The sequence below is a fragment of the Pseudomonas sp. UBA1879 genome, assembly GCF_002338065.1.
GTDB lineage: Bacteria > Pseudomonadota > Gammaproteobacteria > Pseudomonadales > Pseudomonadaceae > Aquipseudomonas.
The window spans coordinates 56,573-107,902 of the sequence record NZ_DDHJ01000021.1 but is presented as its reverse complement, the minus strand read 5'-3'; the positions used below and the strand labels follow the sequence as shown (position 1 = coordinate 107,902).

Here is a 51,330-nt window from a genome sequence, read left to right as displayed (position 1 = left end):
CGGGCTCGCACGTCCGGCAGCACCGCCAGAATCGCCTTGGTGTTGAGATCCGGGAAATTAGCGATCTTGTTCCATTTGCTGCCCACCACCAGATACCAGGAGCCACGGTTCCGGTCCTGCTTGAAGCGGAAGCGGAACGCGGGCTGCCGGGCATCACGCAAATCACGGACACCAGGATTATCGACGTGGCGACGAATCTCGGCGTCGGACAGATTGACGGTCAGGGTCTTGCTCATGCAGCCACCACGGTCACAGGAAGTTTGAGATACGCCCGGATGCTTTCCATGGCGTCGAAGTGGCCCCGGCACACGATGGCGAGATAGCCCTGCTCGTTCAGGCGGCGGATACACGCGTACTGGCTGGATGAAACCGGGGCGTCGTTTGGCGGAGTGGCCTTGAATTCCAGGTACAGGCCGAAATACCCGCCACGGGCCATCGGTAACACCAGATCAGGCACCCCCGCCTTGACGCCCTGTTCTTTCAGCTTCGCAGCCACGGCCTTGTGACGCTGCCCACCGTTCGGGACGTGGTAGATCAGGTCGAAAATGTTCGGCAGGGACAACGCCAGCTCCCGCATCAGTGCAGCTTGCTCCAACCCTTCGCGATCCACTCGCGGGGCGCGGGCCTTCTTGGGTTTGAAGGCTTTGAGCTTGACCCCGATCACGCTGCCACCTTCCCTTCGCTGATCAGGATGTCGATGGTCCTCACCACGCCTTCCATGTGCATGACGCGCAATTCGTCGCGGCTGAACTCAGTCTTGCTGCGCGCATCAACGGCGTCATGACAAGCCGAACAAGCCCAGGCGGCCTGTAAGTCGTGAGGCTTCAGTCCAGCGCCACAACGTGTGCCGCTCAGGCGGAAATGTGCAAGGACGGTAGTCTCCGGATCGCCATTGCACACACCCGGTACCCGAACCTGACAATCTCGGCCGCGTGCGGCCTTGGTCAACTTGGTTTGCCTCACAGGACACCTCCGAATTGGTATTCAGCCGGCGGCACCTGATGGGTGTATGCGTTCTCCAGCAGTGCGAACGTGCAATGCAGCGCGGCGACGAGGAAGGTGATCATTGGGCCAACTCCGCAGGGATACCGACGACGAGGCCCAGCTTGTCAGCTACAACGGCGCGGCAGATCGCGACAAGCGCCGAAGGGGCATGAAGCAAGTCGGTAGGCGCATTACTCCGGCGCGGGTACGCGACCCAACCGTTGCCGACTGGACCGCTACCGATCTTGTGCGCTTCCAGTAGAGGCCCGGTCTGTTCCCAATTGACGGTCGGAGCGAAGCGAGCCCCGGTATCGGGCAAGAAAGGCCGCCATGGTGCGCCGTACTGCGGTGCTGCAAGCTCAACGCTTATTCCCGCCGCGCGAGCGACAGCCCAATCCAGCGCGGGACCGGTCAATGCGTCAGTCGTAACCTCGATGAAATCTTTCAATTCATGTCCTCCCCGGTTCAGCACGGCACCCGCGCTTGAGCTTCATCTTCGCCAGCAACTGGGCACGCGCCGCCTGCCCGTCTGGTGGAACACCCTGACGGCGCATGGTCGCGTGGATGAAGCGCTCTCCTTCCTCAACTGCGAGCTCCATTTCACTTTTCTGGCTGTCGTGCCCGATGCCCACGGCGACCTCGTCAAGCGGTTGCCCCTGCACCAGCATTCGAATGGTGATGTCGTAGGCACGGTCGAAAATCTCGCTGGCATTTGCTGACGCTAGGTCCGCCAAGTTATGCAGCTCGCATTGCAGCGCCGCGTGCCGAACGGCAGGGTGGGACCAGATCCGTGAAGCCGAGCGGCTCGGGTGTGAGTTCTCCAATGCTTCGCGGAACGCGACGTCATGGGAGGGGATGCCCAGCATCTCCGGCGTGGGCTGGCACCACTTGATGAACTTGCCGACACTGGGGGCGAAGTCGCCGCCGAGCCTGCGGCAGTTCTGGATGCCGTAACGGATCTGTTCAAGCTGGGTGATGCCCTCGGCCATGAACGCCTTGATCCAACTCCGCTTCGCAGAGGCCAGCGTTGCGGCATCGGGCCAAGCTTGCTTCCACGCCGGGAAGATCGCCTGCAACTCGCGAAACAGCGTGTTCACAACTTCCGCGGTGCCCGGCGGCAGTTCGGTTGGCACGGCGGGGATCACAGGCGGCAGGTTGCCCATGACCGACATGATCGAGGTGACGTGTTTGACCGGGGGCTTCTTCGCAACGCTCATCAAAGCGCTCCCAGATCGTGGGCCCAGCTGGTGTCGTCAAAATCAGGTCCACCCCCGCGCGGGGGAAACGGAACCACCCGGGCGCCGTTCGCCTTGTCTCGCTTTACCCAGCCGACCAAGGCAGCGATCCACTGCTTCTCGGTTTGAGCGAGCCCCTTCGCTTCGTGATGCAACACGAAACCGGCGATCGCCTCTCGGGTGAACAGGGTGACGCATAACCCCGCTCGGGTTGCGTAGGCCTTCACCAAATCAGCGTCGGGGGCCCAGTCGAGCGACATCGCAAATGGTCCGCGCGCAGAGTGTGTAGATTCTCCCTTCCCTTCCCCTTCCACTCCGGGGGGGAGGCCTCCGCTACTGTTCGACGACTGCTCGTCGAGTTGTCGCGGAGCATTCGACGACTCATCGGTGATCGGTGCAGTGAAAGCAGGGTGCTTGATTGTGGGCTTGTCGATCTTCTGGTGATGCCAGCCGTTGACGTGTAGATAGAGCTTCGCCGAATGGGCGTAGATTGATAGCAGACCATTCGACTCCAGTTCGTCGACCAGTCCGGCTACCTGAGTGGATGTGACGTCGTCACCTGGAAACACCAGTGCTTTCAGAGTTTTTGGCGACAGCGGGTGATTGCCGGCGTCGTCACAGAAATTCCAGATACCGATGAACAGCAGGCGAGCAAGCGGACTGCACTCCATTACCTGCTCACTGGTCCAGAACTCGGGTTTTATTGAGCGGATACGGGCCATTACTTGCCCTCCTGTAGAAGCTCAGCCAGGCGGATCAAGCCCTTCGGCGTGACAAGCGGCTGAAATGCTGCGCGCTCAATACCGGTTTCGATGTCTGGCTTGAGTGCAGTCACTTTGTGTTTGAGGTAACCGGAGCGGATGCGCGGTTCACGGGCAATCCACAGGGTAGAGCCGCCACGGCGGTATATCCAGCGGTTCTCCAGCATCCAGTCAAAGAGCTTCGACGGAGGCATTCCAAGCTGTTTGGCGGCATCGGTAATACAGATAGCGCCTTCGGCAGCGGCCAAACGTTTGATGGCTGCGACCTTCGGCGCCTGAAGCTCGATCACGCCCAGCAGGCGGGTATTCTCACGGGCCTGATCGGCGGCGAGCTGCAGGGCCTCGGCGTAGTTCGCGGGGATGCGCGGGGCAGCCTGCTCTTCCAGTTCCTGCCAGCGGTCAACCAAGCGCGCGGTGAATTCGGGACTGAGTTGGGCGACGACAACGAAGCTGTCACGCTTGCCGATCAGGTAGTGTTTCCCTGGACGGCCAACGCTGGCGGGGTATTCCTCAATCTGAGGAGAACTGATCACCCGGTCGCTGACCAACGTATCGATGGTGCGCTTGACGTTGTCGTGACGCTTGCCAGTCAGCTCGGCGATCTCGCGCGACGACATCACCTGATGCGTCAGGTTTTGATAGATCGGAAAACCTGACGCGCTTGGCGGGCTATTGCTCTGGTTGGTGGCTGTGTGCATAATCGGCCTCACATGTGTTGTTGAAAGAGCCGGGTTGCAGCCCGGCTTTTTTGTGTCCGCGATTCAGGCGTCCGGCGCATTCGTATCGGGTTGATGCGGTGTACTTTCGGATAACGGGGCTGGACCTTGATCCGACAGAAACCCGCCGAGGCCCTTGAATCGGTCTGCAAAAAACCGATGGTTTTCCATCAACCTGCGAGCCTCTGAAGCGTGCCATTCCGAGCGCTTGATGAGAGAGTCGTGCTCGTCGAAACCTTTCGGCCAACGCACTACTACTGGCTTGTTCGGGCCAGCATCTAAAGCGGCTATCCCAGACAAGATCTGAGCGGCCGCTTCTGCAGGGGTACCCGTGGCCCGACCTGCGATGGCTTTTACTGCGATTTCCCTGTCGCCCTCGGAAATGCCGCCGCACATGTCAGGGTTATGGAGCCATCCAGTTGAAAGGGCTAGCCGATAAAATTCTTCCCGGTTCATTCAGGCCACCTTCACGGATGCTTTCAGTTGCGCCAGCGCCCGTTCGGCGTGGTCGATTTCGCGAAGAATTCGCGCGCGCTCAACTTGGTCAACGCGGCCGTCAGCCATTGCGCTATGCGTCTCCACCGTTACTTCGGCGAACTCAAGCGCGGCACGGCCCAGGGCCTGATGGATATCGATCGCAACCGGCGCATCGGTCTTAACGACCACATAGCCAAACTCACCCGCAAGCGCGTGAAGGGGCCGCATGTCTTCGGTATGGAGCAGCAATGCGTACAAATGCTTCACGTTGAACCAGGCGCCGTCGTAATTTGCGTTCGCGCGCTGGAGCAGGCTCACCGGAGGCAAGCTCATCAGCGTGGCAAGATTCTTCGTGTTCGCGTCCTCGACGACTGCGTCACATGCCCTCAGAAATTCCTGCATTCCTAAAACCTCGGATTTGTTTATGTGGCTGACGGCCATCACGCATTGCAAAATGTGTCTGTCGCAGGGAGATCAGGCAGCGCCGAGCAAAACTTTGTGAGCCAAATCGATCAGATCAGGGCGAAGGCCAGCGATTTTGATTTCACCACCAGAGGCGTCCTGAAGGCGTTCAGCGAGTTCGGCAGAAGCTTTCCGATGACCGCCTGCGAGCTGCCAGAGGTGCCCAACAGTGGTGTTTGCGGCATCAGCTACTTGTTTACGGCGGTCGGGCGTCGCGTTGGCGAGCCAGTCGCGCAAGTGCTCATTCATAGGGGTTCTCCTAAAGATAGGAGAAATTTAGCTTAGGGCTAATATCAGAGCAAGGAATATTTAGCTGTGGGCACATTTAGCATTGAGCTAAACACTGGCATTCTTGTCCGGATGGATATCTACGCAATTCGTAAGCAGCAGTTGATCAGGCTTATAGGCACCCAGAAGAAAGGCGCGTGTGCTGAACGCTGGGGGATGGCGCCTGCCCATCTCAGTCAGATCCTTTCTGAAAAAACGGCAAAGAATTTGGGTGACGATGTCGCTCGACGCATTGAAGCCATAGAAGCGTTGCCTCGTGGCTGGTTCGATTCTTTAACGCAGGACACACCGGAATCGGTCGTAACGACTGGGGTGTCAAAGGCGTTATCACCGCGCGAAGAACCAGTTTCGACAGCTGCCGATCAAGTGCAACGTATGCTCGCGAAGGTGAAAGGACTGTCGGTCGAGGCTCGGGATCGAATCGTTGCTGCCGCGAAGGAGCCCGATGAAGGGGCGGTGAATTTGGTTCCAAGTAACTTATCGAACCTGAAGCCGACCAATGAGGAAATCGTCATTCCTCAATATGACATTCGCGCCGCAATGGGGCACGGACAGGTGCCACCAGACTATCAAGAGGTGGTGCGTAACCTGGTGGTCCGCGAAGACATCCTACGAGAGAAAGGCGTCACTTACACATCCACCACTTCCCTTGGCATGATCAACGGCTGGGGCGAGAGCATGGCCGGCACGATTAACGACAAAGACATGGTCATTGTCGACAAAGGCGTAAGGGATTTCATCGGCGAAGGTATCTACGTTCTGACCTGGCACAACGAGCTGTACATCAAGCGCGTGATGCGGCTGGATGAAGAGCATTATCGACTCATATCGGACAACCAGCACTACGAGAATCAGACGGCGCGAATTGATGACGTAACGATCCATGCAAAAGTTCTGCTGATCTGGAATGCGCGCAAGGCGTGATCGTCGACATAGTGGTAAACGCCAGCAGGGCTGTGATCGGCAATCAAACTACGTGACGGAAGTGGGATGGTATCAGGACCAAGGAAGGCCCTGCCCCATCGCGGGCTTTTATTTTGCCCGCAATTTGTGCCCTACGCGTGATGCTCCAAATACTCACTTAGCGCCTTGCGAGTCAGATCGTTCAGGGAAATGCTCTGCCGCGTTGCGGCCACGCTAGCAGCCAAGTGCAGGTCATGCCCTACCCTCACGTTGAACGATCCCTTGCACGGAATTTCCGGGTCATGCTTGAGCGACTCGCAGGTGACCAGATAATCGTCTACCGCTTCATGGAACGCCTGGGTCAATTCAGCAACCGTCTCCCCCTCATAGCTGACAAGGGAGCGAATGAACTGAAGCTTGCCGAACAGGCAGTTGTCCTCGGGGCTGGCCTCAATGGAACCATAGTAACCCCGGTATTGCAGCATGGTGCTCATCAGATCAATCCTCCTGCCTTTAGGTGATCTATCACCTGACGTTTGACGTATGCCTTTATTTCGTTGCCCGGATGGGGCTTATGCAGGTTGATCATCGCGTGCGGGTTGCCGTTGTTGAATTTCACCCTGCTGCCGCTTCCTTCAATCTGGCGATACCCAAGCCCGATCAGCAGCGAAACTAACTCGGGCCAAGTCAATCCGGCCTGCTTATTCAGCAGCTTCGCGATCAGTTTTTCTTGCTTGGACATGAAGGCTCCCTATGTGCGACTAATTTTAGTCGCAATAAAGAGTTATATCAAGCAGTCCGCGCGCTCGCGGACAGCCCGCAGTAAGCGGGCTTTTTCGTGCTCATCAGAAAGGTGCGGGCTCTTCCACCGCATCAAATTCTCCATGATCTTGGGCTCTCGGATCTTCGTCATCCGGGGCTTCCCAGCTCAGCGTTACAGAATCATCCTCATCGTTGAACGTCATCTCAATTCCGTCGACCTCGGCGAGCACGCCCATCACTTCATCCCATTCTCGATCACCATCGGTATCGAGCCGATGAATTCTGGCCCACTTTCGATCCTGAGCTATCGGATGGTTGACCATTCCAGACACCCTGAGCGTCAGGCGCTCTACTCCCGACATCGGCTTTGGCTCTTGTGATTTCTTCTGCGGGCTTGCCATCAGCTACTCCCTATTGCTGTATGTATGTACAGTTATTTCAAAGCTTAGCTCGCTGCTAACCCGCTCGTAAATACCCACCGTTAGATATTCGTCGTACCGATAGCTTACGAAAGTCAGAAAAATAAATTTCACGCAAAGCTAAATTATTTAGCTGGGAGCTATTGACGTTATTTTAGCGCATGGCTAAATTAACTCCATCGCCAGCGACAACTCGGCGAAGGGGCGGTGCCCCGGCGCTCTTTAAAAACCGAACGAAACAAACAACGAATAGACCGCACTGCCTCTACCGGCGACCGGGGATCAGACAGGCGAACGAGGAAAGCCTGCCAACGACAGGGAGAACCCTGTACGGCTGATCAAGGGCGAAATGCCTGAACCGTGCGAATGACCCGGCAAGCGATGCGCCCCGCCACTCCGGCGGTAATGGAAAAGCTTTGAAAAATTAGCGCTCTGAGCCTCGGCTATGAGGAGCGCCGGACCTCATGCGATGTGCCTTCAACTATCCCCAACTAGGCACAGGGCTGTACGTCGCATGTTGTATATGCCCGATGACCACGCCAGCAAAGCTGATCGAGCTGGCGTGAGCAGGGAAGCCCGCCGCCGCCTAAAGATCCCGAAACCTGCAATCAGCGCGCGGGGATTAGGCACCGGATGTACCTACATCGCTGATGCGTTACCCCGACCTGTCGCCAGTAGCGAGGTCGGGATTTCACTGGCTGGCCTTGGAGACAGGGCCAGACGGGAAATCAACCATAAGGAGACAGTTATGCCAGCACCCAAACGTCCCACAGTCGTCCAGCTCCAACGCCAGGCAGATGCCTGGAACGCGAAGCATCCGGCCGGAACACTGGTCAGTTACGAAAGCATCATCGGTTGCGGCGAAACGCACCGCGGCGTGACGAAAGGCGATGCCTGTGTGTGCAACGGCCACAGCACAGTGATCTTCCTCGAAGGTAAAAGCGGGTTCGTAGACTTGGAACACTGCACCGCAGTTGCCTGAATCGGAACATTCGCGCTCAGACGAAACGCCGATCTCCATTGGAGGCGACACGATATGCACCACCCGCATCTCAATTCGCCAGGTCATCCGACGGTGGAAGCGCCAACTCTGACCGGGCGAATCGAAGCCGCCCTCATGACCTTGGCATGTCAGGGTGTGCCCGGGCTGGCGACGAAAATGTCCCTGATGCACCCCAGCGCCGAGGTCAGCTCATTGGGATGCAGCAAGTTCGCAACGATCGTTCTTACTCAGACAATTGCTGCCTTAGTAGAAACTCTGCCCATTCAGCGTTCTGAGCAGATTCAGCGAGAACTAGAAGCATACCTTGCTGAGTTTTACGGGCCTCGATAACGCCATGCCACATGCCGTTTTCCAGCTCGATGACATCCCCCGCCTCAATCGCCCTCCCCGATTCATAGACCTTCGGAAGATGACTGCCGAAGTCGCGGTCGTGTTTCAACCTGTAGGTGTGCGTTAGCGCATCGCCCTCCTTTGCTGGCTGTGCTGTGTGAGAACGCCAGCCTAGCGCAAGGCCCGTCACCTGGGCAGTGGTGAGCTGGCCGCTGGCCTGCCTGATTCACCAATGCAGCATGCCGTCAGGCTGCATCGGGAATGCCCCGCCCTGAGGAATGATCATGCCGAAAACCAAAGAATCACCCCTTCCGAAATTTGTCGTTCGGCTGCCGGACAACCTCCGCGAGAAGGTTGAGATTGCGGCTGATGCGGCAGACACGTCCATGAACACCATCTTCGTCCGCGCCCTTCGCCAATTCTTGGACAAGCAGGCCCGGCAGGATCTGCTGCTTGACGCCTTGGCTCGCGCAGCAGGGGAAAAGACTGACGCCGCTGGAAATTGATTTCACTGGCTGGCCTTCAAACGAGGGCCAGATGGGAAATCACCCACCCTGAGGAACACCCATGAAATCAAAAGCGTTACTGCTGGCCGTGCTGCTGAGTGTTTCGGCCGCTGCCAGTGCGGCACCGCCTACCCTGCGTTTCTGCACCGGCGGCGAAGGTGGCTTCTATGAAAGCCTAGGTACCAGCATCGGCAACACGATTGCCAAGCAGGACAGCGGCGAGGTTAAGATCATCAACACCGGCGGCAGCGTCGAGAACGCCGAGAAGCTGAAAGACGGCACCTGTGATATTGCGGTCATTCAAAACGATGCCGTCATCAGCCTGCCGATGCCCGCCGACCTCAAGGTCAGCGACGCGCATCAGGAGGTCATTTACTGGCTGCACGGCAAAGCCGGTGTGGACGACTTCGGCAAGATGGAAAAGGACAGCGTCGCAGCGAAATACGCGTTTGCGGCGGTGTCCGGCTCCGGTGCGCTGGTCACCGTGCGCAACTGGATCAAGACAGACAAAGACTACGAAGGCGCGCGTATCGTCGAGTTTGATGACTGGTACAGCGCTGCTGAGGCGGTCGCCCAGGGCTATGTCACGAAGGCTGGTGTCCGGATCGAAATCGCTGGGATGCTGTACATAGGCCGGTCTGGGAAGATCCCGAGCGATATCACCGCCGATTTCAGCAAACAGATCATGATCGGCGAGGTAAACGACAACTCGTTCGAGGATGCGAAGGACGCCAACAACAACCCGCTGTACACGCATTGCGTCGTCGATAAGGAAGGTCAGAGCGGGCTGGAAACCTCCACTATGGGCAAGCCCGACACTTACTGCCTGCGCGCTCAGATCGTGTTCAACAACGACTACCTGAAGAGCATGCAGCCGGATGAAGCCAAGAAGGTCCGTCGGGCAGTGGACAAGGGCATTAACAGCGTCGTGAAGGTGGTGCGGTGATCAGCCGCTTAATCCTCCTGCTATTGGTTGGCGCAGCTTTACTGCTCGCCGCCAGCTTTTTGCACATCATCTCCATCGCATACCTGGCTGGCATCGTCAGCGGTCTGCTCCTAGGCATGGTGATGTGGTTTCGGCTGAGCAGGTAAGGGTCGCAGATGGAAGCAACAGGTAAGCGCGTTCAGATCGAATTAGAACACGCCGCGGGCTCGATGAAGTTCGACGGTGATCTTGCTGAGGGATTGTTTCTAGCTGCCCGGCACCTTACCGGCCAGGAGCGATTGTGTCTCATCGCAAAATTGCAGGAGAAGCACTTAGAGCTTGAAGCCCTAGGGCGCTGAAGGTCAGCCGTACCGACACAACAGCGCAATTCCCTTGGCAATTACGATCGGGCATTTGATCGAGGACGGGGATCGGAATGAGCGAGATGAGTTAGCCGTAGCTCCTCGCGAATCTGCGCAACAAGGTCCGAAATCGCGCGCATTGTGGTCAAGTTTGATACTGGTATGCCCGGTACAGTCAGATCAATCTCTTTTGTCTCAGGATTAATCAACTGGATGGTTAGGGTGCCGGCATCGTTCGGACTGCAGATGCACTCTACGGGCAGAAAGCTAGATTCGATGATATGTCGTAATTCGAGTGTCGATATCATTTTGTGCTCCTCCCAAGAACACTCGGTGTGGAGGGCAGAAAACCCTCAGTGCGATCTCGGATCTCATCCCTCTGACGTGTGGTCAGGCTAGCCTAAACCCATTCTCCTGGATCATGAACCATCGATTTGATCTTAGACCAGGGCTCATCCATACGAGTCGCGCCGATGGAAACTGGCCGGCCCTGGCTGCTTCCTATGCATCCAATCGTTATGTCTGGCGACGCAGGTCATTAACTGACAAAGGGTTTCTAATAATGAGAAAAACCAACGGGCATACCGCCTCACCCAGCATCCGCTAGCAGGATCCACGTACAAGGCGTGGCCAATTAGCAACGTGAAAAGCCCTGCGTCGACAGGGCTTTTTTTCGCCTCGCGTTTATCCGCCAGCACTCTCCCCCGCGCCCAACGGCAAACAGCCGGCGGCCAGAGTGCTGACGAATGAACGCAAACAACTGAGGGAAAGGACATGAATCAGACAATCAGCCAGATGCGCGCCGTTCACGAAGCGTTGCGCCAGCGCACCCAGCAAGCTACTGCCGAGTTCAATGCCAAGCCGCGCTTCGCCGTCATTCCGCACGGCAACAACCTGTTCGGCGTGCTGGACCGGAAGACCGGCGCCGAGCGCGTCGAGGTCGCGGGCCACTCAAACGCGTGCCGGTCGGCGCAACAACTCGAAAACACCGCCTCCTTCCTCCGCGAAGCGCAAATCGGTGTCGGGGGCTTCGCGCGCTGGATGCTTTGCTGGACCGCCGCCTTCGCGGTCATTCTCGCTGCATTCGTGTTCATCGGAATGAGCTGGTGAACTTCGTACCGCTGGCTGATCCCCGAAAAAAGATCATCGAAGACTTACGGGCACAGATCGATCACTTCATGGCCACTGGCAAGAAGGTTCAACCGGTCGCGTCCTTCCCCGAACGTCCGCCCGTACCGCCGCGGAGCAACTACGTCGACCCCGACACAGTGCTGAAGCGCAAGCGGCGGCGCCTGAACAACGCCGATCGCCAGCAGGTTCGACGGATCACGGAGGCAATATGAGCAAGCGCAAACCGTGCAACCGCAAGGTCCAGGTCGAACGGAGCATGCGCGCGCTGCTGGGTACCAATCACGCGGCCGTCATCAGCATCGACCCGAGCGGCCTCCAGATCATGCTCAGCTGGAAGTCCGGGAAACAGATCCTGGTCAAGCAGGTTGCCGATGCTCTCTGCGATATCGCGCATCGCTGGACCATCTACATCGCCGCTATCTGCGTGCGGCAGGACGGCGCCCAGTACATCAAGTCAATAGACATCAGGCCGGATGGCATACATCGCGTCGAACGCCTATCGGATGTGATCGAGCACTTCTACAACGAAGTCCGCGACGACTGTAACCCGAACCATCGCGTTGGCATGGGCTGGCTCGCGGTTCCCGGCATTGTGCCCATCCCTGAATCGAGGCTTTCCGCGCTCTTCGCATCAGTCGGCGCTTGGAACCAGGTGAAGGTCGCCGCGTGAAACGCCTTTTCAAATCCTCTCAGCGCCGTAAGCGCGAACCACAACACCACCTACCACCTAGCGGGCTCGCGCCCATCTCGGAGCATCCACAATGCCAACACCCACAGATACCGCCGAGTTCCTCAACGAACTCAACGGCGGCGCCTTCGCCAGCCAGATTGGCCACGCCCTCTCAGAAGTCGCCGGCGGCGTCGTTGACAACGGCAAGCCCGGCAAACTGGTGATCACGCTCGACATCACCCAGATCGGTGAAACCCACCAGGTGAAGGTGAAGCACAAGCTCGCTTACAAGGTGCCGACCAAGCGCGGCGACCGCAGCGAGAACACCAGCCTCGACACGCCGATGCACGTCGGCACAGGCGGCAAGGTCACGCTATTTCAGGAAAAGCACGACCAGATGTTTACCCGCGACGAAGCGCCGATTCCTCGTCGTTCCTAATTCCATTCACCACCCAGAAGAGACCGAAACATGTCCCTGACGAAAGAAGCGATTCAACTGATCACCGACACCGCGCTCGAAGCCACTGGCAAAGCGCTGCCGACCTTCACGCCCACGGCGGTACTGCCGGAAGGTGCAAAAGTGCTGGATCTGGAAAAGTACCAGGCATTTCGCAGCCGCTTTCGTGGCACTTTCTCCACCCATTCCCTGGCCGACTTCAGCGCCTATGTGCTTGACCGTGCAGGCGCCAGCGCTCGCGGCTTTATCGATCAGGACCAGATGAGCTGCACCTTGCTGTTCAACCTGGGCGATACCTCGGCTCCGGGCCACGCAGATGATCGAGCGGTGTTGAAGCTGAAAGCAACTGCGGGCTACACCGCCGCACAGCAGATCGCAGGCAACCGCCTGGCACAAAAAGACCTGAGCGACTGGATCGAAGATTGGCATCAGTACCTTACGCCAGTCGATGACGCGGGCAATCCGATCCCGGTGGCGAAGGCAATCGCCGCCGTGCGCACGATCACGGTCAAGGCCACCAGCGAATCGGAAACCACTGTGGGCGACACCAGCGCTAGTCGTAGCGCCATGGATCAGATCGAGGCGCGCAGCAAGGAAACTTTGCCAACGGCGTTGCTCTTCAACGTTATCCCATTTGAAGGGCTGACCGAGCAGCAAATCAATCTGCGCATTTCGGTGATCACCAGCGGGCCGGTCCCGGTACTGAAACTGCGCTGGGTCGGTGAAGAGGTTCAGCGCGAGGCGATTGCCGAGGAGTTCAAGGCTGTACTGGAAGCAAAGATAGGCACTGCGGCCAAACTCGCGCTGGGCGCGTTTGATACTAAGTAGAGGAGCGTTGACTTAATCTTTTCAGTTCTTTGCGGACTCTAGCAGCTTTAAACACGAAGCTAACAGCGCCGGGGATAACTCTTTAAGGCGCTGTATCTCGATAGCGCGCTCCTGATGAGTCATGAACTTAGAGTTGTCAAGCGTGAAAAGCAACGCGGTTAACGCTGCACGCAGAATGTGGATCTGCACGTTTCTAGCAGGATTATAGTCGTCATCGAAATTGTTGTTCAGCCGGTCAAGTATACGTTGGAACGTCACGGCGATGCTCTGATCGGCATCGCCTGCGTCTTCCTCATAAAACGGTTTTACGGCCAGCTCCAACGAGTCGGAATACTCTTTCGCTATCAAATACAAGCGACCCGCTTGTGCCAAAGACTTTTCCTCGGCTATCTGTCGAGCGAGTTTTCTCTGATGCCGATTTTGACTGCTGGCAATGAAGATCGCTGAGAATATTGCCACTATCGATCCCACAGCCTGTACCCATGAAGCAAGGCCTGGGTTGTGCTCAATCCAAAAAGAAACACTTGCCCAATCCATCTATTGCTTTCTCCTGATGCCCGGCTCCATGCCTGTCACCACGTATAGCCCACAGTCAACCTCCGCTGCCAAGTGTCGTAGGCCAGTCCTAAGGCTAATCGTGATTGTGAGCTTTAAACCACGCCAGCACTTCATTAACCAAATCGGACAATTTCTGCATCTGATCCGGTTCGAAGGCCCCGGCTTTTGAAATCCAAATATCCAGCGGGTCGGCATGGCTCAGACCCGACGATTCGATCATGTACTCGACCATCCGAAAGCTTGCCTGAGCATCAGCCTCTAATTCACCACGTCTGACTGTTGCGATACCCATAGCACAAGCGCGGAGTGCTCCGCCCATGGCGAAGGCTTGTCCCAACGGATGTTTGGCGTGCAGCATGTGGCTTGCATCTATGAAGTGCTTGATGGCTGAGTCGAAGGGCATAGCAGTATCCAAACGAATGGACAGGCATTCTATCCGTTTGGAAACATGTGGAAAATACACCTACCGTCGGGAGTATTAATGAGACTGACAGCTATCAAATCTGCTCAGTTAAGGCTCAGAGCCGCTCACACAGCTGCATCCGCTGCTGACTCGACAGCAATCACAGCTTGGGCGGCCTCCTCAGGTGTATATGCAGCATCGTTGAGCAGCAGTTCAATTGCAGCCTCTGCAAGTGAATCAATATTCAGGCCTTGGCTAACCGCGGCTTGAAGGCCTGCCACCAACGCTATTCTGAAAACACGCTCTCTATTTTCTGTCATGGACGCCTCCTTTCGAACCAACTGCTCAGCGATCCAGTAGCACGTCATAGGCAATCCGGCGGATCGTGGTTGCGGCCACCAAACCCTGCCGATCGAGTGCCGGGTAGTGTCCGATGAATTCGACTGCGCCGTCGCATAGCGTATCCATGCGGACGCCCTGTTTTTTGGCTGTGACCAACAGCGCCTTAATCGCCATCTTCATGGCAGCTTCCCGGTTATCGCTCATGACCATCTCCTTGGTAGTCTTGAGAGCGTAGCGATATTTTTACCCAAAGCGTCAAATTAGTGCGCAGCCGGTCGGGATTCGGCGGATACAGAGCTCAGGCGGTATTAGCGGTTAGCTCACCGGTCATTCCCGGGAAACCATTTCCACACTGTGCTCTATCTCTAAGATTGCTTGGTCTAGGTGCCATTCCGGTTGAGACTCGTTGGCGACCAGCAGCTCAGCAGCAAACTCCGCCAGCTCATCGACATCCATCCCAGCCTGACGCGCAGTTTGAATGACAGCGGTCAACGCCAACTCCAGAGCTACTTCTCGATCCTCGCTCATGACGTCCTCCAATTGCAGGAGCATAGAGCGTAGCCAACTAAAGGTATGCCCGCCACCCGCGTTGGCGCGAGATCGAAAGATCGTATACCAGGCTCAGGAAGCCGAGCACGCATTAAGTCACGAGCATCCTTTCCACCTGAGGCAAGCCCCTGCGGCAGGGGTAATTACACAACCTGCCTATCATACAGACTAGACTTTGTATGATTTGGCCAAATATTGAATCGACCAGAAACATCTTTAAGTGTTTCGAACAGCCAGTCGGGCATTGATGGGGAAAACATAACGTCTTTGAGCAACAAATTTAAATCCACCTCACAAACCATTGATAGCGTTCCAGGCACTGAGTAGCCGTAGTAAGGGTACTCACTATCAGTAGAGTGCCATTTACTGTTTTCATAATTAAGCGCAAGGAGCCTAATCTCATGTTCATGAGAAAAACTCCTGCGTTTTACCAACGCTGGAAACAGCACGTTTCCCGCCAAATTAGGAATATAAACTGAATAATCCTCATATCGAACTGCACCGATGAAAATCTCACCAGGTGCAATTATGGAGTTTTTTAAACTCCCAATGGTAGTTTTTATTGCTACGCCAGCATGGCGAGTAGCGTACAGATCCCACATCGCTGCAGACTCATGTTCATTGGCATGCCAGCAATTCACGAAAAGAAATCCCCTACGTATTGCTTGGACCTCACGTGTTTCAGGGTTAGAGCTTTCGTAACCCACTGAGTAAGCGCCCTCCCAAGGGTCTTCAAATCTATCCAGCCTGCACATAAATAAAGATTTCGTGTGCAAAAGAGACAAATACTTCTCTACGGACATGTAGCGCCAGATGACAGTATCGTCTGGCGGCGTATTGAATTGGGAGTGGCTGGCGTACATCGCAGATCTCTACCGAATGAAAATATCAGCATAGCTAGACCCAGTTACCATTTCCACCTGAGTGTCTGGTGGTGATGCATCACTCAGTTCTGATCGCAGCCTATCCCCCACGCTAATGCATACCTTCATGTCAGAGGTTGCCTTGATAAATATGTAAGCCGCATAGTTGAGGAGCCCCTATGCCTAAAAGTCCAAAGAAACACCCTTTCGATTTCAAAACTCAGTACGGCCTTGGCTTCAATCCGCAGGACGATGAGATAGTCGTGGATTTCTTCTGCGGCGGTGGGGGCGCCGGTACCGGGCTGGAGATGGGCCTGGGCCGGAAAGTGAACGTGGCCAAAAACCACAGCCCCAAGGCTATCAGCATGCACACCGTCAACCACCCGGGTGCGAAGCACTTCACCACCGATGTGTTTGAGGGTGAACCCGACACCGAGTGCGGCGGCAAAGCCGTCGGCTGGTTCCACATGTCGCCAGACTGTACACACCACAGCCAGGCAGCCGGCGGCCAGCCGCGCAAGCGCGAAATTCGCAACCTGTCGTGGATCGGGCTGAAGTGGGGTGGCAAGAAGAAACCCCGCGTTATCAGCCTGGAGAACGTGAAGCAGATCCTGCAGTGGGGCCCACTGATTGCCAAGCGCGACAAGGCAACCGGCCGCGCCATCAAGCTAGTGACAGTATTGAATGCCAAGGGCAAAGAAGTCATCGAGAAAGTGGTCGCCGCACCTGGTGAAGTCGTGCCAGTCGGCCAGCAGTTTCTGGTGCCCGATCCCAAACGCCGCGGAGCCACCTGGAAGCGCTTTGTGCAGTTGCTGGAAGGCATGGGGTACGCCGTGGAATGGCGTGTCATCAAAGCTTGCGACTTTGGTGCGCCGACGAGCCGCGAGCGCCTGTTTATGATCGCCCGCTGCGACGGTCAGCCGATCGTGTGGCCAGAGCCTACTCACGCCAAGAAGCCCAGCAAGGGCCAGCAGAAGTACCGCACCGCCGCCGAGTGCATCGACTTCAGCGACTTGGGCAAGAGCATCTTCGGGCGTAAAGATGAACTGGCCGAGGCCACCAAACGCCGTATCGCCAAGGGCATGAAGAAATTCGTCATCGACAATCCGGCGCCGTTCATCGTGCCCATCGCGAACTGGTCGACGGAGACTGTTCAGTCCATGGAGGAGCCGCTGCGCACCGTGACTTCCTACCCGAAAGGCGGGTCGTTTTCGGTGGTAAGCCCGGTCATCGCTCCCGCCACGCACCAGGGCAGCGACCGGGTAAACGATCCATTGGAGCCTCTACCGACGATCACGTGCGCCAATCGCGGTGAGCTGACGTTGATCAGTCCAGTAATGGTCGGCGCCGGTGGCCCTGAGTACAGCGGCAAGCCGAAACCGGCAGACCAACCGGCCGGCACGATGATGACCCAGAACCACCGCGCGCTGGCTGCGGCGCACTTGGTCAAGTTCCGATTCAACGATGAAGGCAAGGCGCTGGACGAACCGCTGCCAACCATCACCAGCGGAGGCAACTACCAGCGCCCCGCCGGCGCCGCGCACGCCATGGGCATCGCCACTGCGTTCATGGCGCAGATGAACGGCGGCTTCAACGCCACCGATGCCAGGAGCCTCAACGACCCGATGACTACAGTGACGAACACGGGTAGTCAGCAACAACTGGTGACAGCAAGCCTGCTGCACTTGCGCGGCAACTGTGACGCCCGGGCGGCGGATGAGCCTCTGCACACCGTCAGCGCCGGCGGCACGCACCACGGACTGATGACTGCCTTCATGGAACGACAGTTCGGCGCTAGCGTCGGCCAAGCACTGACAGGGCCAGCACCGACCATCACGGCGGGCGGCGGCGGGAAGAGTTCGCTGGTCAGTTTTGAACTGTCACCAGAGCACGAAGAAGGCGCCCTGCGAGTAGCTGCATTCCTGATCAGCTACTACGGCACCGACAACATGGGCGGCTGTGATCAACCGGCGCCAACGATCACCACCAAGGATCGACTGGGCCTGGTCACCGTCATGGTCAGGGGCACGCCCTATGTGATCGTCGACATCCGGCTACGCATGCTGCAACCGGCCGAGCTGTACCGGGCGCAGGGCTTCCCTCCGGATTACATCATCACGCACGGCGCCGACGGCAAACCGTTCACCAAGACCGAGCAGGTCCACATGTGCGGCAACAGCGTCAGCCCGCCGCCGATGGCAGCACTCGCCCGCGCCAACGATCCGTGGCGCGCCGCGGAGCGCCAGGCCGTCGCCGCCTGACCTACCCCACCGTAACCTCCAGAGGTTACATCTCGAAAAGTAACCTGAATCGGTTACAGGGATATCGCCATGCCTATGAAAATGGCTCGCGCCAGCGAGCAAGATCTTGAGGTCGCTCAGCAAACCGCCAGCTTCATCGAATCCCTCCAAAAAGAATGGGTCCCGGAAGCAATGGGCAGCGACGGTGACTTCTTCGATATCGAAGACGCTGAACAGTGTCAGGAGGTGCTACGAAAGCTTTTGGAAATCAATGGCTGCGGATCGATCTTCCGCGTGACGTTCGGAATGCTGGTGCTGCTCGACCCTGCGAATAAACTGCTCGATCCGGACGCGGAAACGCTCGAATGCCATCCGGATATCAATGCGTTGAAAGCAAATGCGGAGGCTGCTGCCAAGAAACTGCGCAGCGCCGAGATTTGCCATCCCCGTGCCGTTGAAACCTTGGTGGATGAAGCGCGGCAGATTCTCGCGCCCTATCTGCCGGCGGGATGGCCTGAACAGCAGGAGGCCTCGTGAAACGCATCTACCTAAGCGGGCCCATGACGGGCCTGCCCGATTACAACTACCCCGCATTCAACGCCGAAGCTGCCCGGCTTCGCGCTCTGGGGTACACCGTTGAGAATCCCGCCGAGAATTCAGCGCCAACCCGTGACGAGTGGGAGCTGTACATGCGTACCGCACTGCGCCAGATGCTGACCTGCGATGCCGTGGCCTTTCTGCCTGGCTGGAAAGAGTCGCGCGGCGCCAACGTCGAAATCGAACTTGCGCAGCATCTCCGGATACCAGTCATTCAGGCGAGCGGCATCGTTTCGCCGCAGGAGGCGTAATGGCAAAGCCAGTCGTACGAACCAGTACCGGCGCAAAGGTCACGCTCACTATCGAACTGAGTAACCTCGGTTCATGGGGACCTGATTGCAAGCTCGATCAGGTTTACAAACAGGCACTTGAGGCAGCCGAAGGGCGAATCAACCGTGCATTCAAAGACGACAAGCAGGGCATTCGTTTACTTGGCCCGGTCGTCGTTCAGGCAATCACCACTGACGTGGAGCAACGGCGATGAGTCGGGAATGGAAGTTGGTGCCGGTCGAACCGACCGAGAACATGGTGATCAATGGCTTCGAATCGGTGCCGAATCAGTGCTTCACCGATGAGGAAGTGTGGGAGCAGTACTCAGAAATGAGCGGCTGCCAGCAAGCGGCGTTCCGCGCCAAGCTGTGCTGGGCTGCAATACTCGCCGCTGCCCCTGTGCCGCCTAGTGGCGGCGAGATGGAAGTGCTGGCGATAGTGACCCTCGGCAGCTTCAGCGCTGAAGAGCTGGGTGAAATCGACATCGAGCCTCAGATGAATACACTGGAGCGCATTCAACGGCAGCTCGTCACAAACGAAGATGTAAGCCTGGAACTGGTAGACGGGGCCCATGCCTCCCGCCTCCAAACCGACAACGCAGGCCTTCAGCACAAGCTTACCAAGGCCAACCTCCACTGCCACGATCTGGCCCACAAGCTGGCAGACAAGTGGGGATCCGTCCAAAGCGCTCAATTTGAGACGATCAAAGCCCTTCTCTACTTGAACGAGGAGCTTCAGCAGCGCCTGACGATCGCCGATCAGCGGGTTGATGATCTGCAAGCTGACCTGGCTGCAGCACGAGAGCTCCTGAAACACGGTAGCTTGCCAACACCTGCCCATTGCGAATCGGTTTTGGATTTCCTTGCCCGCAAATCCGCGCCAGCCGCGAAGATCGATTGCGCAAACTGCGCTTTTGTCGAAGGCGTCTGCTCAACAGGGTGTGAGACAAAGCGCATTCGCGTTTCGAGACACTGCCTCAGGCCCACTCCGCCCGATGCGGCTGCGAGCAGGCAGAACCATGATAGAGATCGTCCAGATCATCCTCGAATGCGATGGCGAACTTTGCCAAGCGTCCGTACCTGAACACATGGACCGGTGGATTCTCGATTTCCTCCGAGGTGAGGACGGTCGAATCGAAGCAGTGAAGCTCCCCGCTGGCGTCGTCAAAACCACTTACGCCGCACTATGCGGCATCACCGACGCCAGCCTGTCCACCAAGCAGTAACCCCTCCCCCGTTCGGCCCACCCAATTCCTATTACCTGATGAGTAGATCGCAACCCCGGACATTTAGGGCCGACGCACGCTATCGAACGAACCCTTGCTGCATCAGGGCCGTGGCGTCTGCGTGCCCTAAATGCAGATGTAGGGCTGCGAATGACGCCTCCTGTGCAGTGACTGCTCTCTTCCAGGCCGTGTTACCCATGGATGAGGACACCACCATCTTCATCATGCTGATAGTGGATTCATCCAGCGCAAGCAGGAGTTCATGGGCGGTGAAACGGAAATTATCGGCGGTTTGCATGCGGAGGAAACCTTTCTGCGGAAAGCAATCGGTTATCGATTCCATCTATCTGTGAGTCGTATCTGATTGGGTAATTCAACACGATCGGATCAGCGGTGAAAACTCCCTTTAACTATCCCAATACCCGACTGCGCCTATGCGTGGTGAAGGAGCAACTGTGCGCCTGAAGAAACATGAGCGCGAGCAGGTCCGCATGAAATACGGCGGCCGATGCGCGTACTGCGGTGTTGATCTAGGCCCGAAGTGGCACGCCGACCACCTTCAATCGGTCCGGCGCGGCACCAGTCATCGCTGGGAAGGCAACGCCGAGCGCCCGCAGAACCACAACCTCGACAACATGATGCCCGCCTGCGCGCCCTGCAACCTGAGCAAGTCGCAAATGCCGCTTGAAGCATGGCGCGCATTCCTGGCTGGCCACGTCAACAGCCTGAACCTGTACCACCCGATCTACCGGCTTGCGAAGGCGTACGGCCTGATCGTCGAAACAGCGGTGCCGGTGGTGTTCTACTTCGAGAAGGTGAAAGATGAACAGCATTAAAGAACGCCCAATCCTGTTCTCGGCGCCGATGGTGCGCGCCATCTTGGAAGGCCGGAAGACGGTCACGCGCCGAGTGGTAAAGGTTCAGCCGCGCAGCAAGGCCGACATTGGCAGCTACGGTCTAGGGCAGCCGTTCATTCGAAACACAGACGTGGCCAAGCCGAACCCTGAATGCCCTTACGGCCGCCCCGGCGACCGTCTTTGGGTGCGGGAGACGTTCGCCCTTCTCGGCAATGAGGACGGCGCCTGTGTTGACTGGGACGACCACATCATCAAGGGCGACGAACGTAATGCGGCGCGCATCTACAGAGCGAGCTGCGCCGTTGGTGATTACGGCCTATGGATGATTCCACCCACAGCGGACTGGAAGCCCGATACCGAAGAAATCCACTACGAGGGCACTTGGCGACCAAGCATCTTCATGCCGCGCTGGGCCAGCCGCATCCTGCTTGAGATCACCGATGTGCGGGTCGAGCGACTGCAGGACATCAGCGATAAGCAGGCCATGGCCGAAGGTGTGAGGCTCTACGCCGATCATGCGGCGCTCGGCGACTGGTACCACGTCGAAGGAAAGGAGACCTACAGCGCTGATCCCCGCAAATCTTTCGAGCTGTTGTGGTCGTCAATCAACGGTGCCGACGCATGGGACGCAGACCCGTGGGTCTGGGTCGTCGAGTTCAAGCGGGTGTCGCCATGAACCTGATCGACTGCTATGTCACCGGGATTCTCGGCGCGCCGTACCGGAAGTTCGGCTGCTGGTGGGTCGATGTCGAGTACGTCAGCGAAGGCCGTCCCGGCAAGTCCAATCTGATGTTCAAAACCGAGGCCGCCGCAAAGGCTGTCGCGATCGGTCACGTCTTCCAGTCCTAACCCCTTCCCCATCTATCCACATGCCTGCCGGTGTACGGCGGGAGAGGTATCGCTATGTCTGCAACTCAACGATTCCACGAGGTGGCCAACGATGCCCTGGTCAAGATCAGCGAGCAGCTTTGGCCCGGCGCCAAGCTTTGCCTTACCGTCTACACCAAGGGCAAGCCAGGCCTCGATATCGTGCTCAAGGACCTCGGCGTCAGCTTCGACGACGTCCTGAGCACCCTCCGCCGCGTGCCAATGAGCATTGACGGGGCGAACACCTACAAGCGCGATCTTTGTGACTCCATCACCGGCGTCATGGCCTTCGGTTACCAGAACACGAACCCGCCGCCGGAAGGTCATTGGGCGAAACGGTTCTGGGATCTCGGCCGAGCAGAAGGCGCTGCGCGCGAGGAACTGACCGCAGCATTGAAGCTGAACCGTGAAAACCTCCGCGCGTGCCAGGCAACAATTCATCTTTGCGGTGGCTTCGACCCGGCCTACGTCAACGATGCCCAAGCTGCGATGACAGTCGCCGACCAAGTCTTGGCAAAATACCCACCATTAGATCGCGCTGCACCCGGAGAGACTCATGACTGATATCCAACGTAAAACGATGTGCATCTACCACGGCAACTGCGCCGACGGGTTTGGCGGCGCCTGGGTGGTCCGCAAAGCTCTCGGTAATGGCGTGGAGTTTGTGGCGGGTGTGTACGGGCAAGAGCCACCGGACGTCACCGGCAAGGACGTTGTGCTGGTGGACTTCAGCTACAAGTACGAGGTTCTGTCGAGCCTCGCGCGCCAGGCACATAGCGTCATTGTGCTGGACCACCACAAAAGCGCAGCGGAAGATCTGGCGCGCTTTGAGCCGTTCCATGCCGGCATTAAAAACGACATCCGCCACGACAACGGATCGCCCCTGCTTGGATGGAAAACTGCTCACGACATGGCCATGAGTCAAGGCGGCCCTGCGATAGCCTGCTGCTTCGACATGAACAGAAGCGGTGCGATGCTGGCTTGGGATCACTACTTCCCTGACATGGAGCCGCCGCAGCTGCTCCGCCACATCGAGGACCGCGACCTGTGGCTGTTCAAGCTGGACGGCACTCGGGAAATTCAGGCCAACCTATTCAGCTATCCCTACGACTTTGAGGTTTGGGATCAGTTGATGGAGACCGATGTGCAAGCGATGCGGGCCGACGGCGCAGCGATCGAGCGCAAACATCACAAAGACGTCGCAGAACTGGTAGCGGTGACCAAGCGGCGACTGGTAGTTGGCGGTCATGATGTCCCAGCGGCCAGCCTGCCCTACACGCTGACCAGCGATGCGGGACACCTCATGGCTCAAGGTGAGCTTTTCGCTGCCCGCTACTGGGACACACCAGACGGCCGAGTCTTCAGCTTGAGAAGCACCGATGCGGGTCTCGACGTCTCTGAGGTTGCCAAGCAGTACGGCGGCGGTGGGCATCGCAACGCCTCCGGATTCCGAGTGCCATTCGGCCACGAATTGACTCAGTAGCCAGCCGCACCAGTCAGGCTAGGTGTAATAGCCGCGCCGGCGGTTTCTCGTCGGCCTTGTGATAGAGGTAGTCGCGCCAAGTCCGAAACGCGCGTTGCTGTCTATCAAAAGCCTCCTGCCACTCGGCAGTGCCGACGAGGTCGACGGAGATCGCCATCATCTGCTCGGTTGCGTCGTCGAGCTCTTGGATGAGATCAAGCGCGTTGGGGGTATCAACTATTTCCGGTTGCATAACTTCCTTTTCCTCTGGCTACCCCATTGAGTAGCCACCCCCTGGATAGTGCTCAAATCCCGATGAGCGGCGATCCCCATTTATTTCTATGCAGCCCGGCGACGATGCGGGGCAGGAGACACGCATGCCTGCGAATACTGAGTACCGCATGAGCCCCAAGGTCGCGCTTGAACTGGCAGGAATTGTTCAGTTCGATCCAGCGAAGCGCGTTGAGCTGCTGACCGAACTTTTGCGACGGAATGGTGAGCGCCACATGATCGAAGTTTTCTCGCAGTTCATCGGCATGGCCAACTCTGTCGCTGCGAACTGTGCGGAGATGAGCGACCAGGTGCTGATCGAGGAATGCGGCGTTCACCCCGAGAGAATCACCAGCCTGAACATGCCCACAATCATCGGCGCATGCCAAGGCGTGGTTCTCGCCAGCCAGTGTGATCCGAAAGGCGCGTGCCATGGGTGCGCCTACCGGCTTGGGTCGATAGCCAATCAATCACCTATCGCCACATCGGACGCGGCTTACAAAGCGCACGATCCGAAAGGTTTCCTGTGTCACGCCTACATGGATGAGACCGGTGAGCCGACGCGCGCGTGTGTAGGCCACGCCAAAGCAAACAAACCCTCACGCTTCGACAGCGCAACAGAAGGCAACCCGCTATGAGCGCAGCTACAGTTCTGGAATTCCAAGAGTTGCAGCGGATCACCGGCTACACGCGCCGCGCCGACGTCGAGCGGACGCTACGCGGGCAGGGAATCCGGATATTCCTCGGCCGCAACGGGCCATGGACGACTGTCGACCTGGTGAATCAGGCTGGCGGCCTGAAGCCGATGGATGAAGACAAATACGGTGCGGAGATCGTATGAAAAGAGGCCGGAAGCGCCAGCACAACCCGAACATCCCTGGCCACATTGATCAGACGGCCCTCCCGCGCGACGTCTATTTCGACCATCGAGGGTCCGGCTGCTGGTACATCCTGTATTTCAATGAGGCTGGCCGGCGCCAGCGCGCGAACCTTTGCGCAGCGAACGTCACTCTATCCGAGCTGCATCGGCTCATAGAGGATCGCAAGGGCATTGACCGGGACAGCCTCCAATACCTGTGCGCCGAGTTCCACAAAAGCCAGCAGTTCACTGGCCTGGGCCAGAAAACTCAGGACGACTATTGCTACTCGCGCGACGTGTTGCTGGAGTACCCCACCAAGCTGGGCAAGCCGCTGGGCGAACTGGCGGTCAAGAAATTCACTCCGGCTCTGATTCAACGGATCATCGACAAAATCGCTCAACAAGGCACGCCATCGAAAGCCGCCCATGCCCTTCGCTACCTGCGCCGCACGATGCAATGGGGCCGCAACCGCGGATTCGTGACCGATAACCCTGCCAAGGGCATCGAGGCACCAAAAGAGCGGAAACAGCGACGTCTGCCTGATTCGACAGTGATGACCAACCTCATTCGGTTCGCGCATCAACAGGGTCAGCTCAAGCGCGGGCAGCCTGGCGCGTGCTCGCCGTACCTATGGTATGTGATGGAGATTGGCTATCTGTGCCGACTGCGCGGGATCGAAACCATCACCCTGACTGACGAGAACGAATTGCCCGAGGGCGTGCTGACCAACAGGCGCAAAGGCAGTCGCGACAACATCGTTCGCTGGACGCCCCGGCTTCGGGCGGCATGGGACGCCGCCAAGGCGGTGAGGAATGAAATCTGGCAGCGTCGAAAAAAACCGGTGCCATTCCGTCCCGAGCAACGGTTCCTGATCGTTTCCGCCAGCGGTGGGCAACTTACAAAGTCAGGTCTGGACTCCGCCTTCCAACGATTAATTATCCAGGCAATCGACAAGAAAGTTCTAACCGAAGAGCAACGATTTGGGATGCACGACTTCAAGCGGAAAGGTATCACCGACACAGTCGGGAATAGGTCCGATAAGCAAGAGGCATCCGGCCATAAAGATGAATCCATGATGGATGTATATGACCTAAGTTTGCCGATCGTGAATCCATCAGCCGAGTAAATTGCGCTTCAACTTCGGTTGAACAGTCGCTTCAAATAATTGCCACTACTATCCCCTCAAAACCACCGCACGTGCGGCCCGCCCAAAGCACACTCCCCTCTCTTCGAACATTCGCTGCAAAGGTCGGACCATCCCCCAGTAATCCGATTTGATCAGTTGCCCAATCTCAGTTATCCACAGTTCACGACCGCGCCAGACTGAAGATTGCGACCCGAATCCATACGTACAATAACCGGACAGGTCCTTGGCCCGTTTGGCTTCAAGCTTATGTCTCGCGTACATTAAAATGCCTGCAACGTAGACAATCCGGCGATAAGGCAGCTGACTTGTAATCAGTAGGTCCCGGGTTCGACTCCTGGTGCCGGCACCATACAAAACAAAGGCTCGCAGAAATGCGGGCCTTTTGTTTTTCTTGTGGACTCGAAATTGGGCAAACGCATGGGTGCACGCGCCATCCATCTGAGTCTTTCGAGTTCAACTCAATAGATGCCTTCCATAATTAAGCCTCAGCCCATGACCAAATTCTGGTCGGCGGTTTCCACCCATTCCCCAAATATCGACCTGACATCAATTCGCTTCACCGATCCCTCGTCCTCTCACTCAGCACGACCAGTCAAGCAGCCACACGTCGATCGTCGCGCGTGTCTAGCGCGCTTGGGCGTTGGGGGACATTCGGATGTACACTTCGGCATAGCTCATCGCCACCTGCCTGGGGACCATAATGCAAAATAGCTGCGAACAGATTTACTCGATGCTCACGCCCCAGGAGCGGGCGGCGATTGCGGAGATTGAGGCGACGACGAGTGTTTTGAGTATCGTGACGCGCATGACAAGGATGAGATTTGCGGCCATCGCGAAGTTCGACAATAGCGACTGGATCGTCTGTTCGGCCCACGACATCGGTGATATCGGGATCAATGCCGGGGAGACGCTGCCTGTCGAAATGACGCTGTGCAGCGATTTTCTGACTGATCCACAAGCGCTGCTACTCCCTGATATCCGTCAAAGCCCGCGGCACCAGATACGTCCTGTCGTGAAGCAATACGGGCTGGAAAGCTACGTAGGGGTACCGATTTTACTGCCGGACGGCACGCTATACGGCGCGCTGTGTGCGCTCGATTCCAAGCCTGTTCTGTTCGAGAATCCCGATCTGGCCGAGACCTTACATTTGTTTGCCAGGCTGATCGGCTGCATTTTCTTTGGCAACGGTCGTTTGACCGATCGCTAAAGGCATGTGAGCACCGGCATCTTGATAGGGGGTTTGTAGGCCGGTCAGTCGACGCACAAGCGTTTTCCATCGCTGGTCGTCTGATCGGTCGTGAGTTTGGGTCATCCTTTTTCACGCGATGCCGATAGCTATGGATACCCTGAACGAAATCGGTCGCCGCTATGTTTGGATCAGCCTTTAAGAAAGAGCTCACGTTGGCAAAAAACGAGCTGCGCAGTCTGCACAGTGATCAGCACGCTGTGGATGCGGAGATGTTGCGCTTGACGGTGAATCGGGATCTTGTCATCACCCACATCAATGAGCGCTTCGCCAGCTTTATTGGCGTCCCGAGCGAAAAGCTTATTGGGGCGGCGCTGGGGACCATTACCCCGGATTACGTCAAGGAGCTGCCTTGCTACAGGAACTTCATAAGTGCGATGGCGCGCGGGCAAGGCGTCACGGATGAGTACCGGTACATTGCGGGCGACGGAAATCTGGTGTGGACCCGTGCATCCTGGTGCCCTTTGAAGGATGAGCAAGGCAACGTCACGCATATGACCTGCTATGGCTCGGAAGTGACCGCACTCGTCAACAAAGCGCGGGAAAACGAAGAGTTCATCAACGCGCTTCTGCGCTCTACGGCGGTGATCGAGTTTGATCTGACGGGCAAGATCCTCACGGCAAATTCGAACTTTCTGGGTGCCGTGGGATACGACTTGAATCAAATTTCAGGCAAACACCACAGCCTTTTCTGCGAACCGTCCTATGCCGGTTCACAGGAATACGCGGAGTTTTGGAAACGCTTGCGCTCGGGCCAATTTGTCGCCGGGCGATTCAAACGACTCAACAGCGCAGGTCGAGAAATATGGCTGGAGGCGACCTACAACCCGGTCCACGACACCCGCGGGCAGCTTTATAAGATCGTGAAGTTTGCGACTGAAATCACGGATCAGGTTCAGGGGGAAGCCGAAGTCGGAGCAGCGGCTAACACCGCTTACGAGGTTTCCCAAAATACCGATGTGTCGGCCAAGCGTGGCGCTCAGGTTGTGCAGGAAACGGTGGACACGATGAACAAGATCGTCGGCGAGGTGACCTCTGCTTCCGAAGGCGTCGAGGCACTTGGAAAACAGTCGCTGCTGATCAGCTCAATCGTCCAAACCATCGGCAGCATCGCACAGCAGACCAACCTTCTGGCGCTCAATGCGGCGATCGAAGCCGCTCGGGCCGGGGAACAGGGACGAGGCTTTGCGGTGGTCGCGGACGAAGTCAGGCATCTGGCGGCCCGTACCAGCGCAGCGACCGAAGAAATTGTCACCGTTGTGCAGAAGAACCAGGCGCTCGTTGAGCAGGCGGTGCTTGATATGGCCAGTAGCCGAAATCAGGCAGAGCAGGGCTTAGAGCTGGCTCAGCAGGCGGGGAACGTCATTCTCGAGATTCAAGGCGGTGCCCGTGAAGTCGTCGATGCGGTGGAGAAGTTCGCTAAAAATCTCTGACGCTGCATGATGCAGGAACACATCCCGGCATGGCGCCGTGGGGCTTAGACCGGAATGCAGCGCCTGCCAATCACATGCAGGGCACGTTGTCACGAATCTCTACACAGCCGAGGTCGCAGTGCTTCCAGAGTCCCGGTACACCGGCGCCAAAGCCCAGCGGTTGTCGCGACTGCGTGGACGGATCGGTCTTTACTTCGTGGCCAGCCTCTCGTTCATCGCCGGTATGACGGACTCAGTCAGTTTCATGGTCACGGGCGACTTCGTTTCATTCATGAGCGGCAATACCACACGCCTTGCGGTGTCGCTGAGTACGAGCAACGTTGTCCTGGCTATCCATATTGCCGTGCTCATCGCGGCATTCGTCGTGGGAAATGCCTTGGGCGTGGTCGCTGCAACCTTCAGTGGGCGTCGAGCGTGGCCCTTGCTCTTTTGCATTGGACTTTTGCTGATCACTGGCGGAATGCTCGGCGAGCATTTGATAGCCCCGCTTTTAGCAGTGTTGGCCATGGGAATGATCAACGCGGTCGTCGAAGAAGTGAATGGTTTGCCCATTGGACTGACGTACGTCACCGGGGCCTTGTCGAGGTTTGGGCGGGGATTGGGCCGTGCGCTTCTGGGGCAACACCGGATCGGTTGGCGTGTGCAGCTCGTGCCGTGGGGCGGCATGCTGATTGGCGCCATAGTCGGAGGCGCCATGGCCCACACATTTGCGTTCAAGGCCATGGTCATCAGCGGCGTTATCACGTTAGGGGTCGGGATTGCGTCGGCGGCGATCCCGCGCAGATGGCAGTCCAGATACATGCCCAAGTGAGCCACTAGCAACGACTCCGCTTGTGCAGACTGAACGCGGGCATCAAGTGTGTCGACACGTCGCCCTGTCCCCCTGCTCCGCAAGAACCAGCGTTGCCGCTCGTCCGATATCCCGATGAGCCCGCGTGCAGCCGGAACCGAACGCTCCCCCTACCACTCCAGTGAATAGCGGCTACGCTGCACATGACTGATATGCCACACGTTTTATGGGCAGTTCCTACGCACGAGGCAGTGACGATCCCATTTCCAGCGATGGAAGACGTTTAGACCGTCCCGCTCAAGTATCAGCTCCAAGGCGGGTATCTGGGGCATCGGCACCTTGTGCGGGCTTCCGTCCATTTGGTTTTTGTGACGACCTGTCGGCTGCCGCTACGACGCAGAGGGTGACCTTGAACCGACAGGCATTCGCCTGTCAGCCATCTCCTGCAAAGTTCGATCATCTATAAAAGGGACTTACCATGAGTATCATCAGCAGCATTCTTGAAAAACTCGGGTTTGGGACAGCCAACGCCAGCACGCCGGCATCGCCCGATGCGTCGACTGCGCCCACGGCGGGGAGCGCGTCGCCCTCTTCTGGAGCAAGTAGTCAGCCTACGCCTGATCAACTCAGCGCCGAAATTACGAAGTTGAAGGAGGGCAATCCAGGGCTGAATCCCCAGTCGTCCATCGTTGACCTGCTCAAGGCATTGAACCTCGACAGCAGCATGGAGAATCGGAAGAAGTTGGCCGAGGAAGTCGGCATTTCGTCCTATGAGGGTACGCCGGAGCAGAACATCGCGTTGCATAAAGCCGTATTGAACAAGGCGACGCAGGGATAACGCCCGAACGACACGGTGCAGACTTATACCTGCGCAAAAAGCTGCGCCTGGCGTCAGGCGCAGCTTTCACGTGTCAGTCGTGATTCTTGTCCAACGTCCGCAACTTCTCGGGCAACGCCCACAACAACAAACCTGCCGCGATCACGCTAGTGACGCCAATCACGTACAGCGCCGGCGTGGTGCTGCCTGTCATGTCCTTGATGCTGCCGACCATGATCGGGCTGACGATGCCGCCGAATTGGCCGAGGGTGTTGATCAGCGCGATGCCGCCCGCCGCGCCTGCGCCTGCGCCGGCCAGCAGTTTCGGTGGCAGGGTCCAGAATGCCGGGATGGAGGCGACGATGCCGCCACCGAGCATGGCCAGTGAGAGGATAAGCATGCTGGTGTGCTGAGCAAAAATCCCTGCGCTGAAGAAGCCGATGGCACCCAACACGACCAGACCGCAGACAAATTTGCGACGCTCGCCGCTGGCGTCTGACAGGCGACCGATCACGACCATGCTGATCGCGCCACAAATATAAGGAATGGCAGTGAGCAGGCCGATCACGACCGGGCTTTCGACACCTGCGCTGCGAATCAGCTGAGGCGCCCAGAAGTTGAGACCGTAGGATGCCACCTGGATCAGGAAGTAGATCAGACCGAGCATCAGGAAACCCGGCATTTTCAGGGCGGTCAGCAGCGAGCCATGTTGGTTGGGCTCATGCTGGGCGATGCGGCTGGAAAGGTAGGTTTTTTCAGCGTCGGTCAGCCAATGGGCGTCGGAAACGCGGTCCTTGAGAATCTTGAGCACAGCGATGCCCAACGCGATGCAAGGCAAGCCGCCGAGCAGAAACAGCCAGTGCCAACCGCGCATTTGCATGACGCCGTCCATGTGGCCCAGCACCAGACCGGAGATCGGCGCACCGAGCAGACCGGCAAATGCCGATGCGAGGAACAGGATTGATGTGATGCGGCCACGGTAGGTTTGCGGGAACCACAGCGTCAGATAAAACAGTACGCCGGGTGCGAAACCGGCTTCCATGGCGCCGATGACGAAACGCAGCACGTAGAATTGCCATTCAGCGTTGACGAACACCATCAGTGCGGTCGCGATGCCCCAGGAAATCATGATCCGGGCAATCCAGCGGCGGGCGCCCACCTTGTAGAGCATGATGTTGCTCGGCACCTCGAACAGCACGTAACCGATGACGAACAGGCTCGCGCCGAGGCCGTACGCGGTGTCGCTCAAGCTGAGGTCGGTTTGCAGCTGAAACTTGGCGAAGCTGATGTTGATTCGGTCAAAGAATGCGAACAGGTAGCAGACCATGATCAATGGCATCAGCCGCCACGCGACTTTGCGGATCAAGGCTTTCTCAGCGTTCACAACGTCGACGACGCTGCTATTAGGGTTTAGAACGGAGATAGTCATTGCGGTCACTCCAGTTGGACTTCCCAAAGGGAGCCCTATTGTTTTTGTTGTCTGGACGAATGCGCGGCGAGGCGTATTCGTTCGTATTCGGTCAAGCGTTTGGCTACAGATGCTTCGCGACAGCTCAGCCAGGCAGATTTTCAGGCGCGGGATGCAAATCACAGTTGCGCCCTGCCTTGGCAACTTGGCCCGGCATTTCATGCCCGAGCAGCGCAGGCAGACCGCGCGACAGTTTCAGAAGATGCGGCAAATCGATACCGGTCTCGATCCCCATTTCTTCGCACATGTTCACAAGGTCTTCAGTGCAGATGTTTCCTGAGGCGCCAGGCGCAAACGGGCAGCCGCCCAAGCCACCGAGCGACGCATCAAAACGGCGAGCGCCTGCCTCGTAGGCCGCGAGGACATTGCTAAGCCCCAGCCCGCGGGTGTTATGGAAGTGCAGAGTCAGCGCCGATGCCGGTATGCGCGTCAGCACGCGTTGCACCAGTCGATGCACCTGACGCGGGTTGGCCATGCCGGTCGTATCCGCCAGGGAAATGCCCTGCATGCCCAGTTCCAGATAGGCATCGACGATCTGCAGCACGCGGTCTTCGTCGATCTTGCCTTCGAACGGGCAACCGAAGGTCGTAGCGATCGATCCGTTGAGGCTCACAGGGTAATCCGCCGCAAACGAGACGACATCCGCAAACGCGTTCAAAGATTGCTCGCAACGCATGCGCATGTTCGCCAGGTTGTGGGTCTGGCTAGCGGACATGACGAGGTTCAGTTCATCGGCGCCCGCACCCACTGCGCGTTGTGCGCCTTTGAGGTTGGGAATCAGCGACACGTAGATCACATTCGGATGACGGCGGATCCCGCGAAACACCTCGTCGCCGTCACGCAGCGCGGGAATAGCCTTGGGCGAGACAAAAGAACCGGCCTCGATGCGGCTGAAACCGGCCAGAGAAAGCTGATCAATGAGCTCGATTTTGTCGGGTGTTTCGACCCAAGTGGGCTCGATTTGCAAACCGTCGCGCGGCGAAACTTCCTGGACGATCAAACGCTCGGAAAAGTCGGTGATCATTGCACCACCCCCTCTGTTTTGAGTTGTGCGATATCGGCAGCGGTCAGGCCCAAATCGCTCAGGACGCTGTCAGTGTGTTGCCCCAAGGCAGGGCCTTGCCAGTTCACCGAACCCGGTGTTTCAGAGAGTTTGGGCACGATGCCGGGCATTTTCACGTTGGCGCCGCCGGGCAGCTGCGCGTCGAGGATCATCTCGCGCGCCTGATAGTGAGAGTCGGCCACAATGTCAGCGACGTTATAAATGCGGCCGGCGGGCACTTCCGCCTGTTCAAGCGCCCCAAGGACGTCGTCGATAGGCAAGCTGGACGACCAGGCACTGATCACCGCATCTAGCATCCCGCTCTGCGCGGCACGGCCGTCGTTCTGCGCAAGCTCAGGGGCTTCAGCCAGATCAGGACGGTCAATGGTGTGCATCAGGCGCTTGAAAATCGGATCGCTGTTGCCGGCGATCACGACAAATGCGCCATCAGCAGTCGGGTAAGTGTTGGACGGTGCGATGCCGGGCAGTGCACCGCCGGTACGCTCACGAACATGGCCAAGCATGTCGTATTCCGGCACCAGGCTTTCCATGACGTTGAACACGCTTTCGACCAGCGAAACGTCGACGATCTGGCCATTGCCTTGCCCGGTTTTCACCCGCAGCAACGACATCAGCGCGCCCATCACAGCGTGCATCGAGGCCAGTGAATCACCCAGGCTCACACCGACTCGCGCCGGAGGCGAACCGGGGGTGCCGGTGGTGTAACGAATGCCGCCCATGGCCTCGCCAATGGCACCAAAGCCCGGACGATCACGGTAAGGACCGGATTGGCCGTAGCCCGAGATACGCACCAGCGTCAGCTTGGGGTTTAACGCGTGTAGGACATCCCAGCCAAGACCAAGTTTTTCCAGCGCGCCAGGGCGCAGGTTTTCGATCAACAGGTCGGCGCTTTCGGCCAGACGTTTGACGATCTCGATGCCTTCGGGGGATTTGAGGTTCAGCGACAGGGATTTTTTGTTCCGAGACTGGAGATACCACCAGAGCGAAGTGCCTTCGTGCAGCTTTCGCCATTTACGAAGCGGGTCACCCTGTCCCATGGATTCGATCTTGATCACCTCGGCGCCGAACTCGCCCATCAGGCGTGCGGCGAAGGGCGCTGCGATCAGTGTGCCGATTTCAATTACGCGCACACCGTTCAGGGGGCCTGTCATAGCGGATACCTCAGTGTTTCTTGGAATTTGTAACCAAGACTAGAGGACCGGGGTTTCGCAAATCCAACCGTATGTTGGCAAGCATCGTTCGCGAAACGCGAACGCTAGCGACGGTGCTGCTGCAGGTGATCGAACAGTAAGAGGCTGACCGGGGATAACGCGGCCTTGTCGCGCACCACCAAAATCAACGTGCGTTTTGCCCACGCATCGCTCAAGCCTACGGCTGTCAGGCCCAAAGGTGTGCCCAACAAATCAAACGCCTTACGCGGCAGGACCCCAATTCCCATGTTCGCCTGCACCATCCGGCACATCGCGTCGAAACCCGGAACATGAATACGCACGCGTAGAGGCTTGCCATGGGAGCGCGCTGCCGTGTGGGTGCGCATGTTGATGGAGCTGGCGGCGTGCAGCCCGATGTGATCACTGTCCAGTGTGTCTTCGAAAGCGACGTGATCCCGTTGAGCCAGTGCATGGTCGGGACGCATGACCACGACCAATTCGTCGGGCTTGTACGGCACGCTGTAGAGGCCCTGAACATCGGTGTCTTCCGAACAGATGCCGATATCAGCAACACCGTCGATTAACCCTTGAACCACGCCGGTGCTAGGTCGCTCTTCCAGATCGACCTTGACCCGTTCATGGCTGATGGTGAAGTCGTGCAGGTCTTCCGGAAGGAACTGAATGATCGCCGACAGGTTAGCCAACATGCGTACATAGCCGCGCATGCCTTGCCGGTGCTCATCGAGTTCAAGGCCCATCTTTTCGAGGTCGAACAACATGCGCCGCGCGTGGTGCAACAAGGTTTCCCCGGCAGCGGTCAGCACCATGCCCTTGGCATTGCGCACAAACAGCCCAATGCCCAAAACCTCTTCAAGCTCCATCAGCCGCTTGCTGGCAGCCGATACAGCAATGGTCTCGCGCGCTGCGGCACGGGTCAGCGTGCCTTCCTCGTGAACGGCCACGAACAGCTTGAGGGTGATCAGGTCAAGGCGACGAATGAGATTTTTGTGAAGCATGGGCAGGTCTCGGCCACGGGGCCTGCCCAGCATATACGTAAAACGACGGCTGGCTATCACACCACCAGAACAGGAATTTGAACGACTCCAAAGGGTAGACGTGGATCTTCTGCAGCCCCGGATTCTGCCAGACGGTCTTCCATAGCTGACTCAAAAACCCTCGTCGACCCACCATTCGTCGTCAACGATGACCTACAAGCCTCGCACGCCCGAAGCTCTGCGGCAGCGATCTCACGCGCCCCCTCCCCGATCACGCGCCCTTCTAGTAACGTATAGGCATTCCGACGGGCTCGCGTCTTCGATCAAGGCGACCGTGGCTTGCCACCTGAAACACCAGAGAAGGTCCAACTGTGCACAACGTCCGATTGATCAAATATGTCTGGACTCATCAGACCCCTGAAATCTCTTCCGAATGGTCGAAGCTCCTGTTCGAAGTCGAGCTGCCATTCGTGCCGTTCCACGGCTTGAACATTCAATTGCCCGATCAACGCGCGTGGCGAATTCGTGATGTCGAGTGGAACGTTGAAGAACAGACGTTCCGCTGCCACATCGAAGATCAATTCATGAATCTGCTCGACGTCGACGATTCTTATGAGGACTGGATCGACATGTTGCTCGAATGTGGTTGGGAGCTGAGCGGTCGCTATACCAACGAACACAACAAGACCTGATCGTCCGCAGCGCCCTCGCCGGATAAATGTCGTAGCGTTTCAGCCACATCATGAGCGGCAGCCAGACCGACTCATGCGCCAGGCAAGAGGCCTGCCCTGTCAGGCCCTGTATTTACCTTGAGCACTGCTGCCATGAAATGGATTTCCCGCTTTATCCGATGCGCTGTGAGCGCGCTGTTGGCAGGCGTATCTGTCACATTCGCCGCTCCGACCATTGGTCTCTACGTTCCCGAAGCGCCGCCGCTGACGATGCTCGGTCAGGCAGACGAACACGGCATCGCTGGCGACATCGTGTTACAGGCGATGGCCATGGCCGGGTATTCCGCCCGGTTCGCTTCTCCGCCATGGCCCAGGGGCCAACGGGAAGTCAGCATTGGCAAGGACCTGCTGATCACGCCGCTCACGCGCAGCCAGAGCCGCGAAAACCTCTTCACCTGGATCGCCCCAGTGATGACGATGGATCGCACGTTTTTCAGCTTGGATAAGCGAGTCGACACTTTCGACGAAGCCAGGAAAAGCTTCAAACTCATCGCCGTGGGGCTCGGCACTGCGCAGGAGGCCCGCTTGCGTGAAGAAGGCTTTCCCGCCTCGCAAATCTACCCGCTGAAAATCGGTGAAAACCCTGCGCAGATGCTGCTCATGGGACGCGTGGACGCATGGTTCAACGGGGTCCCGGAAACCCGCTACATCTGGAGGCAAATCAGCGATCGGCCGTTGGTGATGAGCCGCGTGCTGATGACTGCAGACCTCTACCTCGCCTGCTCCAAGGACTGCGACCCGCAAATCGTCGAACGCCTCAGAACCGCTATCAACACCCTGGAAGCGAACGGGACAGTGGGCAAGATCGAAGCGGGGTATTTGAAGGGGTTGCCGGTTTGGTGAAGATTACGATATGCCGTCCGACGTCTTGAAGTTGTGCTTGAGGGCTTCAAGACGTACCGTAAGGGCAAACGTCATTACAGGTTGCGCACATGGCTTCAATCAATATCCGTATCGACGATGGACTCAAATCCCGTTCATTTGCCGAACTTGAAAAACTGGGCGTCTCGCCTTCAGATCTGCTACGACAGACACTTCAATACGTTGCCGATAACGGCAGGCTTCCCTTCAAACCTGTACTCATGAATGACGAGGACGAAGCGCTACTCGCTGAGGTCAAAAAACGCCTCGCAGACCCTCAGCGCGTGAAGGTTTCTTTGGATGACCTATAGGCTTGAATTCGATCGACGCGCGCTGAAAGAATGGAAAAAGCTAGGGGATACAATCAGAAACCAACTCAAGAGGAAGCTTTCTGAGGTATTGGAGAATCCTCGTATAGAGTCCAACAGGCTTCGAGACCTGCCAGACTGCTACAAGATCAAGTTACAAAGCACGGGGTATCGTTTGATCTATCAAGTCTTGGAGCAGGAAGTCGTGGTGTTCGTCGTCGCCATTGGTAAGCGAGAACGAGAGGCAGCCTACGAGCGGGCTCAGGAACAGCTACGCGACTGATATAGGGGCGGCGTCGTCTGTGCAAATTTTTTGCAAGCGACGCCCTTGGCTAATGACCTGCCGCAATTCACGGCACCAAAATAATCTTGTCCGCGCTCCCCTCGTTCACCTCTACGTAACGTGCAAGGCCCTCTTCGATCGGCGTCTCGACCAAGCCAGTCGGGAGCGGCAGCGAGCCGTCGTCAAACAATTTGCCGAATTGTTCGAGCATCCGGGCACAGGCTTCGACGCCGTACAAGAGGGAGTTGATGCCCACCACTGAACCGCCCTTGCGGTACAGCGCCAGCGCGGGCAGTTGGACGTGGCCATCCACCGGAGCGGCGATGATCGCGATGCGTCCGAATGGCGCAAGCGCCTGAACCGAAGCGGGCAGCCAGAAGCCGGTGGTGTCGAAGATCACATCCGCTCCGCCCTGAAATACTGCATTCACTTGATCGGAAAGCACCTCGGGCTTGCCCAGCAGAAGGGCGTTGTAGCCTTGGTCCTGAAGCGCTTTGACCTGTTCCGGCCGACGTGCAGCAGCCACCACTTGAGCACCACGCACCTTGGCCAGCGCGATAGCGGCGCTGCCGACGGCGCCATTGGCACCGATCACGAGCAGACGGGTGTCGGCGTTGACCCGACTGCGCTCGAGCGCGTCCCACGCCGTGGTGTAAGGCACGCCCAGACTCGCGGCCTGCACGAAGCTCAAGGATTTGGGCTTGAGCGCCACCCCTTGGGCCGACAGCGTGATGTACCCGGCATGTGAGCCATTGCGTGAAAAGCCGATCTGGTTGCCCGTGCCCCAGACCTCCTGGCCAATCAACTCGCTCGGGCCTTCGATGACCACCCCCGCAAAATCACGCCCCGGCACCCTTGGCAGGGTCGTGTACGGGAAGCGACCGAGGACGTTTTTCACGTCGCTGGGGTTGAGCCCCGCCGCTTTGATCTGTACCAACACCTCGCCCGCCGCAGGAACGGGGGTCGGCAGTTCAACGACTTCCAGGGCAGCCAGGTCGCCGGTTCGGGAAAATTGCAGTGCTTTCATGGCGGTCACATCCAGAGTGGGAAGACGGGAATCGTGTGTTTCAGGAGCTCAGATGGGCGATCAGCTGACGGCCCATGGGCCAGAGCTTTTCCCCGGCCTGCATGCCGAGCAGGCCGACCAACGCGACCAGCGGTGGCGCGGGCGAGCGGAAGTCGAGGGCGCCGTACAGCAAACCGACGGCGATACCGATTGCGAGTGAAATGATGTAGCTCATGGCGAACTCCGGGGCCAGGCGTCGTGCTGCCACGACAGCAGTGGGCGATGAACCAGAGTTTAGGGACGGACCGGAACCGCTACCGGCCAAGTGCTTCTGAATTTCGGACAGTCTGAACCGGACGGCACAATCTGTAGGAGTGAGCGTGCTCGCGATGGCGGTCTTTGGGTGAAGCGCGTTTGCAGAAATACTGCCATCGCGAGCAAGCTCACGCCTACAAGGATGTATGGCGATTACGACGTTTCGCCCAACGGATACTGCGAAGGTGGCATGCCCAGCTCACGACGAAACATGTCGCTGAAACTGCTGGGCGAATACCCCATCGAACGCGCGATGGTACTGACAGGCACCCCTTGAATGATTTCCGCCACCGCCGTCGCCAACTGCACCTGCCTGCGCCATTCGGCAAAGCCCATCCCCAACGCGCTTTGAAACAGCCGGGACAGGGTCCGGACACTGGCTCCGGCGTTCTCGGCATGTTGCTCGAATGAAAGGTTGATGGACGGCTCGATCATCACCGCCTGACAGACGTTCATCAGCCGGCGGTCACTGTCGTCAGGCATCGGCACCTTCAGCAGCGAACGCTTCGCGCGCCTGAGTTCCAGCAGCGCCAGACCGACCAAAGCGCTGTAATACTCGGAATCCTTGTCCTGCTCGGCCACCAGATTGACGATCAACTCGCGTAACAGACGCGCCACCTCGAACACTTGAACAGTCGGCTCCAAAGTCTCGGCCAAGCCCGGACGCAGGTAGATGTTGCGCATTTCCAGGTCCGACACCACCCGAATGCCGTGGCTCACCCCCGGCGGCAACCAGACCGCCCGCTGCGGCGGGACCACCAGCGCCTCATTGGGGGTCTCAACCCACATCACCCCCGACATCGCATACAGCACCTGCCCCCAGTCATGCTCATGGGGCTCGATGTAAAGCCCACGCGCATACGTCCGCGCCACCCGCTGGAGCGGAACGGCAGTGTTTGAAAGATCAGGGGGTGCGGCAAGGGCCATGGGTGTGACCGTGCAGGATGAGAAGGGGCAATGTTAGCGGCATGTCATGAGTCGTCGCTAGCAGATGAGAGTGGGTAGAAATCTGCAATGCAATCTTGTGGGAGTGAGGTTGCGCTCGAAGGGGTGCAACGGCCACACGACATCGAGCGGTCGATACGCTGAGCGTGCGGATCACTCGAATAAAAACGCCCCGATCTCTCGACCGGGGCGTTTTTTGTAGCGTCAGCTCATCAGCCGTTCAACATCAGAACACGTTGATCGGGTAGGTGATGAAGATGCGGGTTTCGTTACCGCCAACGTTGTAGTTGGACGCGTTGTCCGATACGCGCAGCCAGGAGTTGCGCAGGCGCAGGGACAGGTCTTTGGCCGGGCCGCTCTGGACGACGTAGGTCATTTGGCTGAACAGTTCATGCTCGTCGCCTTCGCCGCGATTCGTACCGTCGTCGATGTTGTCGCCGCGCACATAGGCCACTTTGTAGCTCAGGCCTGGCGTCACGAGGGTCGACAGGTTGACGCCGTAGCCCAACTGCCAGGAGCGTTCGTCCTTGGCGTTGAAGTCCGACCAGTAGGAGTTGGTCAGGTAGATGGAGTTACCGCCATCGCTGAAGCCGCCGTTGTTGCGGTAGCCGCCGTAGTTGTAGCCGGTTTCGCCGGTGCTGCGCTGGTGCGCGATGGTGAAGGAGTGAATGCCCACCGCCCACGTCGCAGCCAGGCTCCAGATCTTGTTGTCACGGGCGTCGTCGACCGCAACGTCACGGTCCAGCTTGGTCTTGTAGCCGTTGAAGTCGAAAGTCAGCGACTGGTCGGTCGGCAGCGCGAAGACGTAGTTCAGATTGACGTACTGTTTCTTCAGCGTGTCTTCGTCGTCGGAGGCGTAGTAAGCGGCACTGAATGCATCGCTGAATTTGTAGCTACCGCCGTAGACGTTGATGCTCTTCAGGTCACCGCTGTCGCGGCCTTCAGCACTTTTGCGGGTCTGAGCGGTGAAGCGGCCAGCCACCAGCGTCAGGTCTTTGATCTCTTTGGACGTGATCATGGTGCCGGTATACGTTTCAGGCAGCAGGCGCGAGTTGTCGTAACTCAGGACCGGCAGCTCTGGCATCTGGTCGCCGTATTTCAGCTCGGTGTTGGAGATGCGGAATTTGACCGCGCCGCCGAAACGGGCAAGATCGTCAGCCGCTTTGCCGCTGCTGTCCTGTTTGAAGAAGTCGATACCACCGGCGCCGCTTTTGCCACGACCGCCGTCCAGGCGAACGGCGTACAGCCCGAATGCGTCAACGCCGACGCCAACGGTGCCTTGGGTGTAACCGGAGGAGTAGTTCGCGATGAAACCCTGACCCCATTCGGCGCGATCTTGTGGGCCGCCTTTGTAGTCACGGTTGATGTATACGTTGCGCAGATTGACGTTGAGGCTGCTGTCTTCAACGAACCCTTTGGAGTCGGCTTGGCCGTCGGCCATAGCCTGAGTCGCCGCCAGAATGCCCAGAGCGAGCAGACCGATACGCTGTTTCATCTTGTTGTCCTTATTGGCAGATTGATCTCGCGCTGTGGCAAAAACCGGACAGGTAATTGCGTCTCCCCAGACTGATATCAGTCACGGAAGCCCGCACGAAATCATCGCAGTGGACTACTGATGCACGTACATGGCGCTTGGCCACAGGCGGTTGAGGCGCGAATGCTATCGCCCGAAAAGATGAGTGTCAATTTGATGAAAGCCGAAACGACGAAACGCGCCCCTCCCTCACTGGAAGGGGCGCGGGGCGTCAGTTGCGCAGCACAGTGAGCAGCGCGTCGATCTCTGCCTCATTGATCAGCCCGGACGGGTAGCGCTGCATCAGGAAGGTGCGGTCATCTGGAGTTTGATTTTTTGTAGCTCGGGTTATCCGTAACCATTCCGCCATCATCTGCCGTGCTTCACTGCTGGCAGACAAACCTCGAGCCGCGCGGGGCTCATGACTTGCGTTCATAGGGATAACCTCTTGCGTCTTGGACTGCGAAATCTACGGAGCTTTTGTGACAGACGAACGACTAGCGTCACCGTTTAGCCCCCTCGGAAACACTCTTCTGTAGGAAGCGAGAAATCGCTACCCACAAAAAAGCCCGTCGTTCGACAGGCTTTGATGTGAGCAAGAAGTGAACCAACTCAGCGTCGGTGTGGCGCCGGCTGTTGCTGAGTCAGGCAGTGAATATTGCCGCCACCCAGTAGCAACTCGCGGCCCGGGACCATGACCACTTCGTGTTCCGGGAACAGGCGCTGCAGAATCTGGCGGGCGGTTTCATCAAGCGGATCGTCAAAACGAGGCGCGATGATGCCGCCATTGACGATCAGGAAATTCACATAGGAACCGGCCAGGCGCACCGATGGGTTGCGCTCCTGGCTGCCGTGCACCTGATCGACGCCCGCGCACTCCTCTTCGGTGGCAAACAATGGGCCTGGAATCGGCATCTTGTGCACGATGAACGGTCGGCCCTTGGCGTCCCGCGCGTTTTCCAGAACGCCCATGGCAGCTTGGCAGCGCGGATAGTTGGGGTCTTTCGGATCGTCGGTCCAGGCCAGTAACACTTCACCGGGGCGCACGTAGCAGCAGAAGTTATCCACATGACCATCGGTTTCGTCGTTATACAAACCGTCCGGCAGCCAGATGATCTTGTCGACCGACAGGTGATCGCGCAGCACGGCTTCGATCTGTTCGCGAGACAGGTGCGGGTTGCGGTTGCGATTGAGCAGGCATTCCTCGGTGGTGATCAACGTGCCTTCGCCATCGACATGAATCGAACCGCCCTCCAGCACGAAACCTTCGGTGACATAACGAGGGCAGCGTTCGATCTCCAGCACTTTGCTGGCCAGCTGTTCATCCAGGTTCCACGGCGAATACAGACCGCCGTCGAAGCCGCCCCACGCGTTGAAGCCCCAATCCACGCCGCGCACTTCACCTTGGTCATTGATGACAAACGTCGGGCCGGTGTCGCGCACCCAGGCGTCGTCGTTGCTGATTTCGACGACCCGGATGTTCGGCACGTCGAGGCGCGCGCGGGCGTTGTCGTATTGCGCAGCCGAAACGGCCACCGTCACAGGTTCGAAGCGTGCGATCGCCTTGGCCACTGCAACATGGGCGCTTTGTACCGGTTTGCCGCCCAGACGCCAGTTGTCAGGACGCTCAGGCCAGACCATCCAGGTTTGCGTCTGCGGGGCCCACTCGGCAGGCATGTAAAAGCCATCGGCGCGTGGTGTGCTGTTAAGTGTGGTCATTGATCAGGGCTCCAGTGAACCATCGAGAGTTTGAGGGCGCCGTTCACATCGACGATCGATGACGGGCTGCCTTTATAGACGATAAATATCTGTCTTAATAGCTTGGTGCTCGATATATCGATAATCGGCGCGGCCAAAGACCGATATAAATCCGCAACAAAGCTTTGTGCGAGCGCGCGCTGTCAAAGACTTCGCAACGGGCAATCACCCTTCAAGCTCACTCAGCACCTTCGAAACGCTGTCGACGAAAAAGTCCACGCTACGTCGTGTCGTCACCATCGGCGGTTTGATTTTGAGGATGTTCAGATAATCCCCGGTGGGTTGCATGAAGATTCCCAAGTCACGCAGACGATCACACAGGTAAGTCGTTTCTTCTGTCGCCGGTTCCAGCGTCTGCCGATTACGCACCAGTTCCAGCCCCAGATAGAAGCCCGAACCATGGGCCGCACCCACCAGCGGATGTTGGTCGATCAGCGCCAGCAGCCGCTCTTTGAAGTAGCCGCCCACGACCTGCGCGTTCTCCCATAAATGCTCTTCTTCCATGACATCCAGCACCGCCAGGCCGATCTGGCAGCTCACCGGACTGCCCCCCGCGGACGAGAAGAAATACCCCTCGGCTTCGAGCGCTTCGGCGATTTCCCGACGCGTGATCACCGCGCCAAGGGGATGCCCGTTGCCCATCCCTTTGGCCATGGTGATGATATCCGGCACCACGCCCTGCTCTTCGAAGCCCCAGAAGTAGTGGCCAAGACGGCCGTAGCCGACCTGGACTTCATCGGCGATGCACACGCCGCCCTGTGCGCGGACCTTCTGATACACCTCACTTAAATAACCCGGCGGCAGCGAAATACCACCCGCGTTGCCGTACACCGGCTCGCAGATGAAACCCGCCACCTGACGCCCCTGCTCAGCCAGCCGAGCGAGATGCGCCTCGACGCTTTTCAGGTAGAACGGCGTGCTGTCCGCCCCTCGTGCCTGCCCGCGATAGGTGTTCGGCGCCACCACCGGATGCACCCAGTCCGGGCGCGTGCTCAATGCCTGGGGGTTGTCGGCGATGGACGTGGAAATTGCATCGGTGGCCACCGACCAGCCGTGATACGCCTCCAGCACACTCAAGACATCGCGCCCGCCGCTGTAGGCCCACGCCAGGCGGATCGCCAGATCGTTCGCCTCGGTGCCACTGTTGACCAGAAACACCCGGTCCATGCCTGCGGGCGCCAGCTTGAGCAGACGCTCGGAAAATTCGGCGATGGACGCGTAATGAAAGCGTGAGTTGGTGTTAAGCAAGGACCACTGCCGTGCCGCGACCTGAACCATGCGCGGATGACCATGGCCAAGGACCGCAACGTTGTTGAGCATGTCCAGGTACGAGCGGCCCTGCATGTCGATCAAGTGATTGCGCCAGCCGCGTTCGATCTGTGGCGGCGCCTGATAGTAGTGCTTTTGCGAGCGGGCAAAGCTGGCATCGCGCCGAGCCAGCAACTCGGAGGCATCAGTGAGCGGCGGTGCGTCACAGTCGAAGCCCAGCAAGCCCTGAGGTGAAGGACAAAGGGCCCGCCACGCGGCCGCCCGAGAAGGGGTGCAGAACAATGGCGGACTCACGTCGCGCTCGGCACACAACTGCACGATCAACGAACCGCCGCCCTGCCCGATCACATCGCTGGCCCCGAATTCGACGCCTGAATCGAAATCCGAACGCACGCCCCACAAGCGCAGATTCGAATCGGCACCAATAAGCATCAACGCGCCATCGGCGGTGTGCCGCAGGGTGCCGTGGAACGGCGCATGCACCGCCGTGCCGTGAGGGATCAGCAACTCGACATGCAGGGCAAACGTGTCCGGCTCGCGAGCGCTGTCGGGCAGCGTGCGGGAAAGCCGATATTCCCCGTAACGACTGGCGACCAGACCCTGCGCGTGCGCCGCTTCTTTGAGCAGCGTTTCGTCGATGCCGCTCTGCTCCCAGTTACCGGCTTCGAAATGCTCACTGAGGACACCCAGGTCGACCGTCGTAACCCCCTGTCCCGCCAGACTCGGCAGCAGAGGCGAAAACGCTACGTGGCCTTGGGGTGCGTCAGTGTTTTCAAGCTGGCCCACGGCATCCAGAATGGCGGCCTCCATCAATGCCATCGGCACTGACGTGGCGACATCGAAGATGTTCCACTCGCTCTCAAGGTTGGCCTGAATATAGGTATTGTCGGGCTCAACGCTCGCCTGTTGCTCACTGCTAAGGACCAGCACGGCAGCACGCGCGACGATCAGAGGCCACAGCGCTTTCAGCTCCTCGATCTGCAAGGGGTTGATACGCTGATAAGCCTGAATCGCCGGCAAGATGTACAGCGGATCGCCTTCGGCATGGTGCAGCAGCGCGGCGCATGTCACTGACAGATCCGCGATGCGCCAGGTGCGCACCACATCACCAAAGTCGATAAGGCCCTGCAACTGCCACAGGTGATGGGCATCACGGGCCCAGACCACGTTGTATTCGGTAATGTCCAAGTGAATGGCTTGCAGGGGTAGCGCCGCGATCAAAGGCAGCAAGCGGGCATGAGCGTCATCCGCCGCCTTGGCGATGCAAGCGCGCTCATCGGCGTTGTCGATCACCGGCAGCAGGTGTTTGATCAGCGCGTGAGCATGGCGAGGGTCCCATTGCAGAATCCGCTCCAGCCCCGCATGGTCGAAGTCAGCCAGTGCGACGTCGACCTTTGCGCACAGCTCAGCCAAGCGGATTACCACATCCCGGCTCAGGTGCTGCACATCGGCCAGCGATTGCCCATCGATGAATTCCAGCAGGCGCACATGCACCGCGTGGCCGCCCACCTCGACCGACAAAATGTCTTCGCCGCTGACCGCAGGCACCACGCCCGGCACGCGAATGTCCGGGTACGTCTCTAAATGCCTTAGCGCCGCATGTTGAGCCGCCAGCTCGGCGATGTGGTAGTCGCCACGGCAGATCTTCAACACAAAGCGCTGCCCCGTGCCTGGGTCGAGCAAGAAATTTCTGTCTTGCTGACTGCCCAACTCCTTCAATGCCCCGCTCAGCCCGTAATGCATCGAAAGCAATTCAGCCGCCTGCTCGGCTGTGATCTCCGGACAAGGCAGGCTGGAGCGACGTATCAGGGTAGCGAGTGGCATGTCGAACGTCCGAGGACAGGAATGAACGCGCAATATCGCCAGTTGCCTGTCAGATTGGCAACCCTTTGGCCGTGCGGGAGGGCTAAATCATTTATTTGACGGATAGATAGCGTCGCCGTTAAGAGAATGAAACACTTGCGGCGGTTTTATGACGCTCGCTGGGTCTGGCTATCAATTAATTTCATGGCTTTCCAGGCGTTTGTGCCTTGCGCCTGTCACCGCCCGCCCACAAGCTATGCTTCGTTATCTTGAAGTCCATCCAGGGAAGAAGGTCTGGCTATGCGAATACTTGTCACCGGTGGCGCCGGATTTATCGGTTCGGCACTGATCCGCCATCTGATCAACAACACCGAACACGACGTACTGAATTTCGACAAATTGACGTACGCAGGCAACCTTGAATCGCTGCAGAGCATTGTGACGAATACCCGTTATGAATTCGTGCAGCAGGACATCGTCAATCAGGCCGAGGTCAGCAAGGTGCTGGCGCGTTTCAAGCCTGATGCGATTATGCACCTGGCCGCTGAATCCCACGTGGACCGCTCCATTGATGGCCCGTCGGAGTTCATTCAGACCAACATCGTCGGCACCTACAGCCTGCTTGAAGCGACACGCGGCTACTGGCTAACCCTCCCGGAAGCCGAGCGCGCTGCGTTCCGCTTCCACCACATTTCCACTGACGAAGTGTATGGCGACCTGCACGGTGTCGATGACCTGTTCACCGAAACCACGCCCTACGCGCCCAGCTCGCCTTATTCGGCCAGCAAGGCAGCGTCCGACCACCTGGTTCGCGCCTGGCAACGCACCTATGGCTTGCCCGTGGTCGTGACCAACTGCTCGAACAATTACGGGCCGTTCCACTTTCCGGAAAAGCTCATCCCGCTGGTGATCCTCAATGCCCTCGCTGGTAAACCGCTGCCCGTGTACGGCAACGGTCTGCAAGTGCGCGACTGGCTGTTCGTCGAAGATCACGCCCGAGCGTTGCTCAAGGTCGTGACCGAAGGCGAGGTAGGCGAGACCTACAACATCGGCGGCCACAACGAGCAGAAGAACATCGACGTGGTGCGTGGCATTTGCGCTCTTCTCGAAGAACTGGCACCGGAGCAGCGCAAAGGCGTGGCCCATTATGCGGACCTGATCACCTACGTGACTGACCGCCCCGGCCACGACATGCGCTACGCCATCGACGCCAGCAAGATCGAGCGCGAACTGGGCTGGAAGCCGGAAGAGACCTTTGAGTCCGGACTGCGCAAAACCGTGCAGTGGTATCTCGACAACCTGGAATGGTGCCGCAACGTGCAAGACGGCAGCTACCAGGGCGAACGCTTGGGCACCAACGTTAAGGATCTGATCGCATGACTAAAGGAATCGTATTGGCAGGCGGGTCGGGCACACGTCTGCACCCGATCACCCTCGGAGTCTCCAAGCAGCTGCTCCCAATCTACGACAAACCGATGATTTACTACCCGATCTCGGTGCTGATGCTGGCCGGGATCAAGGAAATCCTGATCATCTCCACGCCGCTGGACCTGCCGCAATACAAAGCGCTGCTCGGCGACGGCAGTCAGTTCGGCGTGCATTTCCACTACGCCGAACAGCCCAAGCCGGACGGTCTGGCGCAGGCCTTTTTGATCGGCGAGAAATTCATCGGTGACGATTCGGTGTGCCTGATTCTGGGCGACAACATCTTCCACGGTCAGCACTTTAGCGACCAGCTCAAACGCGCCGCTGAACAAGCGTCTGGCGCGACCGTCTTCGGTTATTGGGTCAAGGATCCGGAGCGCTTTGGCGTGATCGATTTCGACGAGAACGGCCACGCGCTGTCCATCGAAGAGAAACCTAAGGCACCCAAATCCAGCTATGCCGTGACCGGTCTGTATTTTTACGACAACGAAGTCGTTCAGATCGCCAAGGACGTGAAACCGTCGCCACGAGGCGAGCTGGAAATTACTGACGTCAACAACGCGTACCTCAAACGCGGCGACCTGCGCGTCGAGCGTTTTGGCCGCGGCTTTGCCTGGCTCGACACCGGTACTCACGACAGCCTGCTCGACGCCTCGCAATATGTGCAGACCATCGAGCATCGTCAGGGCCTGAAAGTCGCCTGCCTTGAAGAAATCGCCTACCAGAACGGTTGGATCGATCGCGAGTACCTGCTTAAACGGGCTGACTATTTCGGCAAGACCGGCTACGGTCAGTACCTGTTCAAAATTGCCGGGGAAAACCAGTGAACGTCATCCAAAGCGAGTTGCCAGGTGTGCTCATCATCGAGCCCAAAGTGTTCGGCGATGAGCGCGGTTTTTTCTACGAAAGCTTCAACGCCAAGGCCTTTGCCGACGCCACTGGCGTCAGTGATCAGTTCGTGCAGGACAACCATTCGCGCTCGCAGCAAGGCGTGTTGCGCGGGCTGCACTATCAGATCCAGAACCCTCAAGGAAAGTTGGTGCGCGTCACTGCAGGCAAGGTGTTGGATATCGCTGTCGACATCCGCCGCAGTTCGCCGCATTTCGGCAAATGGTTCGGCCTTGAACTGTCGGCGGAAAACGCTCGCCAGCTCTGGATTCCGCCAGGGTTCGCCCATGGTTTCGTGGTGCTGAGCGAACACGCCGAGTTCCTGTACAAGACGACTGATTACTACACGCCCTCCGCCGAGCGCTGCATCCGTTGGGACGACCCGGATCTGGGCATCGATTGGGGCCTGACCGACGCGCCCAAGCTGTCGGCGAAAGACCAGATCGGTAAAAGCCTCAAAGATGCGGAAGTGTTCCCGTGAGCGCACCACTGCGGATACTGATCAGCGGGCAACACGGCCAGGTTTCCCAGGCGTTGCAGCACAGCCTCAAAGACCTTGCGGAGTTGATCGTGCTGGGCCGCGATCAACTTGATCTGAGCCAGCCTGAGGCGATTCGCAATGCCGTGCGCGAACACCATCCGGACCTGATCATCAACGCCGCCGCTCACACGGCAGTGGATCGGGCGGAAAGCGAGCCGGATCTGGCGTTCGCGATCAATGCGACTGCTCCTGGCGTGTTTGCCGAAGAGGCCGCTGCGTTGGGCATTCCGTTCATTCATTACTCCACCGACTACGTGTTCGATGGCCGTAAAGAAGGGGCGTGGACGGAAACCGATACACCGAACCCGCTGGGCGTCTACGGCAAGAGCAAATTGGCCGGGGAACAGGCCATCGAAAAGGCTGGGGGTCAGTACCTGATCCTGCGAACCAGTTGGGTCTACTCGCTCACCGGGCGCAATTTTCTGCTGACCATGCAACACCTGTTGCCTGAGCGCGAAAAACTCACCGTCGTCGCTGATCAGATCGGCGCGCCGACCTGGGCGGGCACCATCGCTCAGAGCACGCGGCAGCTGATCGAGCGCTGGCGTGAAGGGAAGCCTGGCGCGTGGGGGGTGTATCACCTGACGGCCAGCGGCGAGACCTCGTGGGCGGGTTTTGCCGAGGCGATCGGTGAAGCGCTGATCAAAGCCGGAAAACCGTGCGCAACGATTGAGCCAATCCCGTCCAGCGCCTACCCCACTCCCGCCGCCCGCCCGCTGAACTCCCGCCTCGATTGCAGCCGCCTGCAACGGGAATGGGGCGTGAGCCAGCCGGCTTGGCACGTCGCATTGCAAGAGTGCCTCGCTCAGCAGGGATAGGCATAATGTCGCCTATCAGATGCTGAGTGGCACTGGCCGACCGATGCTTCGCTTGACCTAACGCCTTCGCGAGCAAGCTCACTCCTACATTAACGGCTCCCGCCTGTAGGAGTGAGCTTGCTCGCGATAGTAACGGCATGAGCGACACGGGCCAAATGCCTGTCACACAAGCATCGCAACGGACTCACCGGGCGATTTCATGACCAGCACTTCCTCCCTCCCTCGTCGCCCCCGCTGGCGCAGCCTCGCCCTGCTGGCCCTGATTCTGGCGCCAATGCTGTGGCCGCTCGAACGCCTGGCCGAGCGCTATTACCTCAACGAACTGCTGAGCCAGAATCGCCAGACGCTGGACCTTTACGTCGCCAACTTGCTTGGCACGCTTCACCGTTATGAAATGCTGCCGCAGATTCTCGGTGACCTGCCGGGCCTGCGCGCCATGCTTGCCAACCCTCAAGACCTGCAAACCCGACAGCAGGCCAACCTGCTGCTGATGAACACAGCCCAGCAGACCGGCGCCGAAGTCATTTACCTGATGGCGCCCAACGGCGACACCCTCGCCGCGTCGAACTGGGATAAACGTGACAGTTTCGTCGGGCGCAACTTCGCCTTTCGCCCTTATTTCAGCAACGCCATGGCCGGAAAGCTCGGGCGCTTCTTCGGCTTGGGGACCACGTCCGCCAAGCGCGGCTATTTCTTCGCTGCCGCCGTTCGTGATGGCAACACCGTCATCGGGGTGCTGGTGGTCAAGGTCGATCTGGACTTGACCGAAACCCTCTGGGGCAAGACGCCCGAGCAATTGCTGGTCACCGACCACAATGGCGTGGTGATCCTTACGTCCAATCCCGCGTGGCGATTCCGTGCCACACGCCCGCTCAGCGAGGAAGAGAAACAGGCCATCGTCGCGATTCAACCGTACCCGACCCGCGACCCGCGCCCACTTCAACTGGACGAAAACGGCTGGCTGACCCAGACCCAGCAGATCGACGAAACCGGCTGGAGCGTGAACATCCTCGCGCCGAAAGTGCTGGTCTCGCGCCCGGTGCGCACGGTGGTGGCCATCGGCGGCGCGACCCTGCTGGTGCTGATGTTGCTGCTCGGCATCATGATGCAGCGGCGGCGTCATTACCTGGACCGCATCCATTTCGAAGGCAAAGCACGCCGCGAACTGGAGGTGCGAGTCATCGAGCGGACCAGCGATCTGGAAGGGCTGAACCAGCGCCTGCGCCAGGAAGTGTTGGAGCGTGAACATGCGCAACAGGAACTCTTTCGCGCCCAAGACGAGTTGGTGCAAGCGGGCAAGCTGTCGGCGTTGGGCACCATGTCCGCCAGCATCAGCCACGAACTCAATCAGCCCCTGGCGGCGATTCGCAGCTACGCGGAGAACGCCGAGATCCTGCTCGATCATCAACGCACCGACGATGCGCGAAGCAACCTCAAGCTGATCAGTGAACTCACGGGGCGGATGGCCTCGATCATCGCTCACCTGCGCGCCTTCGCTCGACGTGACCGTCACGCGCCGGAAAGCGTGGCCCTGCAACCGGCCCTTGACGATGCCTTGGCGTTGCTCGCCAAGCGCCGGCGGGCGATGGAAGTCGAGCTGATTCGCGACCTGCCGGATGCAACGCTGTGGGTGCAGGCAGGCGAAACGCGGCTGCGTCAGGTGCTGGGTAATTTGCTTGCCAACGCACTGGACGCCCTGACCGAGAAAGGCCCGCCGCGTAAATTGTGGATAAGTGCCGAGTACAACGCCGAGGGCGTCAACCTGTACATTCGCGACAACGGCCCGGGCTTTTCCCGCGAGGCGCTGGAGCATGCGCGCGAGCCATTCTTCACCACCAAAACCCGCACCCAAGGCCTGGGGCTGGGCCTGGCGATCTGCGATACGCTGATGCGCGCGCTGGGCGGCGAGCTGCTGTTCGCCAATCACCCCGAAGGCGGCGCGCTGCTGACGTTGCGCATGCGCACCGGGGCTTCAGGGGTCAGTCTTCAACCGCCGGAGGATCTATCTGCATGACCACGGACACCGCCATCGACAGCCGTATTCAAGTTGTGCTGATCGACGACGACCCACACCTGCGCCAGGCCTTGAGCCAGACGCTGGATCTGGCCGGTCTGAAAATCCTGCCGCTGAGTGACGCCACCGGCCTGCAAGCCCGTCTTGGGCGTGACTGGCC

At 58.4% G+C, this 51,330-nt stretch carries 71 protein-coding genes (2 of these 71 only partly in view); 38 read left to right on the top strand and 33 right to left on the bottom strand.

The window, feature by feature from the left end; genetic code table 11:
* The 10 genes from B3N48_RS23890 to B3N48_RS23845 all read right to left on the bottom strand — a co-directional run.
* Positions 1 to 236: the beginning of a tyrosine-type recombinase/integrase gene (locus B3N48_RS23890; RefSeq protein WP_296187855.1), read on the bottom strand. The gene continues 1,045 nt to the left of window position 1, outside the view; only the first 236 of its 1,281 coding nucleotides appear in the window; its start codon is at positions 234 to 236; the stop codon falls past the left edge of the window.
* Positions 233 to 664, bottom strand: coding sequence for a VRR-NUC domain-containing protein (locus B3N48_RS23885; RefSeq protein WP_296187854.1), 432 nt, complete (start codon positions 662 to 664; stop codon positions 233 to 235). The genes B3N48_RS23890 and B3N48_RS23885 overlap by 4 nt, the downstream gene beginning before the upstream one ends.
* Positions 661 to 963, bottom strand: a complete 303-nt coding sequence (locus B3N48_RS23880; protein ID WP_296187853.1) for a DUF1364 domain-containing protein — start codon at positions 961 to 963, stop codon at positions 661 to 663. Before B3N48_RS23880 ends, B3N48_RS23885 begins: the two co-directional genes overlap by 4 nt.
* 100 nt (positions 964 to 1,063) lie before the next feature.
* Positions 1,064 to 1,432: a phage protein NinX family protein gene (locus tag B3N48_RS23875; protein ID WP_296187852.1), complete on the bottom strand. Its 369-nt coding sequence runs from the start codon at positions 1,430 to 1,432 to the stop codon at positions 1,064 to 1,066.
* A gap of 1 nt (position 1,433) precedes the next feature.
* Complete coding sequence (locus B3N48_RS23870; protein WP_296187850.1) at positions 1,434 to 2,201, bottom strand: replication protein P; 768 nt, start codon at positions 2,199 to 2,201, stop codon at positions 1,434 to 1,436.
* On the bottom strand, positions 2,201 to 2,941 hold the full coding sequence (locus B3N48_RS23865; protein WP_296187849.1) for a DnaT-like ssDNA-binding domain-containing protein: 741 nt from the start codon (positions 2,939 to 2,941) through the stop codon (positions 2,201 to 2,203). The genes B3N48_RS23870 and B3N48_RS23865 overlap by 1 nt, the downstream gene beginning before the upstream one ends.
* The gene (locus B3N48_RS23860; RefSeq protein ID WP_349677041.1) at positions 2,941 to 3,678 is read right to left on the bottom strand and encodes a phage antirepressor KilAC domain-containing protein; all 738 of its coding nucleotides are present in this window, start codon (positions 3,676 to 3,678) and stop codon (positions 2,941 to 2,943) included. Before B3N48_RS23860 ends, B3N48_RS23865 begins: the two co-directional genes overlap by 1 nt.
* Before the next feature lie 63 nt (positions 3,679 to 3,741).
* Positions 3,742 to 4,152 (bottom strand): hypothetical protein, encoded by a 411-nt coding sequence (locus B3N48_RS23855; protein ID WP_296187848.1) that lies wholly within the window; start codon positions 4,150 to 4,152, stop codon positions 3,742 to 3,744.
* Positions 4,153 to 4,575 (bottom strand): phage regulatory CII family protein, encoded by a 423-nt coding sequence (locus B3N48_RS23850; protein ID WP_296187847.1) that lies wholly within the window; start codon positions 4,573 to 4,575, stop codon positions 4,153 to 4,155.
* Between the two features lie 72 nt (positions 4,576 to 4,647).
* Positions 4,648 to 4,884, bottom strand: a complete 237-nt coding sequence (locus B3N48_RS23845) for a hypothetical protein (protein ID WP_296187845.1) — start codon at positions 4,882 to 4,884, stop codon at positions 4,648 to 4,650.
* Positions 4,885 to 4,995: 111 nt separating this feature from the next.
* Between B3N48_RS23845 and B3N48_RS23840 the strand changes: the two genes are divergently transcribed.
* Positions 4,996 to 5,847 (top strand): S24 family peptidase, encoded by an 852-nt coding sequence (locus B3N48_RS23840; RefSeq protein ID WP_296188052.1) that lies wholly within the window; start codon positions 4,996 to 4,998, stop codon positions 5,845 to 5,847.
* A 131-nt stretch (positions 5,848 to 5,978) separates the two neighbouring features.
* Here the strand turns inward: B3N48_RS23840 and B3N48_RS23835 are convergent, their stop codons facing one another.
* The 3 genes from B3N48_RS23835 to B3N48_RS23825 form a co-directional block, all read right to left on the bottom strand.
* Positions 5,979 to 6,320 (bottom strand): type II toxin-antitoxin system HicB family antitoxin, encoded by a 342-nt coding sequence (locus tag B3N48_RS23835; protein ID WP_296187843.1) that lies wholly within the window; start codon positions 6,318 to 6,320, stop codon positions 5,979 to 5,981.
* Complete coding sequence (locus B3N48_RS23830; protein WP_296187842.1) at positions 6,320 to 6,568, bottom strand: type II toxin-antitoxin system HicA family toxin; 249 nt, start codon at positions 6,566 to 6,568, stop codon at positions 6,320 to 6,322. Before B3N48_RS23830 ends, B3N48_RS23835 begins: the two co-directional genes overlap by 1 nt.
* Before the next feature lie 103 nt (positions 6,569 to 6,671).
* A complete protein-coding gene (locus tag B3N48_RS23825) occupies positions 6,672 to 6,989 on the bottom strand; it encodes a DUF1654 domain-containing protein (RefSeq protein WP_296187841.1) in 318 nt (105 codons plus the stop codon).
* A gap of 766 nt (positions 6,990 to 7,755) precedes the next feature.
* Here B3N48_RS23825 and B3N48_RS23820 point away from each other — a divergent pair.
* The 4 genes from B3N48_RS23820 to B3N48_RS23805 all read left to right on the top strand — a co-directional run bounded on the left by B3N48_RS23820 (position 7,756) and on the right by B3N48_RS23805 (position 10,130).
* Positions 7,756 to 7,989: a hypothetical protein gene (locus B3N48_RS23820; protein WP_296187840.1), complete on the top strand. Its 234-nt coding sequence runs from the start codon at positions 7,756 to 7,758 to the stop codon at positions 7,987 to 7,989.
* 635 nt (positions 7,990 to 8,624) lie between these two features.
* Positions 8,625 to 8,846, top strand: a complete 222-nt coding sequence (locus B3N48_RS23815) for an Arc family DNA-binding protein (protein ID WP_296187839.1) — start codon at positions 8,625 to 8,627, stop codon at positions 8,844 to 8,846.
* A 61-nt stretch (positions 8,847 to 8,907) separates the two neighbouring features.
* Positions 8,908 to 9,792, top strand: coding sequence for a TAXI family TRAP transporter solute-binding subunit (locus tag B3N48_RS23810; RefSeq protein ID WP_296187836.1), 885 nt, complete (start codon positions 8,908 to 8,910; stop codon positions 9,790 to 9,792).
* Between the two features lie 155 nt (positions 9,793 to 9,947).
* Positions 9,948 to 10,130 carry a hypothetical protein gene (locus B3N48_RS23805; RefSeq protein ID WP_296187835.1) on the top strand — a complete coding sequence of 61 codons (183 nt, stop codon included), beginning with the start codon at positions 9,948 to 9,950 and terminating at the stop codon, positions 10,128 to 10,130.
* A 41-nt stretch (positions 10,131 to 10,171) separates the two neighbouring features.
* Here the strand turns inward: B3N48_RS23805 and B3N48_RS23800 are convergent, their stop codons facing one another.
* On the bottom strand, positions 10,172 to 10,441 hold the full coding sequence (locus tag B3N48_RS23800; protein WP_296187834.1) for a DUF1652 domain-containing protein: 270 nt from the start codon (positions 10,439 to 10,441) through the stop codon (positions 10,172 to 10,174).
* Between the two features lie 466 nt (positions 10,442 to 10,907).
* Here B3N48_RS23800 and B3N48_RS23795 point away from each other — a divergent pair, with 466 nt between their 5' ends.
* From B3N48_RS23795 to B3N48_RS23775, 5 genes are all read left to right on the top strand, one after another.
* The gene (locus B3N48_RS23795; RefSeq protein WP_296187833.1) at positions 10,908 to 11,243 is read left to right on the top strand and encodes a hypothetical protein; all 336 of its coding nucleotides are present in this window, start codon (positions 10,908 to 10,910) and stop codon (positions 11,241 to 11,243) included.
* A complete protein-coding gene (locus B3N48_RS23790; protein ID WP_296187832.1) occupies positions 11,240 to 11,476 on the top strand; it encodes a hypothetical protein in 237 nt (78 codons plus the stop codon). Before B3N48_RS23795 ends, B3N48_RS23790 begins: the two co-directional genes overlap by 4 nt.
* The gene (locus B3N48_RS23785; RefSeq protein WP_296187831.1) at positions 11,473 to 11,934 is read left to right on the top strand and encodes a hypothetical protein; all 462 of its coding nucleotides are present in this window, start codon (positions 11,473 to 11,475) and stop codon (positions 11,932 to 11,934) included. The genes B3N48_RS23790 and B3N48_RS23785 overlap by 4 nt, the downstream gene beginning before the upstream one ends.
* A gap of 91 nt (positions 11,935 to 12,025) precedes the next feature.
* Complete coding sequence (locus B3N48_RS23780; protein WP_296187830.1) at positions 12,026 to 12,373, top strand: hypothetical protein; 348 nt, start codon at positions 12,026 to 12,028, stop codon at positions 12,371 to 12,373.
* A 30-nt stretch (positions 12,374 to 12,403) separates the two neighbouring features.
* On the top strand, positions 12,404 to 13,219 hold the full coding sequence (locus B3N48_RS23775; protein ID WP_296187829.1) for a DUF2303 family protein: 816 nt from the start codon (positions 12,404 to 12,406) through the stop codon (positions 13,217 to 13,219).
* Between the two features lie 21 nt (positions 13,220 to 13,240).
* On the opposite strand, the gene B3N48_RS23770 is transcribed toward B3N48_RS23775, so the two are convergent.
* The 6 genes from B3N48_RS23770 to B3N48_RS23745 form a co-directional block, all read right to left on the bottom strand.
* On the bottom strand, positions 13,241 to 13,756 hold the full coding sequence (locus B3N48_RS23770) for a hypothetical protein (protein ID WP_296187828.1): 516 nt from the start codon (positions 13,754 to 13,756) through the stop codon (positions 13,241 to 13,243).
* 94 nt (positions 13,757 to 13,850) lie between these two features.
* Positions 13,851 to 14,180 carry a hypothetical protein gene (locus B3N48_RS23765; protein ID WP_296187827.1) on the bottom strand — a complete coding sequence of 110 codons (330 nt, stop codon included), beginning with the start codon at positions 14,178 to 14,180 and terminating at the stop codon, positions 13,851 to 13,853.
* A gap of 125 nt (positions 14,181 to 14,305) precedes the next feature.
* Positions 14,306 to 14,500 (bottom strand): hypothetical protein, encoded by a 195-nt coding sequence (locus tag B3N48_RS23760; protein WP_296187825.1) that lies wholly within the window; start codon positions 14,498 to 14,500, stop codon positions 14,306 to 14,308.
* A 25-nt stretch (positions 14,501 to 14,525) separates the two neighbouring features.
* Positions 14,526 to 14,726: a hypothetical protein gene (locus B3N48_RS23755; RefSeq protein ID WP_296187822.1), complete on the bottom strand. Its 201-nt coding sequence runs from the start codon at positions 14,724 to 14,726 to the stop codon at positions 14,526 to 14,528.
* A gap of 123 nt (positions 14,727 to 14,849) precedes the next feature.
* A complete protein-coding gene (locus B3N48_RS23750) occupies positions 14,850 to 15,050 on the bottom strand; it encodes a hypothetical protein (RefSeq protein ID WP_296187820.1) in 201 nt (66 codons plus the stop codon).
* A 164-nt stretch (positions 15,051 to 15,214) separates the two neighbouring features.
* A complete protein-coding gene (locus tag B3N48_RS23745; RefSeq protein WP_296187819.1) occupies positions 15,215 to 15,934 on the bottom strand; it encodes a hypothetical protein in 720 nt (239 codons plus the stop codon).
* A gap of 179 nt (positions 15,935 to 16,113) precedes the next feature.
* On the opposite strand from B3N48_RS23745, the gene B3N48_RS23740 reads away from it, so the two are divergent.
* From B3N48_RS23740 to B3N48_RS23715, 6 genes are all read left to right on the top strand, one after another.
* Positions 16,114 to 18,195: a DNA cytosine methyltransferase gene (locus B3N48_RS23740; protein ID WP_296187818.1), complete on the top strand. Its 2,082-nt coding sequence runs from the start codon at positions 16,114 to 16,116 to the stop codon at positions 18,193 to 18,195.
* Positions 18,196 to 18,276: 81 nt separating this feature from the next.
* Entirely contained in the window at positions 18,277 to 18,711 is a 435-nt protein-coding gene (locus B3N48_RS23735) for a hypothetical protein (RefSeq protein ID WP_296187816.1), read from the top strand.
* On the top strand, positions 18,708 to 19,022 hold the full coding sequence (locus B3N48_RS23730) for a DUF4406 domain-containing protein (protein ID WP_296187815.1): 315 nt from the start codon (positions 18,708 to 18,710) through the stop codon (positions 19,020 to 19,022). Before B3N48_RS23735 ends, B3N48_RS23730 begins: the two co-directional genes overlap by 4 nt.
* Positions 19,022 to 19,255, top strand: coding sequence for a hypothetical protein (locus B3N48_RS23725; protein ID WP_296187814.1), 234 nt, complete (start codon positions 19,022 to 19,024; stop codon positions 19,253 to 19,255). The genes B3N48_RS23730 and B3N48_RS23725 overlap by 1 nt, the downstream gene beginning before the upstream one ends.
* A complete protein-coding gene (locus tag B3N48_RS23720) occupies positions 19,252 to 20,124 on the top strand; it encodes a hypothetical protein (RefSeq protein ID WP_296187812.1) in 873 nt (290 codons plus the stop codon). The genes B3N48_RS23725 and B3N48_RS23720 overlap by 4 nt, the downstream gene beginning before the upstream one ends.
* Positions 20,125 to 20,128: 4 nt before the next feature.
* Positions 20,129 to 20,266, top strand: coding sequence for a hypothetical protein (locus B3N48_RS23715; RefSeq protein ID WP_296187810.1), 138 nt, complete (start codon positions 20,129 to 20,131; stop codon positions 20,264 to 20,266).
* 79 nt (positions 20,267 to 20,345) lie between these two features.
* Here the strand turns inward: B3N48_RS23715 and B3N48_RS23710 are convergent, their stop codons facing one another.
* Positions 20,346 to 20,564, bottom strand: coding sequence for a hypothetical protein (locus B3N48_RS23710; RefSeq protein WP_296187809.1), 219 nt, complete (start codon positions 20,562 to 20,564; stop codon positions 20,346 to 20,348).
* 157 nt (positions 20,565 to 20,721) lie between these two features.
* On the opposite strand from B3N48_RS23710, the gene B3N48_RS23705 reads away from it, so the two are divergent.
* Genes B3N48_RS23705 through B3N48_RS23685 form a run of 5 tightly spaced genes read left to right on the top strand, consistent with a single transcriptional unit; the run spans position 20,722 to position 23,473 of the window.
* Positions 20,722 to 21,102, top strand: a complete 381-nt coding sequence (locus B3N48_RS23705) for an HNH endonuclease (RefSeq protein WP_296187808.1) — start codon at positions 20,722 to 20,724, stop codon at positions 21,100 to 21,102.
* Positions 21,089 to 21,799 (top strand): morphogenetic protein, encoded by a 711-nt coding sequence (locus B3N48_RS23700; protein ID WP_296187807.1) that lies wholly within the window; start codon positions 21,089 to 21,091, stop codon positions 21,797 to 21,799. The genes B3N48_RS23705 and B3N48_RS23700 overlap by 14 nt, the downstream gene beginning before the upstream one ends.
* Entirely contained in the window at positions 21,796 to 21,972 is a 177-nt protein-coding gene (locus B3N48_RS23695; RefSeq protein WP_296187806.1) for a hypothetical protein, read from the top strand. The genes B3N48_RS23700 and B3N48_RS23695 overlap by 4 nt, the downstream gene beginning before the upstream one ends.
* A 54-nt stretch (positions 21,973 to 22,026) precedes the next feature.
* On the top strand, positions 22,027 to 22,554 hold the full coding sequence (locus B3N48_RS23690) for a hypothetical protein (protein ID WP_296187804.1): 528 nt from the start codon (positions 22,027 to 22,029) through the stop codon (positions 22,552 to 22,554).
* A complete protein-coding gene (locus B3N48_RS23685; protein ID WP_296187803.1) occupies positions 22,547 to 23,473 on the top strand; it encodes a phosphohydrolase in 927 nt (308 codons plus the stop codon). Before B3N48_RS23690 ends, B3N48_RS23685 begins: the two co-directional genes overlap by 8 nt.
* Positions 23,474 to 23,486: 13 nt before the next feature.
* Here the strand turns inward: B3N48_RS23685 and B3N48_RS23680 are convergent, their stop codons facing one another.
* Positions 23,487 to 23,705: a hypothetical protein gene (locus B3N48_RS23680; protein WP_296187801.1), complete on the bottom strand. Its 219-nt coding sequence runs from the start codon at positions 23,703 to 23,705 to the stop codon at positions 23,487 to 23,489.
* A 124-nt stretch (positions 23,706 to 23,829) separates the two neighbouring features.
* Between B3N48_RS23680 and B3N48_RS23675 the strand changes: the two genes are divergently transcribed.
* From B3N48_RS23675 to B3N48_RS23645, 7 genes are all read left to right on the top strand, one after another.
* Complete coding sequence (locus tag B3N48_RS23675; RefSeq protein WP_296187799.1) at positions 23,830 to 24,360, top strand: hypothetical protein; 531 nt, start codon at positions 23,830 to 23,832, stop codon at positions 24,358 to 24,360.
* A complete protein-coding gene (locus tag B3N48_RS23670) occupies positions 24,357 to 24,563 on the top strand; it encodes a hypothetical protein (protein WP_296187798.1) in 207 nt (68 codons plus the stop codon). The genes B3N48_RS23675 and B3N48_RS23670 overlap by 4 nt, the downstream gene beginning before the upstream one ends.
* Positions 24,560 to 25,708, top strand: a complete 1,149-nt coding sequence (locus B3N48_RS23665) for a site-specific integrase (RefSeq protein ID WP_296187796.1) — start codon at positions 24,560 to 24,562, stop codon at positions 25,706 to 25,708. The genes B3N48_RS23670 and B3N48_RS23665 overlap by 4 nt, the downstream gene beginning before the upstream one ends.
* Before the next feature lie 721 nt (positions 25,709 to 26,429).
* A complete protein-coding gene (locus B3N48_RS23660) occupies positions 26,430 to 26,936 on the top strand; it encodes a GAF domain-containing protein (protein WP_296187795.1) in 507 nt (168 codons plus the stop codon).
* Positions 26,937 to 27,097: 161 nt separating this feature from the next.
* The gene (locus tag B3N48_RS23655) at positions 27,098 to 28,408 is read left to right on the top strand and encodes a methyl-accepting chemotaxis protein (RefSeq protein ID WP_414704279.1); all 1,311 of its coding nucleotides are present in this window, start codon (positions 27,098 to 27,100) and stop codon (positions 28,406 to 28,408) included.
* 118 nt (positions 28,409 to 28,526) lie between these two features.
* Positions 28,527 to 29,219: a YoaK family protein gene (locus B3N48_RS23650; RefSeq protein WP_296187794.1), complete on the top strand. Its 693-nt coding sequence runs from the start codon at positions 28,527 to 28,529 to the stop codon at positions 29,217 to 29,219.
* A 457-nt stretch (positions 29,220 to 29,676) separates the two neighbouring features.
* A complete protein-coding gene (locus B3N48_RS23645) occupies positions 29,677 to 30,036 on the top strand; it encodes a DUF3597 family protein (RefSeq protein WP_296187793.1) in 360 nt (119 codons plus the stop codon).
* A 73-nt stretch (positions 30,037 to 30,109) separates the two neighbouring features.
* Here the strand turns inward: B3N48_RS23645 and B3N48_RS23640 are convergent, their stop codons facing one another.
* From B3N48_RS23640 to B3N48_RS23625, 4 genes are all read right to left on the bottom strand, one after another.
* A complete protein-coding gene (locus tag B3N48_RS23640) occupies positions 30,110 to 31,444 on the bottom strand; it encodes an MFS transporter (protein WP_296187792.1) in 1,335 nt (444 codons plus the stop codon).
* Positions 31,445 to 31,568: 124 nt separating this feature from the next.
* Positions 31,569 to 32,507, bottom strand: coding sequence for a hydroxymethylglutaryl-CoA lyase (locus B3N48_RS23635; protein ID WP_296187791.1), 939 nt, complete (start codon positions 32,505 to 32,507; stop codon positions 31,569 to 31,571).
* A complete protein-coding gene (locus B3N48_RS23630; protein ID WP_296187790.1) occupies positions 32,504 to 33,697 on the bottom strand; it encodes a CaiB/BaiF CoA transferase family protein in 1,194 nt (397 codons plus the stop codon). The genes B3N48_RS23635 and B3N48_RS23630 overlap by 4 nt, the downstream gene beginning before the upstream one ends.
* Positions 33,698 to 33,801: 104 nt before the next feature.
* A complete protein-coding gene (locus tag B3N48_RS23625) occupies positions 33,802 to 34,713 on the bottom strand; it encodes a LysR family transcriptional regulator (protein WP_296187789.1) in 912 nt (303 codons plus the stop codon).
* A 350-nt stretch (positions 34,714 to 35,063) separates the two neighbouring features.
* Between B3N48_RS23625 and B3N48_RS23620 the strand changes: the two genes are divergently transcribed.
* The 4 genes from B3N48_RS23620 to B3N48_RS23605 all read left to right on the top strand — a co-directional run bounded on the left by B3N48_RS23620 (position 35,064) and on the right by B3N48_RS23605 (position 36,875).
* Entirely contained in the window at positions 35,064 to 35,384 is a 321-nt protein-coding gene (locus B3N48_RS23620) for a hypothetical protein (RefSeq protein WP_062379479.1), read from the top strand.
* 132 nt (positions 35,385 to 35,516) lie between these two features.
* Positions 35,517 to 36,266, top strand: coding sequence for a substrate-binding periplasmic protein (locus B3N48_RS23615; protein ID WP_296187788.1), 750 nt, complete (start codon positions 35,517 to 35,519; stop codon positions 36,264 to 36,266).
* 89 nt (positions 36,267 to 36,355) lie between these two features.
* Positions 36,356 to 36,595 (top strand): type II toxin-antitoxin system RelB/DinJ family antitoxin, encoded by a 240-nt coding sequence (locus B3N48_RS23610; protein WP_296187787.1) that lies wholly within the window; start codon positions 36,356 to 36,358, stop codon positions 36,593 to 36,595.
* Positions 36,585 to 36,875 carry a type II toxin-antitoxin system RelE family toxin gene (locus B3N48_RS23605; RefSeq protein WP_296187786.1) on the top strand — a complete coding sequence of 97 codons (291 nt, stop codon included), beginning with the start codon at positions 36,585 to 36,587 and terminating at the stop codon, positions 36,873 to 36,875. The genes B3N48_RS23610 and B3N48_RS23605 overlap by 11 nt, the downstream gene beginning before the upstream one ends.
* Positions 36,876 to 36,942: 67 nt before the next feature.
* On the opposite strand, the gene B3N48_RS23600 is transcribed toward B3N48_RS23605, so the two are convergent.
* The 7 genes from B3N48_RS23600 to B3N48_RS23570 all read right to left on the bottom strand — a co-directional run bounded on the left by B3N48_RS23600 (position 36,943) and on the right by B3N48_RS23570 (position 45,505).
* On the bottom strand, positions 36,943 to 37,902 hold the full coding sequence (locus B3N48_RS23600) for a quinone oxidoreductase family protein (RefSeq protein WP_296187784.1): 960 nt from the start codon (positions 37,900 to 37,902) through the stop codon (positions 36,943 to 36,945).
* A 40-nt stretch (positions 37,903 to 37,942) separates the two neighbouring features.
* Positions 37,943 to 38,116 (bottom strand): DUF1427 family protein, encoded by a 174-nt coding sequence (locus tag B3N48_RS23595; protein WP_296187782.1) that lies wholly within the window; start codon positions 38,114 to 38,116, stop codon positions 37,943 to 37,945.
* A 233-nt stretch (positions 38,117 to 38,349) separates the two neighbouring features.
* Positions 38,350 to 39,123, bottom strand: a complete 774-nt coding sequence (locus B3N48_RS23590) for an AraC family transcriptional regulator (protein ID WP_296187780.1) — start codon at positions 39,121 to 39,123, stop codon at positions 38,350 to 38,352.
* A gap of 244 nt (positions 39,124 to 39,367) precedes the next feature.
* Positions 39,368 to 40,636 carry an OprD family porin gene (locus tag B3N48_RS23585; RefSeq protein ID WP_296187779.1) on the bottom strand — a complete coding sequence of 423 codons (1,269 nt, stop codon included), beginning with the start codon at positions 40,634 to 40,636 and terminating at the stop codon, positions 39,368 to 39,370.
* Positions 40,637 to 40,886: 250 nt separating this feature from the next.
* Entirely contained in the window at positions 40,887 to 41,090 is a 204-nt protein-coding gene (locus B3N48_RS23580; protein WP_296187778.1) for a hypothetical protein, read from the bottom strand.
* A gap of 176 nt (positions 41,091 to 41,266) precedes the next feature.
* A complete protein-coding gene (gene aguA, locus B3N48_RS23575; protein ID WP_296187777.1) occupies positions 41,267 to 42,373 on the bottom strand; it encodes an agmatine deiminase in 1,107 nt (368 codons plus the stop codon).
* 204 nt (positions 42,374 to 42,577) lie between these two features.
* Complete coding sequence (locus B3N48_RS23570) at positions 42,578 to 45,505, bottom strand: aminotransferase (protein ID WP_296187776.1); 2,928 nt, start codon at positions 45,503 to 45,505, stop codon at positions 42,578 to 42,580.
* A 279-nt stretch (positions 45,506 to 45,784) separates the two neighbouring features.
* Here B3N48_RS23570 and rfbB point away from each other — a divergent pair, with 279 nt between their 5' ends.
* The 6 genes from rfbB to B3N48_RS23540 all read left to right on the top strand — a co-directional run.
* Complete coding sequence (gene rfbB, locus B3N48_RS23565; RefSeq protein ID WP_296187775.1) at positions 45,785 to 46,864, top strand: dTDP-glucose 4,6-dehydratase; 1,080 nt, start codon at positions 45,785 to 45,787, stop codon at positions 46,862 to 46,864.
* Positions 46,861 to 47,736, top strand: a complete 876-nt coding sequence (rfbA, locus tag B3N48_RS23560) for a glucose-1-phosphate thymidylyltransferase RfbA (protein WP_296187774.1) — start codon at positions 46,861 to 46,863, stop codon at positions 47,734 to 47,736. The genes rfbB and rfbA overlap by 4 nt, the downstream gene beginning before the upstream one ends.
* Positions 47,733 to 48,278 carry a dTDP-4-dehydrorhamnose 3,5-epimerase gene (gene rfbC / locus B3N48_RS23555; RefSeq protein ID WP_296187773.1) on the top strand — a complete coding sequence of 182 codons (546 nt, stop codon included), beginning with the start codon at positions 47,733 to 47,735 and terminating at the stop codon, positions 48,276 to 48,278. The genes rfbA and rfbC overlap by 4 nt, the downstream gene beginning before the upstream one ends.
* Entirely contained in the window at positions 48,275 to 49,156 is an 882-nt protein-coding gene (rfbD, locus tag B3N48_RS23550; protein ID WP_296187772.1) for a dTDP-4-dehydrorhamnose reductase, read from the top strand. Before rfbC ends, rfbD begins: the two co-directional genes overlap by 4 nt.
* 199 nt (positions 49,157 to 49,355) lie before the next feature.
* Entirely contained in the window at positions 49,356 to 51,170 is a 1,815-nt protein-coding gene (locus B3N48_RS23545; RefSeq protein ID WP_296187771.1) for a sensor histidine kinase, read from the top strand.
* Positions 51,167 to 51,330: the start of a sigma-54-dependent transcriptional regulator gene (locus B3N48_RS23540; protein ID WP_296187770.1), read on the top strand. 1,213 nt of this gene lie beyond the right edge of the window; the window shows 164 of its 1,377 coding nt (coding positions 1-164); its start codon is at positions 51,167 to 51,169; its stop codon lies off the right edge, out of view. The genes B3N48_RS23545 and B3N48_RS23540 overlap by 4 nt, the downstream gene beginning before the upstream one ends.

Coding starts and splice junctions, on each gene's coding strand:
- B3N48_RS23870 (WP_296187850.1), bottom strand. CDS start 2,201: ATGAGCGTTGCGAAGAAGCCCCCGGTCAAACACGTCACCTCGATCATG.
- B3N48_RS23865 (WP_296187849.1), bottom strand. CDS start 2,941: ATGGCCCGTATCCGCTCAATAAAACCCGAGTTCTGGACCAGTGAGCAG.
- B3N48_RS23860 (WP_349677041.1), bottom strand. CDS start 3,678: ATGCACACAGCCACCAACCAGAGCAATAGCCCGCCAAGCGCGTCAGGT.
- B3N48_RS23855 (WP_296187848.1), bottom strand. CDS start 4,152: ATGAACCGGGAAGAATTTTATCGGCTAGCCCTTTCAACTGGATGGCTC.
- B3N48_RS23850 (WP_296187847.1), bottom strand. CDS start 4,575: ATGCAGGAATTTCTGAGGGCATGTGACGCAGTCGTCGAGGACGCGAAC.
- B3N48_RS23845 (WP_296187845.1), bottom strand. CDS start 4,884: ATGAATGAGCACTTGCGCGACTGGCTCGCCAACGCGACGCCCGACCGC.
- B3N48_RS23840 (WP_296188052.1), top strand. CDS start 4,996: ATGGATATCTACGCAATTCGTAAGCAGCAGTTGATCAGGCTTATAGGC.
- B3N48_RS23835 (WP_296187843.1), bottom strand. CDS start 6,320: ATGAGCACCATGCTGCAATACCGGGGTTACTATGGTTCCATTGAGGCC.
- B3N48_RS23830 (WP_296187842.1), bottom strand. CDS start 6,568: ATGTCCAAGCAAGAAAAACTGATCGCGAAGCTGCTGAATAAGCAGGCC.
- B3N48_RS23825 (WP_296187841.1), bottom strand. CDS start 6,989: ATGGCAAGCCCGCAGAAGAAATCACAAGAGCCAAAGCCGATGTCGGGA.
- B3N48_RS23820 (WP_296187840.1), top strand. CDS start 7,756: ATGCCAGCACCCAAACGTCCCACAGTCGTCCAGCTCCAACGCCAGGCA.
- B3N48_RS23815 (WP_296187839.1), top strand. CDS start 8,625: ATGCCGAAAACCAAAGAATCACCCCTTCCGAAATTTGTCGTTCGGCTG.
- B3N48_RS23810 (WP_296187836.1), top strand. CDS start 8,908: ATGAAATCAAAAGCGTTACTGCTGGCCGTGCTGCTGAGTGTTTCGGCC.
- B3N48_RS23805 (WP_296187835.1), top strand. CDS start 9,948: ATGGAAGCAACAGGTAAGCGCGTTCAGATCGAATTAGAACACGCCGCG.
- B3N48_RS23800 (WP_296187834.1), bottom strand. CDS start 10,441: ATGATATCGACACTCGAATTACGACATATCATCGAATCTAGCTTTCTG.
- B3N48_RS23795 (WP_296187833.1), top strand. CDS start 10,908: ATGAATCAGACAATCAGCCAGATGCGCGCCGTTCACGAAGCGTTGCGC.
- B3N48_RS23785 (WP_296187831.1), top strand. CDS start 11,473: ATGAGCAAGCGCAAACCGTGCAACCGCAAGGTCCAGGTCGAACGGAGC.
- B3N48_RS23780 (WP_296187830.1), top strand. CDS start 12,026: ATGCCAACACCCACAGATACCGCCGAGTTCCTCAACGAACTCAACGGC.
- B3N48_RS23775 (WP_296187829.1), top strand. CDS start 12,404: ATGTCCCTGACGAAAGAAGCGATTCAACTGATCACCGACACCGCGCTC.
- B3N48_RS23770 (WP_296187828.1), bottom strand. CDS start 13,756: ATGGATTGGGCAAGTGTTTCTTTTTGGATTGAGCACAACCCAGGCCTT.
- B3N48_RS23765 (WP_296187827.1), bottom strand. CDS start 14,180: ATGCCCTTCGACTCAGCCATCAAGCACTTCATAGATGCAAGCCACATG.
- B3N48_RS23760 (WP_296187825.1), bottom strand. CDS start 14,500: ATGACAGAAAATAGAGAGCGTGTTTTCAGAATAGCGTTGGTGGCAGGC.
- B3N48_RS23755 (WP_296187822.1), bottom strand. CDS start 14,726: ATGAGCGATAACCGGGAAGCTGCCATGAAGATGGCGATTAAGGCGCTG.
- B3N48_RS23750 (WP_296187820.1), bottom strand. CDS start 15,050: ATGAGCGAGGATCGAGAAGTAGCTCTGGAGTTGGCGTTGACCGCTGTC.
- B3N48_RS23745 (WP_296187819.1), bottom strand. CDS start 15,934: ATGTACGCCAGCCACTCCCAATTCAATACGCCGCCAGACGATACTGTC.
- B3N48_RS23740 (WP_296187818.1), top strand. CDS start 16,114: ATGCCTAAAAGTCCAAAGAAACACCCTTTCGATTTCAAAACTCAGTAC.
- B3N48_RS23735 (WP_296187816.1), top strand. CDS start 18,277: ATGGCTCGCGCCAGCGAGCAAGATCTTGAGGTCGCTCAGCAAACCGCC.
- B3N48_RS23725 (WP_296187814.1), top strand. CDS start 19,022: ATGGCAAAGCCAGTCGTACGAACCAGTACCGGCGCAAAGGTCACGCTC.
- B3N48_RS23720 (WP_296187812.1), top strand. CDS start 19,252: ATGAGTCGGGAATGGAAGTTGGTGCCGGTCGAACCGACCGAGAACATG.
- B3N48_RS23715 (WP_296187810.1), top strand. CDS start 20,129: ATGGACCGGTGGATTCTCGATTTCCTCCGAGGTGAGGACGGTCGAATC.
- B3N48_RS23710 (WP_296187809.1), bottom strand. CDS start 20,564: ATGCAAACCGCCGATAATTTCCGTTTCACCGCCCATGAACTCCTGCTT.
- B3N48_RS23700 (WP_296187807.1), top strand. CDS start 21,089: ATGAACAGCATTAAAGAACGCCCAATCCTGTTCTCGGCGCCGATGGTG.
- B3N48_RS23695 (WP_296187806.1), top strand. CDS start 21,796: ATGAACCTGATCGACTGCTATGTCACCGGGATTCTCGGCGCGCCGTAC.
- B3N48_RS23690 (WP_296187804.1), top strand. CDS start 22,027: ATGTCTGCAACTCAACGATTCCACGAGGTGGCCAACGATGCCCTGGTC.
- B3N48_RS23685 (WP_296187803.1), top strand. CDS start 22,547: ATGACTGATATCCAACGTAAAACGATGTGCATCTACCACGGCAACTGC.
- B3N48_RS23680 (WP_296187801.1), bottom strand. CDS start 23,705: ATGCAACCGGAAATAGTTGATACCCCCAACGCGCTTGATCTCATCCAA.
- B3N48_RS23675 (WP_296187799.1), top strand. CDS start 23,830: ATGCCTGCGAATACTGAGTACCGCATGAGCCCCAAGGTCGCGCTTGAA.
- B3N48_RS23670 (WP_296187798.1), top strand. CDS start 24,357: ATGAGCGCAGCTACAGTTCTGGAATTCCAAGAGTTGCAGCGGATCACC.
- B3N48_RS23665 (WP_296187796.1), top strand. CDS start 24,560: ATGAAAAGAGGCCGGAAGCGCCAGCACAACCCGAACATCCCTGGCCAC.
- B3N48_RS23660 (WP_296187795.1), top strand. CDS start 26,430: ATGCAAAATAGCTGCGAACAGATTTACTCGATGCTCACGCCCCAGGAG.
- B3N48_RS23655 (WP_414704279.1), top strand. CDS start 27,098: ATGTTTGGATCAGCCTTTAAGAAAGAGCTCACGTTGGCAAAAAACGAG.
- B3N48_RS23645 (WP_296187793.1), top strand. CDS start 29,677: ATGAGTATCATCAGCAGCATTCTTGAAAAACTCGGGTTTGGGACAGCC.
- B3N48_RS23640 (WP_296187792.1), bottom strand. CDS start 31,444: ATGACTATCTCCGTTCTAAACCCTAATAGCAGCGTCGTCGACGTTGTG.
- B3N48_RS23635 (WP_296187791.1), bottom strand. CDS start 32,507: ATGATCACCGACTTTTCCGAGCGTTTGATCGTCCAGGAAGTTTCGCCG.
- B3N48_RS23630 (WP_296187790.1), bottom strand. CDS start 33,697: ATGACAGGCCCCCTGAACGGTGTGCGCGTAATTGAAATCGGCACACTG.
- B3N48_RS23625 (WP_296187789.1), bottom strand. CDS start 34,713: ATGCTTCACAAAAATCTCATTCGTCGCCTTGACCTGATCACCCTCAAG.
- B3N48_RS23615 (WP_296187788.1), top strand. CDS start 35,517: ATGAAATGGATTTCCCGCTTTATCCGATGCGCTGTGAGCGCGCTGTTG.
- B3N48_RS23610 (WP_296187787.1), top strand. CDS start 36,356: ATGGCTTCAATCAATATCCGTATCGACGATGGACTCAAATCCCGTTCA.
- B3N48_RS23605 (WP_296187786.1), top strand. CDS start 36,585: ATGACCTATAGGCTTGAATTCGATCGACGCGCGCTGAAAGAATGGAAA.
- B3N48_RS23600 (WP_296187784.1), bottom strand. CDS start 37,902: ATGAAAGCACTGCAATTTTCCCGAACCGGCGACCTGGCTGCCCTGGAA.
- B3N48_RS23595 (WP_296187782.1), bottom strand. CDS start 38,116: ATGAGCTACATCATTTCACTCGCAATCGGTATCGCCGTCGGTTTGCTG.
- B3N48_RS23590 (WP_296187780.1), bottom strand. CDS start 39,123: ATGGCCCTTGCCGCACCCCCTGATCTTTCAAACACTGCCGTTCCGCTC.
- B3N48_RS23585 (WP_296187779.1), bottom strand. CDS start 40,636: ATGAAACAGCGTATCGGTCTGCTCGCTCTGGGCATTCTGGCGGCGACT.
- B3N48_RS23580 (WP_296187778.1), bottom strand. CDS start 41,090: ATGAACGCAAGTCATGAGCCCCGCGCGGCTCGAGGTTTGTCTGCCAGC.
- aguA (WP_296187777.1), bottom strand. CDS start 42,373: ATGACCACACTTAACAGCACACCACGCGCCGATGGCTTTTACATGCCT.
- B3N48_RS23570 (WP_296187776.1), bottom strand. CDS start 45,505: ATGCCACTCGCTACCCTGATACGTCGCTCCAGCCTGCCTTGTCCGGAG.
- rfbB (WP_296187775.1), top strand. CDS start 45,785: ATGCGAATACTTGTCACCGGTGGCGCCGGATTTATCGGTTCGGCACTG.
- rfbA (WP_296187774.1), top strand. CDS start 46,861: ATGACTAAAGGAATCGTATTGGCAGGCGGGTCGGGCACACGTCTGCAC.
- B3N48_RS23545 (WP_296187771.1), top strand. CDS start 49,356: ATGACCAGCACTTCCTCCCTCCCTCGTCGCCCCCGCTGGCGCAGCCTC.